Raw genomic sequence first — 57,671 nt, 5'->3', positions numbered from 1 at the left:
CAGCACCAGCAGCGGCCCGAACACCTGGAACACCGCGTAACCGCTGGTCGCCACGCCCTGGAGGACGATCCGCCGCCGGGTCTGTTCCATCCCCGCCGCGTAGACCTGTTGCCAGTCCCGGAAGAAGGTGCCGGTCATCCCGGAGACCTTCAGCGTCTCGATCGAGGACAGCGCCTCCATCTGGAGCGAGGAGGACTTCGTCGTCTCGCTGATCTCCCGCTCCGTGATCCGCCGGATCGGCCGGTACGTCCCCACGGCCACCGCCAGCATGGTCAGGAAGACCGCGAACGCCGTCGCCCCGAGGGTGAACGAGCGGTAGAACATGTAGCTGAAGATCGCGATCAGGCTGCCGAGATCGAGGAGCACCACCGACAGCTGACTGGAGATCATGTCCCGTACGGACGTGATGCTGGAGAGCCGGTAGAACAGCTCCCCCTGCGAGCGGTTGGCGAAGTACTTGTAGGGCAGTTCCAGCAGCCGCCGGAACGTCTTCCCCATCATCGCCTCGCCCAGGCTCCGGATCACGGACGCCAGCGCCACCGTTCTGAGGAGCGAGAGCAGGAAGAACACCGTCATCGGGGCGAGGAACGCCACCAGGACCAGGGCGATCGGGGCCTTCTCCAGATAGCCCGCGTAGTCGTTGACCGCGTACTGGGTGGCGATCGGCATGAAGATGGTGAAGGAGTACAGCACCAGGGACATCAGGAACGCCTGGAGCAGCGGCTTTCGGGCACCGGTCAGCGAGCGCAGGAACTCCCGCCAGACACTGGGCTCCCGGTGCCGCTCGGGCCGGTGGTCCGGCGTCGGTACGGCTTCGAGCGCGAGGCCGGAGTAGTGCTCGGCGAACTCCTCCGCCGAGTACCTCCGCCGCCCGCCGCCCGGGTCGACGACGGTCACCCGGTGCTCGTCGATCTCCTCGACGACCACGACATGGCTGTCGTCCCAGTACGCGATGAGCGGCAGCTCCAGCTGACCGAGCCGCTCCACCCCGGCCCGGAACGCCCGCACCTCGAAGCCCCGGCCGCGCAGGATGGCCGCGATCTGCTTGATGGTGAGGCCGTCGCGGCCCACCTCGTGGTCCCGGCGCAGCCCGGCCACCGAATCGCGGGAGCCGTACGCCGAGAGGATCATCGCGATGCAGCACAGACCGCATTCGGCCTGGGCGAACTGCTGGACCTCGCGGACCCGTCGGACTCTGCGCATACGCCATGCCATCAGCGGCCTCCGAGGCAGCGGGGAAGGCCGGTTCCGGGGTGGTCGAGCATCGCCTGGGCGGCGAACCATCCGGAGAGGCCGAGGAAGTAGGAGGGCAGGAGGGGCTCGGTACCGATCCCGCAGGACCAGCCGCCGTTCCCGTACCGGTCGAGGAAGGCGGTGTGCAGCGCGGCGGCCGCGTCGCGCAGGTCGGGCCGGGCGAGCAGGTCCGCCAGGTGGCACAGGACCGCGATCCGGCCGGCGAGCCCGTGGCAGAGGCTGAGGTCGGGGGCGATCGCGGCGCTCCGCCCGGCTCCGGCGGGCTCCAGGACGCGGGCGATCTCCGGGGCCACGGCTTCCGCGATCCGGCCGGCCGGTTCGCCGAGGGCGGTCAGCAGGGCGGCGTGCGCGTACGCGACGCCCGCGTACCCCTTGCACCAGCCGCCGTTGCCGCTTCCGTCCCCCCGGTCGCGCAGGCCCGCGTCCTGCCAGCGGTGGCGGCCGTACGCCTCGGCGAACCGCTCCAGATGGGCGCGGGCGCCGCCGTCCTCGTCGAGGCCCGCCGCGACCATCGCCGACAGGGCGGTGATTCGGCCGAACCTGCCGTGTGCCAGGCCGAGTTCGTCGCCCTCGGGGTGTTCGGCCGGGTCGCCGTCCACCGTGACGAGGCGGCGCAGCAGCCGTCCGGCCCCGGCCCCGGTGACCTCGGTCGCGCCGTGCTCGGTGTGGGCGGCGAGGTGGACGAGGTAGCCGCCGTAGCCGTTGAGGTGGTCGAAGTCGGCGGCGGAGAGGCTGTCGACGTCGAACGCGCCCCGGGCCGGGTGGAACCGCACGTGCTCCTCGCCCGCGCGGAACCGGGCGTCGGGCGAGGTCAGCCGCCGGATCTCCCAGTCGGTCACCAGGTCGGAGAGCGCGCCGGTGAACGGCGACATCGACAGCGGCGTCCCGTCGAGCACGGCCGGGCGGGAGCGCACGGCCGAGGCGCAGACCCGCTCCGGGTCCACGCCTACGGGGGACACGCCGCTGCGGGCCGCACTCTGTGCGAGGTGCAGCAGCAGCCCGCCGCCGTCGTACAGCGTCGCGTCGATGCCGCCGAGGCGCAGCCCGTCGCCCCGGAGGCGGGGCGTCAGCCAGGTCGGGGCGTCCGCCCCGCCGACGACGAGGTCGCGGAGCAGGGCGTGCCAGCCGGCCGGGTCGGCGAGGTGGACCGGTGAGGCGGCCGGGGCGGGCCCGGTGGCGGGCATCCGCCGCTCCCACACGTCGTCGGCGGAACCGGCGAGTGCGTAGCGGAGGTAGAGCGGGTCGCGGTCGGCGGGCCGGGCGAAGAACGACCGTACGGCGGCGAGCGCGGACTCGCGGGGGGTGAGCCGGGCGGCGCTGCGGATCTCCTCGTCGAAGTCGCCGCGCAGCAGCCCGGAGTCGCAGTCCACGGTGAAGAACGGCACATCGAGGTCGAGGAGGGCGGCGACCTCCTCCCGGTGGACCGCGTCGGCCGATGCGGCGGCGGTGCCCCGGTAGTGGCGCGGCAGCTTCCCGAGCAGTTCGGCCCGGTCCTGCCGGCTGCCCAGGTGCACGGGGTGCGTGGAGGCCTCCAGGAACCGGGCGTAGACGTAGGTGGGGCGGACGACCTGGCGCACGGCCCACCCGGCGGATTCCCGTACGGCCGCTTCGACGGCGTCGCGGTGGGCGGCGAGCAGGGTGCGGGCCTCGCGGAACCCGGCGACGAGTTCGTCCGTCCAGCGGCGCGGGTCCAGCGGCTCGCCCGCCACGGTGGCCAGGTTGGAGCCGTGCTCGACGACGACCTGGCTGCGGTCGAAGCGGATGTCGTCCGTGCCCGCGTCCACGACCAGGTACGACTGGAGGTGCTCGGAGGCCCCGGGCCGCACGCAGCCGATCCCGGAGATGTCCACGTCCAGCTTGGATCCGGCGTAACGGGCGGGGAAGAGCAGGGTGTTGAGCACCGAGTGCTCGATGTCGAGGTTGAGGGCGGCTGCGGCAGGCAGCGAACCGCCGTGCTCCGCTGCGGTGTTGGGCAGCGACACCAGGGTCTCGGTGTCGATGACGACCGGGCCGTCCGGGGTGGCGATGATGTTCTCGTGGTGCAGGTCGGTGGCGCCCAGCATCGACAGGAGCGCGGCGGACCGGCCGAAACGGCGGAAGTAGCGGGCGCTGTGCTCCGCCGTACCGTCGAGGTCGGCGTGGACCACGAACTCCTGCCAGACGTGCGCGGGCCGGACGAGCGTGCGGGGGTGCAGCGGACCGAAGAACGAGCCGTCCGCGTCGAGGAGCGTACGCAGCGAGGTCAGGAGCTGCTGGCAGTTGTCCTGCTGCGGTTTGTACACGGCCCGCGTGCCGTCGTCCCGGACCACCAGGCAGACGGTCCGCCCGCCCCGGTGGGCGTCGCCGAGGCCCGGAGTGACCGAGACGATCCGGCCGGGCCCGCCGAGGAGCGCGTCCAGCTCAGCCCGGTCCGCGACGGCGGCGTGCAGCACGTCGGCCACCGTCCGTGCGGTACGGGCGGTGGCGAGGCGCAGCAGCCGGTCCAGCTCGGGGAAGCGGTCGAGCACCGCCTGGCGGCCGGTGGCCCCGGCGAGGCGGGCGTGGAACGCCTCGTACCCGGTGTCCTGGGCGCGGAAGGAGGCGATGAGGGTGCGGACGCCGGTCTCGACGCAGAGGCCCATGAGCGAGCGGAGCGCGGACTCGGCGACCCCGGCGAGGTCGGCGATGTCGGCCGGGCCGTCGGTCGGGTCCGGGCCCGGGAGGGCGGCGGCGAGCCCGGCGACGCGCTGGGCGCCGTCCCGCAGATACGGCGTGTAGAACGCGCCGAAGACGTCTGACCTCTCGTCGGTGATGCGCCGCACCAGGTCGTCGAGGAACGCGTCGCTCAGTTGCACTCGGGGACTCTCTTGCCGTCGTCGAAGGTGGGAGGGTGGGGGCGGGCGCCCCGGAAGTACCAGTTCCGGGGCGCCCGCACCGCACCGGCTCAGCGGGTTCAGCAGCGCTTGGTGCAGCCGCTCGTCGGGCAGCCGCCCTGCATCGCGGCGCTGGCGCCGACGATGACGGTGGTGACGGCGGTGGCCGGGACGATGGTGGGCGTGAAGCCCGCGGCCAGCGAGTCCGGCGCGTCCGCGAGCTCGACGAGCTCGTCGGCGCTGACGTATCCGGTGGCGTCGTTCATGGCGATGTCGCCCATGACGGTTCCTCTCTGTTCTTCCTGCGTGGATGGGTGGTGCAGGGCCCGGCAGGATGCGGGCCCGGTTCGTGGGTGCGCCGTCGTGTCCCGGGCGTGGCCTAGGCGAAGCGCAGCAGGGAGGGGTGGCCCTCCGGGTCCAGGTGGCGGAGGACGGACCAGGCGAGTCCGGCCTCCCCGACCATGAGGCTGTTGGTGTAGGCGTACTTGGTGTCGGAGCGCTGCCCGTACCGCTCCACGACCCCGTCGAAGAGCCGCGGGTACAGGTCGTCGAGGCCGTCGCCGTGGCTTCCCGCCCGGCCGCCCCCGTCGGTCCGGTCCACGGCCGGGTCGAAGAGCCCGGGGACGAGCCGCTGCCCGAGACCGACGATCTCCGCGCAGGCCAGGTCGCCGTGGCAGTAGGTGGGGTTGTTGCCGAAGCCGCGGGCCAGGGTCAGCCCGGCGAGCCGGTCCAGGACCGGGCGGGACACGGCGCCGGGCGCGTGCTCGTTGCTCATCAGCGCGCCCAGCAGTATGCCGGGGGCCCCGTGGCACCAGCCGTACGAGCGTTCCGGCTCGCCCCAGACGCGCGGCCAGTCGCGGTCGCCGTCCTCCTGGGCGTCGAGGACCGCGCCGAGGATCCGCAGTCCGAGCCCGTGCACGTCCCGGTCGTCGAACTCGGCGCCGTAGCGCAGCAGGACGGGTGCGATGCCCATCGCCCCGTGGGCGTATCCGGTGTACGGGGTGACCCGGGGGTCCTCCAGGCCGGGGCCGCCGAGCGCCTCGGTCTCCCGGGCGGCGATCGTGCGGACCGCCTCGGCGACGACCGCGCGCTCCGCCGGGTCGGTGGCGCGCTCGTGCAGGGCGAGGCCGACGGCCAGCGCGCCCGCCATGCCGCTGAGGAAGTCGGTGCCGGCCTCGGCCCCCGAGCACCGGGCCAGCTCCCGCGCCAGCTCGCCGAGGCGTCCGGCGTCCGGCTCGTCCAGCAGCCCGCGGGCCACGACGAGCGCGTACGCGGTACCGGCCATCCCGGTCATCCCGCCCACGGACACCCCCTGCTCGGCGAGCCGCCCGCCGCGCAGTTGCTCCTCGACGGGGTCCAGCACGCTGCGCGCCGCCGCCGCGAAGTCGGCCCGGCCCGTCTCGCGGGCGAGCGCGGCGAGGACGAGGGCGGGGCCGGGGCTGCCGCCGTACAGGTCGTAGCCGAGAGTGCCGGGGCTCCACTGGCTCTGCGAGTCGGTGGTGACCTGCGGGGCGATCCAGGTCGCCGGGTGGCGGGGCTCGGTGCTCGCCACCCGGGTCGCGAGCAGCCGCTCCCCGATCCGTACGGCCTCACCGACGAACCGGCCCCGGTCCACGGTGACGGCGGGCTTCCCCGCCGGGCGCACGGGGACGAACCCGGTCTCCTCCTGGTCGGTGGGCAGTTTGTTGACGAACGAGAAGTCGATCAGGCGCAGTTCGCGTTCGATGACGGTCTCGTCCAGCCCGTGGATCCGCTCGCGCACGGTGGTCAGCGGCGGCTCGGCCAGGGCGTCGGCCCGTACGGTCCCGTCCGTCGAGCCCAGCGCGCGCGACCTCGCGGTGTACGAGAAGTACGGCACGTCGCCCCGGGCCATCTGCCGGACCTCGGCGTCGGCGATCGCGGGGGAGTCTCCGGTGCGCAGGACGACCCGGTTCAGGACGGCGGAGCGGACGACCGGGTCCGCCATGGCGTGCGGGTGGGTCGCCATGCGGAGCAACTGCGTGTAGAAGATCGTCGCCTGGTTGACGTGCCGGAACTGCACATCGCCGAGGAACTCCTCCACCGCGTGGACGACCGCGTCCGGGTGGTCCGCCGCATACCGCAGTACCCGGCCGAACTCCCGCTTGACGATGTCCCGCTGGTCGTCGACGGGCAGCTGGGTGGCGCGCTGTACAGCGAGGTTGGCGTTGGCGGCCGTGGTCGTCGTGGTCACCATCCCGACGAACATGTCGTCGCGCCCCGGGTTCTTCAGGCTCAGCGACTTGTACGGGGAACGCTGCCCGGTGTCGTAGCCGATCGCGCCGATGTCCATGCCCGCGTCGTCGTCGCCCGAGCGCACGACGAGCGGCAGCAGCCCCGACCCGATGATCGACTCCCGGAGCGTGAGCGCCCCGATCTTCGAGGCGGCGCCGTCGTCGTACGCCTCGGGGAGGTTCAGCCGGGGCGACAGCAGGGTCTCGGTGTCGATGACGACGGGCCCGGCGGCGCAGGACACCATGTTCTCGAAGTGGATGTCGGTGGCCCGCAGGAGGAAGAGGATGCCCGCGAGGGTGCCGATCCGGGCGAAGTAGTCCTTCTGCTCGCCCGCGTACTCCTCGGTGGGGATGAACTCCACGAACCCGCCGTGCTCGGTGGGGACCACGGCGACGGTCGGCAGATCGGTGCCCATCCGGCCGTTCATCCAGGAGACGAAGGAGCTGTAGCCGGCCTCCGCGCCGATGGGGTGCGGCTTGTAGAGCACCCGGGCGCCGTCGGTGAACAGGACCTGCGCGACGGAGCGTCCGCCGTTGTGGGTGTCGCCCTCGCCGAGGACGAGACGCTCGACGCGGGGGAGTTCCGGACCGACGTCCGGCAGGAGCGCGCCCAACCGCGCTGCGGAGGAGCCGAGTTCCTCGATGATCTCGACGACGTACCGCGCGGACGCCTCGACCTGGCGGCTCACCGTCGAGAAGAGGTACGGATAGCGCGCGGTCAACTCCCGGTGGCCCTCGGGGCTGTTGGTCCACCGCCGGAAGGCGGCGTACCGCTCCTCGGGGGTGTCGCCGTCCAGCAGGCCTGCCGTGCGCCGCCGGTGGAGCTCCTCGACCAGGGTCCGGATCATCAGCCGGGAGACGAGTCCCGTCTGGTGCGTGACGAAGTCGTCGACGATCCGCCGCGGCGCCGCGATCACGGGCGACTGCGCGGCGGCATGGCGTACGAGGCCGGTCCGGGGCGCGACGAAGTGGCGGAAGTAGTCGTGGAAGAGCCCGTCGGGGTCGGCGGAGGGGTCGTAGGCGGGGGGCGCGTCGGGCAGTTCGTGGTTCTGCTCGCCCTCGTCCGTTGCCGCCGCCCGCAGCCGTTCCTCGACGTGCGCGATCAGCTCGGGGTCGGTGAGCTCCGGCAGATACGTCCGCAGTGCTTCGGCGGTGCCGGGGGAGACGTCGTGACTGTTCATGAACACCGGATCCAGGACGGGGCGGGGAGGGAGGGGAGCGCCCCTCGGAGGGCTGCCTCTCGGAGGGCCCCTCGGAGGGCTGCCCCTCGGGAGGGGAGGGGGAGGTGACGCCGGGAGGTGGGTCCCGGCGTCATACGGTCACTTGCAGTTGTTCTGGCACTCGGCGGTGGCCGTGCAGAAGTTCCCGTTGTTCCCCAGGACGTAGCTGGCGCCGTAGCAGCTGAGGGAGGACACGATGGTTCCCCAGCCCTGACCGGCGGCGCTGACGGCGTCGAGGTTCTGGTCGTCGATCTCTTCGAGGATGCCGACGTTGGGGTTCGCCATGAGGCTCACACCTTTCACGCGAGGAAGCGGCACGCGGCTGTGCGGCCGTGCCGTTCCGAATGGATCTTGACCCCATGAACGCTAGGGATCCGATCCGCGACGCACCCCCGCCCGGAGACGGGTTCCGCCCCCGCCCTGGGGGGTGTTGTTCCCCTACCGGACCTCGCCGGGCGGGGTGGGGGTGGGGGGCGTGGTGTGTTGCTCAGGCGGGGCCGGTGGAGGCGCGCGTCTCCAGGGACCACGCGTGGCGCCGGACGGTGTCGGGGGCGGCGCGGTCCGCGAGGATGTCGCAGAGCAGCTCGGCGCAGGCGCGGCCGTACGCGGCGGGGCGCAGGTCGACGGCGGTGACGGGGGGTTCGGCGTTGCGCGGGGCGGGGCCGTCGACGCAGGACGCGACGAGCAGGCCGGTGCCGGGCGTACCGCTCCCGCCGGGCCGCCCGGCTTGGCGACCGGCGTCGAGGCCGACTTCCTGGCCGGCCCCGTCGCCGACGCGGCCCACCTCCCGGCCGAGGGCGGCCGCCGCGCGCAGGACGCCCGGGGCCGAGCCGTCGGGGGCGCAGATCACGGCGTCGACCGCGGGGGCCGCGGCGAGCAGGGCCCGGGTGGTCTCCTCGGCCTCCGCCGGGGTCGCCGCGAACGGCACGGTGCGCACCGCCACCTCCACCCCGTGGGCCAGCCCCCAGGACCGGGCCGTCGCGCGCAGGGCGGTCGCCCAGGCGGAGGAGCCGGACGGGGCGAGGACGGCGGGACGGCGGGCGCCGCGGTCGGTGACGTGGTCGAGGAGGGCGGTCAGCGAGGCGGCGTTGTCGCAGACCACGGCCGCGCTGGGGCCGGCGGCCGGGCCGAGGTAGCGCTCGCCGGTCACCACCGGAACGCCCGCGTCGAGCAGCCCGGGCACCGCGCTGTCGCCCGCCTCGGGGTCGATCACCAGCAGCCCGTCGACGCGCGAGGCGATCCGCCCGCCCGCCGCCCCCGACGGCGCGAGCAGCACCATGTCGAGCCCGTCCTCCTGGGCGCGCTCCACCGCCCCGAAGGCGAGGTTCATGTAGTAGTCCAGCCGGGTCGCGGTGGCCGGCAGATGCAGGCCGACGGCCCCGGTGCTGGCGCGCCGCAGCCGCCGGGCGGCGCTGTTGGGGCGGTAGCCGAGCTCCGCCGCCACCGCGCGGACCCGGTCCCGGGTCTCCGTCGCGACCCGTCCCGAGCCCTGGAGCGCGTCCGACACGGTGCTCTTGGAGACTCCGGCGGCGCGGGCCACGTCGAGCAGGGTCACGGTGCGGGAGGTCACGGGGTGAAGTCTAGGCGTCGGCGACCGTACGGTCCGGAGGGTTGCCGGAACGTTCCGGCAGAGTTAGATTCGATCCGCTGCCGGAACGTTCCGGCAAGGGATTCCCCGCTCCTGTTCCCGCCGCCCCCGTCTCCCGCTCCTCCTCCGCCCCCTTCGCCCCCTTCGCCCCTGGAACTGGTCATGCGTCTGATCACCGCGTACAACCCGCCCGCCTCCCCCACTCGGACCCGTCCCGCCGAGCGCGCCCCCCTGCGCGTCGCTGCCGTACAGCAGCGCTGGCACCGCGACCCCGCCGAGCACCGCGCCGCCCTGCTGGAGGGCATCCGGCTCGCCGCGGCGGAGGGGGCCCGGGTGGTCTGCCTCCAGGAGCTGACGCTCTCGCCGTACTTCGCGGTCGTCCGCCGCGCCGACCACCCCGAGCCGGCCGCCCCGGAAGAGCTGCTGACGGGCCCCACCTTCACGTTCGCCGCCGAGGCGGCCCGGGAGCACGGGGTGTACGTCCACGCCTCGCTGTACGAGAAGGCCCCGGCGCCCGGCGGCGAGGACGACGGCCTCGGCTACAACACCGCGATCCTTGTGGCCCCCGACGGCACCCTCGCCCAGCGCACCCGCAAGACCCACATCCCGGTCACCGAGGGCTATTACGAGGACGACTGGTTCCGGGCCGGCCCGGCGGGCGACGACGCCTTCCCGCTGGTCGAGGTCGACGAGGCCCGCTTCGGCCTGCCGACCTGCTGGGACCAGTGGTTCCCCGAGCTGGCCCGCGCCTACTCCCTGGCCGGTGCCGACGTCCTCGTCTACCCGACCGCCATCGGCTCCGAGCCCGGCTTCCCCGGCTTCGACTCCCAGCCGCTCTGGCAGAAGGTGATCACCGGCAACGCCATCGCCAACGCCACCTTCATGGTCGTCCCGAACCGCATCGGCGCCGAGAACGGCCTCACCTTCTACGGCAGCTCGTTCATCGTGGACCCGTACGGCCGCGTCCTGGCCCAGGCCCCCCGCGACGAGCCCGCCGTCCTGGTCGCCGACCTCGACCTCGATGCCCGGCGCGACTGGCTGGAGCTGTTCCCGTTCCTGACCACCCGCCGCCCCGATGCGTACGGCCCGCTCACCGAGCCCCGCTGATGCGGCGGGCCGGGAGACCCGCACCGCGGGCGTACCGGTCTCGGTGAGGCCGGTGAGCGCGCTTCGTCGCCGCACTGCACCGATACGCACCTGAAACAGAGCCGCGCGGTGCTCGAAGCACGCCCCTGACCGGCCGGAAGCGGCGTTCCCGGAGGCTGTCGGCGTACCCGATCCCCGGTGTACGCGACCGTCAGGAGACCTGTGCCGTGCTGAGCCCAACGGAATCCGCAGCGCCCGCCACGGACGGGACGCCCGCTCCCGTCGGTGGCGGGCGCGGGACCCCCGCTCCCGTCGGGAACGAACCGGCCGCGTCGGATTCCACCGGCTCCGATCCCGCAGGGGCCCCTCCCGCAGGGATCTCTCCCGCAGGGATCTCTCCCCCCGGGACCTCTCCCACCGGGACCTCACCCCCCGGGACCTCTCCCACCGGGCGCGCCGCCCGTCGGCGCGTCGCCTGCCGGGTCCTCGCCGGGGCGGCGGTCGTCTGGGCGGCGGCGATGGCGCTCCACGCATCGATCCCGAACGCGGGCGTCAACGCGGGCAGCCTCTTCCAGACGCTGCTGCCCTGGACGGGCCTCGGTGTGCCGTCGCTGCTCGTGCTCGCCGCCGTACTCCGGTCCCGGCTCGCCGCCGTCGCGGTCCTCGCGCCCGCCGTCGTGTGGGTCACGCTCTTCGGCGGCGCCCTCACCGACAAGCGTGCCGGTGGCGGTGACCTGACGGTGGTCAGCCACAACGTGGACGAGGGGAACGCCGATCCGGCCGGGACCGCGCGCGTGCTCGCCGCGGCCGGGGCGGACGTACTGGCCCTGGAGGAGCTGTCCGACGCGTCGGCCGCCGTCTACTCCCGCGAGCTGGCCGCCGCCTACCCGCACCACGCGGTGATCGGCGGGGTCGGCATCTGGAGCAGGCACCCGCTGGCGGACGTGAAGGCGGTCCCGATCATGCCGTGGACCCGTGCGATGCGGGCCACGGTGCGGGCCCCGGAGGGGCCGCCCGTCGCCGTGTACGCGGTCCATCTGGCGTCGGTACGGGTCTCGACGGCCGGTTTCACGACGGGCCGGCGCAATGACGCGGCCCGCGAGCTGGCCGCCGCGCTCCGGTCGGAGACCGCGCCCCGGGTCGTGGTGCTGGGCGACTTCAACGGGGCGTACCGGGACCGCGCGCTGGCCCCGGTGACCTCGCGGCTGCGGTCCGCTCAGGCGGAGGCGGGCGCCGGCCTCGGGTTCACCTGGCCCGCGGCGTTCCCGGCGGTCCGCATCGACGACGTGCTGGTGCGGGGGATGACCCCGCGCGCGGCCTGGACCCTGCCCGCCACCGGCAGCGACCACCTCCCGGTTGCGGCCCGGCTGAGCCGGTGAGCCGGTGAGTCGGTGGCCCGGTGGCCCGGTGGCCCGGTGGGCCGGTGGCCCGGTGAGCCGGTGACCAGGCCCTCGGCCCTCCCCCCGACTACGATGCGAGCGACCGATGACCTCGAAAGCCCAGGTAGGCAGCGTGTCCGAAGCACGAGGACCGGCCCCCGGCCCCGGCCCCGCCCCCGTCGGCGTGCTCGTCGTCGAGGACGACGCCACCATCCGCCGCGCCGTCCAACTGGCCCTGGAGCGCTACGGCTACCGGGTCGATGTCGCCGCCGACGGGCTCGGCGGCCTGGAGGCCTTCCGCGCGGGCGCGCACGATCTGCTGATCCTGGACGTGATGCTGCCCGAGCTGGACGGCATCGGGCTCTGCCACCGGATCCGCGAGGAGAGCCCCGTCCCGGTCCTGATGATGTCCGCGCGCGGCGACGCCCTCGACGTGGTCGCGGGCCTGGAGGCGGGAGCCGACGACTATGTGGTCAAGCCGGTCGACACCGCCGTCATGGTCGCCCGCATCCGGGCCCTGCTGCGCCGCGCCACCTTCGGCCCGGACGGCCCCGCAGCCGGGAAGACCGGCCGGGACCGGGCCCCCGACCACCTCCTCACCTTCGGCGACCTGACCGTCGACACCCTCGGCATGGAGGTCCGCCGGGCCGGCGCGACCGTGTCGCTGACCCCCACCGAACTGCGGCTGCTGCTGGAGTTCGCCGCCGCGCCCGGCTCGGTCCTCGACCGCCGCCGGCTGCTGCGCGACGTGTGGGACTACGGCTGGGAGGGCGACACCCGGGTCGTGGACCTGTGCGTGCTGCGGCTGCGCAAGAAGATCGGCAGCGGGCGGATCGAGACCGTCCGCGGCTTCGGCTACAAGCTCGTCCGCGGCTGAGCGGCCGCCGATCGCCGTGAACCACCTCAACCCCCGCGCCCTGCGCTGGAAGATCGCCGCACTCGCCGCCGCCGCGTGCTGCGCGGTCGCCGCCGTGATCGGCTTCCTGGTGCACGACGCGACCCGGGAACGCGGCCTGCGCGTCGGTACCGACCGGACGCTGACCCGGCTGATCGCCGCCGAGCGGGAGTACGACCGTACGGGGAAGGCTCCGGCCGACATCGACGTACGGAGCAGGGCCGAACTGCCGAAACCGCTGGCGCGCGACCTCGCGACCTTCAAGGCGACGGGGACGGGGACGGCGACGGGGACGGGGACGGGGACGGAGACGGGGACGGAGGCGGGGACGGGGACGGAGACCGGACCGCCGGACACCGGTGCCTACGCCACCTGGTACGACGCCGATCCCCCCAACTGGTTCTGGATGTGGGGCGCCGTGGCCGTCGCCGACGACCGGTTCCTCGTCGTCCGGGACGACATGAGCACCGAGGTCCGCAGCCTCCAGCTCCTGGACCGCTCCATCGTGAAGTCCGTCCTCGCCGCCCTCCTGTTCGTCGTCCCCCTCGCCGCTCTGGCCACGGAACCGATCAACCGGCGGCTGCGCCACGGGGCCCGTACCGCGCGCCGCATCGCCGACGGCGACCTGGACGCCCGGATCGGTACGGCCGGGCGGGCCCGCGACGAGATCACCGAGATGGCGTCGGCCGTCGACGACATGGCCGCCGCCCTCCAGCGCAAGCTGGAGAACGAGCGACGCTTCACCGCCGACGTCGCGCACGAACTGCGCACCCCGCTGATGGGCCTGGTCACCGCCGCCGGGCTGCTGCCCGAGGACGACGAGGCGGCCGGTCTCGTACGGGACCGGCTGCGGGCCCTGAACGCCCTGGTCGAGGACCTGTTGGAGATCTCCCGCCTGGACGCGGGCGCCGAGCGGGCCCGCCTCGACCCGGTTCCGCTGGGTGAACTGGTCGCGGACGTGGTGCGGCGTACGGGCACGGACACCCGCGTCGGCGGGGTGGACGGCGGCGGGTTGGTGGAGACCGACCCGCGCCGGGTGGAGCGGATCGTGGTCAACCTCGTCACCAACGCCCACCGGCACGGTGCGGCCCCCGTCGAGGTGACCGTGACCGGGGCGCGGATCACCGTGCGCGACCACGGTCCCGGCTTCCCGCCCGACCTGCTGGAGCGCGGCCCCCAGCGGTTCCGGACCGGGGCGAGCGAACGCGGCCGGGGGCACGGTCTCGGCCTGACCGTCGCCCAGGGCCAGTCCGAGGTGCTCGGAGCCCGGCTGACCTTCGCGAACGCCCCGGACGGGGGAGCGGTCGCGACCCTCGATCTGGCCCCGCGCCCCGCCTGATACGGAACCGAAACGCACTCTCGCGGCCGTCGAAACGGTGCCGTACGGGGCCGGAAGCGCGACTCCTCGAAGGTGACACCGGTACGGGAAACCGCACCGGTGTCACCTGGAGGAACCCATGCCCGCAGCCCCCGCAGTCCCCCCGCCCACCGGCACGGGCGTGCCGCCCACCGGAACGGGCGTGCCTCCCACCGGAAGGGGCGTCCGCTTCCGGATCCGGCGCCTCCTTCGCGGCTGCCGCCGCTCGGTCCTCGTACCGCTGACGGCCGCCGTGGTGCTCGCCGCCGGCACGGCAGGGTGGTACGCGGCCGGCGGCAGCGGCCGGTCCCCCAGCGGGCCGGGCGGCGACGGCGGCCCGGGGGAGGGAGTGGCGCCGCTCGCCCGGTCACTGCAACTGCCGTGGCCGCGCGAGGGGCAGGCGAGCGTGGCGGTGGAGGGGATCGGCAGCCTCGGCACCCGGGGCGAGCAGAAGCCGGTTCCGATCGCCAGCGTCACCAAGGTCATGACGGCCTACGTGATCCTCAAGGGCCATCCGATGAGCGCCGACGCCCCGGGCGCGACCGTGGTCGCCGATCAGCGGGCGGCCGACGAGTCGTACTCCTCCGTCGAGACGACCGCGCCCGTGCTCGCCGGGCGGGAGTACACCCAACGCCGGCTGCTGGAACTGATGATGGTGCCGTCGGGCAACAACGTGGCCCGGCTGCTGGCCCGTTGGGACGCGGGCGACGAGAAGGCGTTCGTCGCGAAGATGAACCGGGCCGCCGCCGGGCTCGGCATGCGCGCCACGACGTACACCGGGGTGAGCGGTATGGAGGCGAGTACGCGGAGCACGGCGGCCGATCAACTGGCTCTGGCCCGCGCCGCGATGAAGGACCCGGCCCTCCGGCAGATCGTGGCGACCGCCTCCGTCACGGCCCCGGGGGTCGGGGTGACCTTCCGCAACACCAACAAGCTGCTCGGCCACGACGGGGTCATCGGCCTGAAGACCGGCTCGTCCACCCCGGCGGGCGGCAACCTCGTCTGGGCCACGCGGCAGAAGGTCGCCGGGGCCGACCGGCTGGTCCTCGGGGTCGTACTGCACCAGCGGGCCGGCACCACCCCCGCCGAGGGCAGCGCCGCCGCCCACGAGGCGAGCCGCGCCCTGATCGCCGCGCTCCGGACCGAGCTTCCGGCGGCGGCGAACAGAGCGTAGAGCAGCGGCGAACAGGGCGTAGGGCAGCAGCAAACAGGGCGTGGGGCAGTGGCGAACAGGGTGCGGGGCAGCGGGAGGGGGCGCGGGTCAGCGCAGGGTGTTCAGCATCTCCGCGGCGAACGGCGTGATGTCCTCGGTGCGCCCGTGCAGGGTCTTCGCCGCCCACTCGGGATCGGCGATCAGCGCCCGTCCGACGGCGACCATGTCGAACTCGTCGCGCTCCATCCGGTCCAGCAGCTGCCCGATGCCGGTGACACCGGAGTCGTTGCCCTGGAAGGCACTGAAGAAGTCGCCGTCCAGGCCGACGGACCCGACCGTGAGGGTCGGCCGGCCGCTGATCTTCTTCACCCAGCCGGCCAGGTTCAGGTCGGAGTCCTGGAACTCCGGCAGCCAGTAGCGGCGGGTGGAGGCGTGGAAGACGTCGACACCGGCCTCGGCCAGCGGTGTGAGCAGGGCGTCCAGCTCCTGCGGGGTCTCGGCGAGCTTCGCCTCGTACGCGTCCGCCTTCCACTGGGACATCCGGAAGAAGAGGGGGAAGGCGTCGGACACGGCGGCGCGGCAGGCGGCCACGATCTCGGCCGCGAACCGGGTGCGGGCGACCAGGTCCCCGCCGTAGGCGTCGGTCCGCCGGTTGCTGCCGGACCACAGGAACTGGTCGATCAAGTAGCCGTGGGCGCCGTGCAGTTCGGCGCCGTCGAAGCCGAGGCGCTCGGCGGCGGCAGCCGCGTCGGCGAAGGCGGCGATGACGTCGTCGAGGTCCTTCTGCGTCATGGCGCGCCCCTTGGGCTCGCCGCTCAGGGAGATCCCCGAGGGCCCGACCGGCTCGGCGTCCGGGACGGGCCCGGCGCCTTCGGTGCGGGTGATGCCCACGTGCCACAGCTGCGGGATGATCGCGCCGCCCGCCCGGTGCACGGAGTCCGCCACGTGTCCCCAGCCCGCGAGCGCGGCCTCGCCGTGGAAGCGGGGAACCCGGTCGCTGGTGCCGGCGGACTCGTGATCGACGTAGGTGCCCTCGGTGATGATCAGCCCGACGTCGGCGGCCGCGCGGCGGGTGTAGTAGTCCGCCACGTCCTGCCCCGGAACGCCGTCCGGGGAGAACTGCCGGGTCATGGGGGCCATCGCGATCCGGTTCCGGGTGGTGAGCCCGCGCACCGAGAACGGCCGGGAGAGGGCGCTCGCGGCGCGGTCGGCGGCGCCGGCGGAGTCTGCCGTGCCGGCCGTGTCCGCTGTCGTCGCGTCTGTCGCCGTGTCCGCCGTCGTCGTGTCTGTCACGTCGATGTCCTGTCCGTAGCCGGGGTGTCCACCCGGGGCCAACACGCCCGGGCGGCGTGGACATCCCGGCATCGGCCGCGGCGACGGTAAAGAATGGGCAAAGAACGGAGTGGCCCTCCGGTGTGTGGTCCGGGTCGGCTCACTCGGGTTCGCCGGCGAACGTCGGGGCCAGCGCCGCCCGCAACCGCCCGGCGAACTCCTCCTCACGCCCCTCGAAGGCCGGGTACTCCCCGGCGAAGTGATGCCACTCGACGTAGCCCAGCGCCTCGTCCAGATCCTCGCGCCCCACCCACGTCCGCCCGGTCTCCGGCCACTCCCCGCTCAGCCGGAACACCTCCTGGAGCAGGGCGAACGGGAGCGGGTGCCGCTCCGCGAGCAGGGTGGCGTCGTAGAGGTCCTTGCCCTGGGCGTACGTGTCGTTGATCAGCCACATCACCTTCCACGCCAGGGACAGCGCGGGGGTGGCCCCGTACAGCACCGCGCCGGACGGCAGGACGACCCGCTCGGGCGGCTCGGGCAACTGCTCGCCGAACACGAAGTCCAGCTGCACCCACCCGCCCGGGGTGCCGGGAGCCTCCCAGGGCAGCATCATGCGGCGGCCGGGCACCCGCTCGTACGTCCAGATGTCCTCGCACACGGCCCCGGCGGCGCGGATCCGCACCCCGTGGGCTCCGCGCGCCGCCCGCGCCTCGGCCGCCGCCGCGACACCGGCCAGCAGCTCCGGGGTCCGCTCCTCCTCCATCCGCCACGAGGCGGGGGCGACCACGAAGTCCAGGTCACCGGGCTCGCGCGCCTCCTCGCCGAACCACAGGGCCATGAGCGCACTCCCGCGCACCACCAGCGCCTCGGCCCACGGGGACGCGGCCACGCCGTCCCGTACGGCGTCGAGCGCCGCGGCCCGGGCCCGCTGCCAGGCCCGGGTGGTCGCCGGGGAGGGGAAGACGGGGTCGGTGGTGCGGAAGGCGTTCGGGAACTGCTTGAGCGCGGGGTCGAAGACGGTGCGCTGCACGGCGTCGTCGTCCATCACCCGCAGCATCGTCCCCGGCACGGCGTCCAGGAAGCGGCGCCGTGCGTCCAGCCCGGCGGAGGGGGGTACGGGGCCGGAGGCCGGCACCACCTCGGGAAAGGGCGGGCGCTGTTCGCTGCTCATATCGCTTCCAACCATCCTTCGTCCAGCTCCGGACCGCTGTCCAGGAGCACGTACTCCCGCTCCACGTCGACCACTTCGTAGGCGTGCGCGGCCAGTTCCGCGAGCAGCGCGTCCAGCGCGAGCGCCGCCCGCCGGTCGCCCGTGCGGTGGCAGCGCTGGGTGACGAAGCGTTCCTCCCGGCCGTCCGCACGTACGCGGCGCGCGTTCCACGAGACGTGTGCCCCGTGCCGTACGGCCACGGCGACGAGGGCGGCCCGATCGCCGTCGTTCCCTTCGAGCAGGAGCTTCACGTGGTGCTCGAAGTGCCGTCGGCCGTGCGGATGTTCCTCTCCCGCGACTTCGGCGTCCTCGCGCGGCACCTCCGCCGCCCACGGCGCGCACTCGACCTTCACGCGCGCCACGGCGAACCCGTCCCCGGCCAGCGCCGCCCCGGTCTCGCGGACGGCGGCGAGCTCGTCCGCGTAGGACGGCCGGCTCCCGCGCAGCGTCAGCATCGGCTGGGAGGCGGTCCGGCCCCGCGCCAGCGCGATGTGCGTGAACTTCACATCGGGGCGCAGGGCGGCCCAGCGCTCCAGCCTGCGCAGTTCGTCGCCCTCGCACAACACGGTCATATGGCTCTCGTACACCAGGACAGCATGCCGCAGCGGCGTCGAACGGGCGCGCGGATTCGAGGGCCGCCGACGAGACCGGGCTGTGACCTGACCGACAGCCGCACACCGATGACTTCGCCGCCCGGCACCGGTCATCAGTGCGACATGACCGGAACCACATCCGCTCCAGAGACGGGACAGACCATGACCGACCAAGCCGTGAAGGGCCCTGCCAGCTACTTCCCCTCGATCGAGAAGAAGTACGGCCGCCCGGTCGCCGAGTGGAAGGACCTCATCCGCACCTCCCCGCTGACGAAGCACATGGAGCTGGTCGGCTGGCTCAAGTCCGAACACGGTCTGGGTCACGGGCACGCCAACGCCCTGGTGGCACACACGCTCGCGGAGGACAGCGCGGGCTGACCCGGGCGGATGCGGCAGAGGCGCGGGCGGCCACCCCCGGACGAACACAGAATCTGCACGCGCCAGTAGAGTGCGATGCTTGTTCGATTCGCCGGGAGGCGGAGGGGGAGGGATCGTGGGGGCACAACTGCGCGACACCGCTACGGAATTGGCGGGCGTGCTGTGGCGCGAGCACACCGTGTACCGGGAGCGGTCCGGGGGGATGGTCATCCGGGGCGAACACGTACGGCGCTGGATCAGCCTGGCCCCGGCGGGCGGCCGGGACGAGATCCTCGTACGTGCCGGGCGCATCCTGGACGGCGGCACCACCGCCCCGGCGCGCTCGGAGGCCGTGGTGCCCCTCTCCGCCGGTACGGCCGTACTCGCCGCCGCCTGCCGAAGGCTGCTGGCCGATGCGGCGTCCGATGCGGCGTCCGATGCGGAGCGGGTTCCGCGGGGCGGGGCGGCGCCCGGGTCCGGCCGGGCCCGCCGGCCGGGAAGGACGGCGCGCCGCAAGAGCGGGGGGCGGCACACCGGGTTCGGCTCGTGGGTGATCGTCATCTGCGTCGTCGGGGTGATCGGCCTGTACGTCTACAGCAACGCGACGCTGCACGGCTGACGGGTCCGACCGGGCCGGCCGCCGGTCACCGACGGACGAGGAGCGGAGCGCGTTCGTGCGGCGCGGCGGGGAGGCCGTCGTCGGTCGTTCCTCCCCGTTGACCGTGGTCTCTCTCCTCCGCGAGCCGGTCGGCGTCGCGGCCGGGCGTCCGAGGCCGGAGACCGGTGAGCACGCGTCCACCGGTAGCGGTGACGGGCCACCCGCCCGCCGGACCTCGGAAGCGGAACGCGAACGCGTGGATCACGGATCCTTCAGCCGGCGGCGGTGTCCGACTGCCCGGCGTCGTCGGCGGCGCCCGTCTGCCCCGAGCCCTCGCCCGTGCCCGGCTGCCCGGCACTCCCGCCCGTGCCCGCCTTCTCCCGCATCTTGCGCACCAGCTCGGCCTTCTGCTCGGCCGCGTTCTTGCGGTCGAGGTTGCGGTGCGGCCCGTTGTTCTGCCGTTCGGCGCGGGACTGCCGCTTGCGCTGGCCTCCGCCCATCCCCACGGGATTGTTGATGTTCTTGCTGTCGGTCATGAGTTCTCCCGGAATGAGACGGAAATAAGATGCAGCGGTCTACGGATTCGGCTGGGAAGTCCGCTCGGCGGACCACACGGCGGCCTTCTGAACCGTCGGCCCCGCGACGCGGACCGCCCCGGCCGTGAATGCGGCCCAGAGCAGATCCTGGCATCCGAAGAAGGACTCCCCCCAACTGTCCACCCAGACATGGACACGGGACGGACCGGCCACCGTGGCGTCCCACCACTCCCAGCCCCGGGAGTCCTCGTCCGGGTCGAAGCGGTACAGCCAGTCCTGGAGATCCCAGGGCCGCCCGCCCCCGGTGTGCTCCGCGTACGCCCCGCGGCCCGCCCGGGCGAACTGCGGTACCTGCTCCTCGCCCCCGGAACCCACCGCGGCGAACCACCCCGGCACCTCGTCGACCGGCAGGCTGTCCTGCTCGAAGTCCGCCGTGCAGCCCAGCCGTACGGCGGGCGCGAGCACCGAGCGCAGGCGCTCCACGTAGGCCGCGGCGTCCCCTGGGACATCGATGACGAAGAGGGAGAGGACCGGGGGCGCGGCATCCGTGTCCGGACGCTCCCCCACACGCCGGAGCTCGGCGGCCAGGCTGTCGCTGGTGTGCATCATCTGAGGTGGGTCACCCTTCCTGGACCACGCGTCCCGAACCGGGGACGATAGCATCCCGCAAGCCGTCGAGCAGTTTATCGGGAATGCCGTACAGGTGCGGCCCCTTGGTCGGGTCGGATATCTCTGGGTATTCCTTCAGAAGTGCTTTCCATTCCTGTCGGGTGAACGCGTCACCGTCAGGGTGGTCGGCCTTGTTCTGTGGGAGCGCATTCTCGTGAATGGAATCGCGATACGACTTCGGGATTTCGTACGACACGATCTGTCCGCCGTCCGAACGGAATTCGACGGTGTGTTTCATGTCGCCGCTCATATTGAGGTAGAGCTTCCCGTGCCCGGTGATCGTCACCTCGCCGTTCTCGCCGATGTGGACCCGCTGGCTCAGGGGATGATCCGTCTGCTTGCGGTAGACCGTCACCGTCTCGTCCGGGCAGTCGACGGGCGCGAGCCCGAGCGGGTCGGCCGAGGTGTGGGGGTTGGTGACGTACGTCGAGGGGTTCGGGGCGGGCAGGAGCCCGAGCGGGTCCGGCGTCAGATAGCGGGCCGTCTCCGGGTCGTAATGGCGGAAGTAGTTGTAGTGCAGCCCGGTTTCCGGATCGAAGTACTGTCCGGGGAAACGCAGCGGGGTGTAGGCGGTGGAGGTGCGCGACCATGTGGTCGTGCCCCACAGCGTGGCACGCGTGCGCCAGGCGATGTCACCGGACTCGTCGACGAGTTCGGTGGGCGTGCCGACGAGGTCGGTGACGATGGCGAAGAAGCGCCGGTCCACTTCCTTCTGGGAGGAGTCGGCCGTCACGATGCGCTCGGTCTGGGCCAGCGGACGCAAGCCGGCGTGGTCCCAGGTGAGGACGACCGGGTGCGGCAGACCGGTGGAGGTCGTGGTCTGTTCGCAGAGGGTGTTGCCGTCCCAGGTGAAGGCCGTCCGCTCGACGACGGTGACGCCGTCGGGAGCGAGCCGCTGCTTCTCCGTACGGCGTCCGAGCGGGTCGTAGAGGTAGCGCCACCGGGTGCCGTCCGGGGTGACGACGGCCGTCAGGCGGTCCTCGGCGTCCCAGGTGTAGCGCCAGGTGTCGGGCTTGCGCGACAGCCGTGTCCGCTGCCGCAGGACGATGCGGCCCGCGGCGTCGTGCTCGTAACGTACGTCCCCGGCACGGGTGATGCGCGTCCCGGAGTACGCGCGCGGGCCGGTCGCCTCCTGCCCGGGCATGGACGCGGGCCAGGAAGCGGCGGTCTGGTTGCCCGCCTCGTCGTAGGCGTACGTCTCGCTCCAGCCGTCCGCGTGCACCGAGGTGACACGGCCGGCCGGGTCGAGGCCGAAGCGCCGGGGGCCGGACAGCGCGTCGTCGATCCCGGTCAGCATCCCGTCGGAGCGGTAGGCGTACGTGCGGCGGTTGAGGCTGCGTCCACCGGACGCGGTCTCCTGCCCGGCGACGCGTCCCGCCGCGTCCCACTCCGTCGTGAACGTGAGCATCTCGCCGAAGCGGCGCACCAGTTCGCGACCGGCCGCGTCACGGTCGAACGCCACCTCGTGCCCGCCGCTGGTCTGCCGGACGAGCCGTCCCGCCACGTCGTACGCGTACGTGGCGACCTGGCCGGAGGGGGTCACGCGGCGGGTGCGGCGGCCCAGGGCGTCGTAGGCGTACGTGGTGACCCTGCCGTCGGCCAGCTCCGTCTTGACCCGGCCGCTGCGGTCGTACTGGTAGCGGAGTTCCCCGTCCGGGCCTGCGGCGTGCAGCAGTTGGCCGCCGGGGCCGTACGTGAAGGCGGTGGTCCGGTCGCCCGCGGTCTTGCGGATCACCCGGCCGGCGTGGTCGCGCTCGTAGTCGACGGTCTCGCCCAGAGGCGTGGTGCGGCGGACCACCTGGCCGAGGGGGTCGAGCTCGTAGCGGAGGTCGCGCCCGTCGAAGTCCGTCTCGCCGATCACCCGTCCCCCGGCGTCGTACGCGTAGCTCCACTCCAGGCCCTGCGGATTGGTCACCCGGGTCAGGCGCAGCTCCGCGTCGTGGTCGAACGTGTGGCGGCACCCGTCCGGGCCGGTGCGGGCGACGAGGAGGTCGAAGTGGCTGTACTCGTAGCGGGTGGTGCGGCCCAGCGGGTCGGTGTGGGTGAGGCAGTTGCCCTCGCCGTCCCAGGTCCACGACTCGGCGGTGCCGTCGGGCGCGGTGCGGCGGGCGAGCTGTCCGTCGGCGTTCCACTCGAAGCGGGTGACCCCGCCCGAGGCGTCGGCGGACTCCAGGAGGCGGCCGAAGGCGTCGCGCCGGTAGCGGACCGTGGAACCGAGCGGGTCGGTCACCTCCAGCGGCAGGCCCGCGCGGTCGCAGCGTACGGTCGTGACCTCCCCCGCGGCGTCGACGACGGTGGCGGGGCGGCCGTACGCGTCGTAGGTGTAGCGGGTGGTCCGCCCGGCGGGGTCGGTGATGGAGAGCCGGTTGCCCCGGTCGTCGAACTCCTGCCGCCACCGGGCACCGCCGGGTGCGGTGATCCCGGTCGCGTGCCCCGAGGTGTCGCGCTCGGCGCGGATCGTGCTGCCGTCGGCGCGGGTGAGGGCGGAGAGCCGCCCCTCCTCGTCGTAGGAGTAGAGGGTCGTCCGGCCGAGCGGGTCCGCGGTGCCGGTCCGGTTGCCGCGGTCGTCGTAGGTGAAACGGGTGGTGTGGCCGAGCGGGTCGGTGGTCGCGAGGATGCGGGACCCCGGGCCGATGAGGTGGCGTGTGGTGTGGCCCTCGGCGGTGGTGAGGGTGGTGGTGCGGTGCCCCGTCGCGGGATCGGGCTGACCGTGGTCGAGAGTGACGCGGAAGTGGCCCGCCTCGCCGCCCTCGGAGGTCACCCGGTGCTGGTCGTCGTAGGTGTAGGCGTAGCGGCGGCCGTTGGAGTCGGTCCAGCCCGTGACGCGGTGGTGGGCGTCGTACGTGAAGGCGAGAGTGGCGCCGGAGGGCTTGGTGACGGTCGTGAGATCGCCGTCCGTGTACCCGTAGGCCATGACAGGCCGGTCCGTCCGGCCGCCGGGCCCGTCGTCCGTACCGGTCAGCGTCAGTGCGGTGACGCGCCCGTCGGCGGTGGCCAGGGACAGGTGGTAACCGGCCGAATGGACCAGGGCCAGCGGGGAGCCGTCGTCCGTCCGGTCGATGGTGATGGTGTTGCCGTTGCTGTCGGCGATCTGGACGAGCCAGGCTTCGCCGTCCTCCCCGGGCTCCGTACCGTCGGGGCCGGCGAAGTGCTTGGTCAGGCGGGTCTCGGGGTCGGTCAGCGTGTAGTCGCCGGCCTCGTCGCGGCTCAGGGCGGTGCGCGAGGTCCCGCTCTCCGGGCGGGTGGCCAGCCCCGGCACGGGGTGCGGGTAGGTGATGAGCAGGCCGTCGTCGGTGACGTGGATGACGCCGTTGGCGTCGATCTCCAGGCGTTCGTCGACGGTGGAGGACCAGGAGGGTCCGAAGAACCGGCCTGCGGTGTAGCCCGACTCCACCCGGCGGGTGAAGGCCAGGGGCAGCACCCCGGGCAGCACCACGTCGGTCTGGGGCAGATACATGCGCCCGGAGGCGAGGTCGACCGGGTCGGTGCCTTTGCACGTCCGCTCACCGTCGGGCCGGTTGTGGGTGCCGTCGGGTGCCGCGCGCTCCAGGTTGCGGGCGTCGGAGGCGAGGTCGGCGGCCTCCTTCACCACCCGGGCGCCCTTGACGCCCGCCCCCGCGCCGCCGGTCGCGGCGGTGAGGGCCAGGTCCGGCAGGAGCCGGCCGAACCCCTCGGCGGGGTCCTTCATGAATCCGTCGATCATCTGCTTGCCGGTGCCCCAGGGGTCGTTGGCGACCCGGACGAGCCCGGCGGCGGTGTTGTTGAGCGCGAGCGCGTACTCCGCGGGGTGCGTGATGTTGTACGGGTCGGTGGGGTTGACGCTCCGCGCGAAGTTCACGATGCCCGCCGCGCCCTTGACGACGCCGCCCGCGATATGGGTCTTGATCACCTGGTACTCGGCGAGCCCGTCCATGGCCTGCTCGGCGTAGCGCGGCTTCGGCGGCGCGGCGTCCCGGGCCGCGGTCACGGCCTTGCGCGCGGTCTCGGCCGCCGTGTTGCGCTGCTTGCGCGCCTCCGCGAGCAGTTCCTGCGCCTCCTCCATCCGCCCGGTGCCCGGGTCCTTGAAGGCACCCGGCTTGGGCGGCAGAGTGGAGGGGTCGCGTTCGTCGGCGGGCTTGGCGTTGTAGGCGTCGACGGCCTTGTTGTACGTGTCCGCCTTCGCGTTGTACGCGTCCCTGGCCTCCTCCGACGCCTTGGTCCCCGCCTTCCACTTGTCGATCGCGGTCTGCGCCTGCCCCTGCGCCCACTCCACGGTCCCGGCGAAGGAGTCGAGCGCACCGGCGGCCTTCTCGAAGGCGTCGGCGGCCTTGAACCACTTGGGCGGCTCGATGGACACGGAGTCCCGGAAGGCGTCGGCGGCCTGCCCCTTGATCGTGGACGAGTCGACCCCCTTGAGCCCGCCGCCGACCTGGTCGAACGACCCCTGCAGCTTCCGCAGATGGGTGGCGGAGGCCCGGATCGTGGACGGACTGCCGTAGATGAGCTTGGTCTTGTCCTCGGTCTGCCCGAGGTCCATCTCGTCGACCTCGGCGCCCATCCGGTTCGCGACGGACCGGGACTTCTCCCGGACCCAGTCCGCCCCGGACTCCCAGCCGGCGTCGTCCAGCCGGTCACCGGCCCAGTTCCCGGCGTCCTCGACCCGGTCACCGGCCCACTCGACACCGTCCTCGACCGCGTCCTCGACGACATCGGGCGTGATGTCGCTGACGAAATCCTTGAACCCCATGCCCTAGTTCCCCCCGCCGCCCTGCTGCTGCCGGGCCCGCTCCTCGGGCGATGGCCCGAACATGTCGTCCACGGACCGGTCGAACGCCTCCTGGTCCACGCCGAACAGCTCGTTCAGCTGCTCCGCCTGGCGCCCGCCGTTCCCTTCCGTGACGAGGGCCCGTCCGGTGTCCTTCCAGGTCTGCCCGGCCTCGTCCGCCGTCCGCTCGAACGACTCGCGGCTGTAGTCGGGGCTCAGATAGTCCGGGGTGAGCACATCGCCCCACCCCTGCTTGACGATCTCGTCCTCCGAGGCATGCGGATTCCCCACGCCCGCGTTCACGGCGATCTTCAGCGTGCCCTGGACGTACTGGTCCTCCTCCCACACGATCCCCGCCGCCAGCCCGAGCTTGGCCGCGATCGCGTTGGCGTCCTGGACGAGCGCACGCACCCCCCACTCCCACCGCTCGCAGAAGTCCTCGAAGTCCACCGACAGCCCGTGATGCCCGGCCTCCATCCCGGTCATCGACAGCTCGGACAGCCCCTTGCCCAGCACCGCACCCGTGCCGTCGCCGATCTCCTTCAACTCGGCCACGGCCCCGCGCAGCCCGGAGGTGATCTTCTGAACGCTGACCGGATCGACGTTGAGGTCTTCAGCCCCCGTACCGCTCACAGCTCCCGCCCCCCGCCGGGTACGCCGGCATCGGCATCGACGGCGACGGCATCCGGCACGATCCCCACGACCGGCGGGAACAGCATCGACCCGTCCGGATCGGCCACGTTCACCGCGACCCCGGCCGGCACCCCCATCGCCGGAATGACCTCGTCCAGCAGCCGGGCCCCGCGAAACGCCGCGTACTCCCAAGTTCCGGAGGCCGCCCCGGCAGTCCCCTCCACCACCGCCCGCTCCTCGGCGAACCGCGCCAACGCCGCCTCATCGGTGAACGCGCACACCCACCGGATTCCCCCGAACTCCGCGGTCCACAACCCGCCCCGGTCGTACGGCACGAGCACGAGAGCCCGCCGCAGCTCACCCACCAGAGCCCCCGGATCCCCGACCCCGGCCCGCCGCTCGGCCATCCGATCCACCAGCGCTGCCCCGTCACCCACTGGAAGCCCTCCCCGCACGTGAGCTGTCGCCCTTCACTACTGCACACGCTAGGACACCACGCACAGGGGGAACCAACGGTTCCGGCCGCCCCACGTCGGCGGCGGTCGGAGGCGGGAGCCGTACGGCGGCACAGGTCGAAGGGGTAGCGGGCGGCGTCGGGCTGTGGTGTCACGTGGCCTGGCCTGCTCCCGGAAGAAGGCTGCCGTTCGTGAATCACTCCGACCCCGAGCCCGGCGAGAACGCTGAACCGTCGAGCACCGGCGGGCTGCCGCGGCGGAGGTGATCAGGAACCGCCCCCGGCTCAGGGGAAGAGGGCGCGGGCGGCCGTGCGGAAAGCCTCTTGCGTCATCGGCATGAGATCGCAGAAGTCGACCAGCCCGCCGTCGCGCAGCGCCGGGTCGTGCGGGATGCGCACCATGGTCCGCACGCGGCTGCCGAGTCGGCCCTCCGCTTCGGTGAGACCGGACTGCCCTTCGGCCGTTCCCGTCACGTCGGACAGGACGAGGACGGCCTCGGACACGAGCCGGGCGTGGCCGTGCTGGTCGAGCCAGGTCAGCTCCGCCGCGGTGTCCGCCAGTTGCCCGGGGTCCCCGGAGCAGGCGACCACGAGCCGGTCGACGTCACCGAAGGTCCCGCGCAGCGACGGCCCGGGCGGCGCGAAGCCGGCTGCGTAGTCGATCACGAGGGTGCCCAGCCCGCGCATGCGGGACAGGATGTCCCGGTGCTGCCGGGGCGGGGGCGGTGGCTGGCCGGCGGGAGCGTACTGGTGCACGAAGTCCGCGCCGTTGGAGTCCTTGAGCGTCACCCAGCCCCCCGAGGGGGTGAGGGCCAGGGCGTCGGGGGAGATGGTCGCCGACACCCGGGGGCCGGGGGAGACCTGCCCGTACCCGGCCGCCTCGTCGGTCGCCATGCGGTATCCGATGACGTTCGCCGCGGGATGGAACGGCAGCATCAGTACGGGGGGACGCCCGGGAGCGGGTTCGGCCTCGGCGACGGCGGAGGCGAGCTGCACGGCTACGGTGGACCGCCCGCAACCGGTTCCCCCGCCGAAGATCAGGGCGAGACGGCCCTGGCGGCCCGTCCTGCTGTCGGCCGGCCGGATGACCGTCCGCGCGCCCGCCTTCCTGCGGCGGAGGAGACCACGGCGAGGGGGCTGCTCGGGGCGGCCCGGCAACCGGAACCACTTCGTGAGCTGCCGCCCGCGCCGCCCGGGCTCATGGACGTCCGTGTCCTCGTCGTCCGAGGCGAGTTCCCTCCCCGGCACGAGGGGTACTTCGGCCTCGGGCGGCAGCGGCACCGGGTGCAGGAGGTGTGGATCCGGCGCGGCCCGGGAGGACAGGTCGAGCCGGGCGTCGTCGATGAGGACCCTGGTGCTCTCGGGGAGCCACCAGGAGAACGGCTGCAGGAACGCGTCCCGGGGGACGCGGTCGCGGAAGGCGGCCAGCAGGGACTCCGCCGACATCGCCCTGTCACGCGCGGGCAGCGTCAGGAACGGGCGCAGGACGGCGGACAGGCACGGGTCCGTGATCTCCTCGGCAAGCTCGTGACCCACCGTCTGTGCCCGGGCGTCGTCGTCCCCGGTCAGCAGGGGGGCAAACTGCGCCCCGCCCGTCGGGTGCCAGTCCGTACGGGCCCCGAGAAGTCCGAGGAGAGCGGCGAGCGCGCGCACGTCCGCCCCCGTCCGGCCGGGTGCGGGGGCGGCTCCCGGGTCGGCGATCCGGGAGCGGTGCCAGCCGACGAGCAGCGGTCCGTCGAGGGTGAGCAGCACGCGGTCCGCCGACAGATGGCCGTGCACGACTCCCGCGTGGTGGCTGTGATCGAGTGCCGAGGCGAGGCGCTGGCCGAGCACCAGGATCAGGTCCGTGCCGAAGCTCTCGTGGAGCCGGAGCCCCTGGGCGAGGGTGCGCAGCGTCGGTGCGCCCTGCCCGAGCCGGGTGAGCGCGCCGGTGGCGGCGGCCCAGGAGTTCCTGGCGCCGCCCAGGTCGGCGTCGAGGAGCGAGGGGAGGCAGGGGTGATCGAACCGGGCGAGGGCGAGGGCTTCCCGGCGGATCACGGACGCGCCGCGCGCCGTGCTCGCACGGATCACCGCGGTGTGCCGGCCGTCGGTTCCGGCGTAGAGGGAGGGCCCGCCCGGTTGCCTGGCCTGCCAGGTGAGCCGGTAGTCACCGAGGGACTGGACGCCGTCGGTGGCCGACCAGGTGGTGTTCGTCTGCGAGTAGCCCACCATCGGGAACTGGGGGTAGATGCTCCCCGGGGGACTGAACCGGATCTCCCGCGGCAGCGTGGGCTGTTCCGCCCACTCCTGTGCCGAGAGCCCGCTCAGCCCGAGCCGGTCCTGGAGCGCGGGACTCAGCCAGGCGAAGGCCGTGGTGTCGTCGGCCAGTCGGCTCGTGCCGTCGGGGCGGCTCAGCCAAGCGGGGAAGTCCGGTGACCGGCCCACCAGTTCGGCGATGTGCTCGGACACCCGACGGGTGGAGGCGAGCACTTCGGTGGTGGGGACGGCGTCCAGGAGGATGTCCCGGGACCGGCTGGTGAACGCGAAGACCCGCTGCTGGGGCAGGACCGCGGCGGCGGGTGATCCGTCTCCGGCCTCGGCGGGACGGAGCATGCCGCTCAGGAACACCTCGGCCAGATGGGCTGTGGTGACCGGGCGGGGCAGGGAGCGGACCACCAGCCGCATCACCGGGATCGTCAGCGGTGACACCGCCGCCAGGTGTGCGGCCAGGCGGTAGGCCTCGGGGGAGACCGCGCGGCGGAACCGCTGCACCTGTGCGTCGGGCCGGACGCGGCGAGCCCGCCCCTTCGTGTGCGAGGAGGCTCCGGCCCCGGGCGGACGCTGTTGCTCCGCCGCGTCGGCGTCCCACAGGGCGAGCACCCTGCTGGACCCACCGGACGCGGTGACCACGGCCCACTCGGCGAACGCCTCGGGCGACGGCGTCAGGACCGGGACGGGCGTCATGTCGAACGGGGCGAGCGCCTCGGGCAGGACGGGATGACGCACCCGCCAGGTGGCGTTGGCGGCCCCCGGGCCCGGTGACTGCACCGACCAGCGCCGGGTGGGCAGTCCGGAACCGCGCCACATCCGGGGCGGCAGCGTGTGGATCACCGCGGTCGGGCCGCAGGCGGCCCAGCGCGACAGCACGGCTCGCATGGCACCGGTGCGCCATCCGGGTCCGGCCCCGTCGGAGATCACCAGGGTCATGGTGCGGCCCGACGGGTCGGTGAGGACCTCGGCGGACACGGTCGGCGCGCCGGGGACGAACGGACGGGAGCTCAGCCGGGGCATCCGGCCGGGCCGCAGCCGCAGTCCGTAGGTGCGGATCTGGCGGAAGGCGCCGAGGTGTGCGAGCAGCGAGTTGAGCTCCGAACACAGCTGCTGCCACAACAGCATCGAGACGCCGTCGTCGACGACCACGGTGAGGTCCAGCCAGCGGTCGCGGGCGGGTCGCGTCACCACGTCGAGGAGGCCCGAGTGGGCGATCTGCGCGGCGGTCCCGGCTTCGTCCAGCCGCTCGGCCGAGGGGTGCGGGCGGTACTGCTTCAGGGGGCGCAGCGCGCGTGCCGTCCGTAACGGGAGGGCGAGTGCGTGCGGATGGGGGATGCGTACGGGCAGGGCGCGGCTCCGGTCCTCCTCGGGCCGCTCGTTCTCCGCCGCCGTCCCGGGATCCGGGGCGTCGGATCCGCCGTCGGGGCCTTGGTCCGCCATGGTGCCGTCGTCGGGGTCCCGGTCCCCCGTGCTGCCCTCGTCGGGGCCGGTTCCGTCGCCCCCGTCGGCCGGCGCCGCTTCCGCGGGCGCGGCCCCGGCGGCGTGCAGTTCGGCTCGCGGGGCTCCCGCCGCCGGCGACTCCGCCCTGCCGGCCCTCTCCTTCGTCTCGGGCCATGCCGTCACCGGCGGGGCACCGGGTCCCCCGGTGGTGCCGGGCGGACGGGCGTCCCCGCCCAGGAGGCCGGCGGCCACCGCCAGAGGCGCGTCGGCGGGCATCCGCTCGGCCAGCCACAGGCAGTCGGCCAGCTCCTCGGCCGTGACGTCGAAGCCGACGTCCCGCAGCAGGGAGAGCAGACGGCCGGGCATGCCTACAGAGCACCCCCCAGCCGGTGCAGCACCGCTTCCAGCAGTCCTTCGGCGTCCAGATCGACCCCGCCCAGCCGAAGGAACGCGGCGTTCAGCAGCTGGTCCGTGGCCAGCTCGCCGGGTGCCCGCTTGGCCAGGAACGCCCGTACCAGATCGTCGACCTGGGGCAGCGCGTCCGCGCCCAGATGGGCCGCCACGATGGCGCGCAGCCGCTCCTCGTCGGGGTCCGGCAGGTCCAGCCGCAGGCAGCGGCGCAGGAAGGCGGGAGGGAATTCCCTCTCGCCGTTGCTCGTGATGACGACGACCGGGAACTCCTGGCAGCGCACGACACCCCGGTGGACGGTCACGGTGTCGCCGCCCCGCGCGCTGTGGACCTCGATGTCGTCCTCGCCGGGCGGCAGCCGGGAGAGTTCGGGGATCTCGAACTCGCCCTCCTCGAAGACCGTCAGGAGGTCGTTGGGCAGGTCGACGTCTCCCTTGTCGAGCTCGTCCACGAGCAGCACGCGGGGGAGCCCGTCCGACACCAGCGCGGTGCCCAGCGGCCCGAGCCTGATGAAGTAGCCGATGCCGGGGGCGTCGCCGTCCCCCTGCCGCCGGAGGTTCGTCTCGCGCAGCCTGCCCACCGCGTCGTAGTGGTACAGCGCATCGGCCAGCGTGGACCGGCTGTTCACCGGCCACCGCAGGACGGGCCCCAGGGAGAGCTCGTGGGCCACCGCATGGGCCAGGGACGACTTGCCGGTGCCCGGATGGCCGGTGACCAGCAGCGGCCTGCGCAGGTGCAGGGCGGCGTTGACGATGTCCCGCTGGGTGGGCCCGATCAGATAGGGGCGGGAGTCCCCGGGGGCGCCCGCTCCGAGGGCCCCGGTGGGCTGCCGCTCGCCGAACCGCCGCCAGGGCGGCGCCGCCGGCATGTCCACCCGGCGCGGTGGTCCTTCGCCGCGGAACAGCCGCCAGCTGCCGGGGTCCTGCGGAGGGGTGCGTTCTGCTGCCGTCATGAGGTCGCGTCCTCCCAGGACGGGTCGCTCCAGTAGGGCTCGGGCGGGGTGCGGGACGCGTCGTCCCACACGAGTACGGGGGCCACCGCTTCCTCCCCGGCGCTGCCCGGCGTCCGCGCGCGGTGCGCCCGGACCCGTTCGGGCAGGCTGCGGGGGTGGCCGTTGAGCATGAGTGCGGTGAGCTGGTCGATCCGGCGCGGTGAGTCGTTGCGGTCCCACAGCGCGACGGGTATGCCCTGCGCCAGGCAGACGACCTGGAGCCGGGGGCGGTGCTCCGGAGAGCAGCCGATGGCGAGCCGACCCGTCTGCTGGTCCTGGTGCAGGAGCCGGTACACGTGCTCCGGCTCGCTGTGCTCCGGCATGAGCCGGGTGAACGCTCCCGCGGGGAAGCCCACGGACCGCGCCTCCCAGGCCCTCAGCCTCTTCAGCGACTGCGTGCGCAGTTCCGGGCACCGTACGACGACGGCGTACTCCACCCCGAGGACGGAAGGGAAGCCGCCGTCCGCGTCGCCGTCGTCCCAGCGGTCCACCGGGAGGTCGAGGTCCTCCGGCTCGACCACGAACTCGACCAGAGGCGATCTGCGTACCCGCACGGCGGCGGGGACCTCCCGCAGGAGGACGTCCTGGACGAGCCGGGCCACCTCCTGCGGACCGCGCGGCTCGTCGTCCGCCAGCACCTGCCGCACCACACCGTCCTCGCCGGTGCCGGGGTCGTACCAGACGGTGCAGAGGTGACCGCCCGACGGGGACCTGGTCAGCTGCACGGTCAGACGTGGTTCGGCGGGTGTCGTGCGGGCCCTTCTGACGTGGGCCCAGTCCTCCGCGTCGGTGCGCCGGGACAACAGGACCGACTCGTGCACGCCGATCCTCGCCGCCACCGCCGCGACCCACTCCCGCAGCTCGTCCCGCTGCGCGGTGGGCGTCAGGGCGGCGACGTACTCCACCGCCGTGAGCAGGGCGGGCACCCGGTGCGGGGTGTCGGTGGATCCGCTGTCGCCCCAGTAGTTCTCCAGGGCGAGCACGAGACGGCGCACGGCGTCGTCCGGTTCGCCGCGGCGCGCTTCGAGCGGCTCGTCCCAGAAGGTGGTGTTCACCAGTGCGTCGCGCGCCGCCTCTTCGAGCAGCCGGCCGGGCTCCCCCTCCAGGAGGGCCAGCAGGGAGGCGAGTTCCAGGGGTGTGAGGATGCCCGGGACCAGAGCGCCGCGGCACAGCGAGAGCAGCTTCAGCGCCGTCTCGCGCAGGGCACGGGGCAGTTCGTCGGTGAGGACGGCGGCGGCGCGGGGCTGGGTCAGTACGAGCTCCACCAGCGAGGCGACCGACGCGTCGGCCCTGGAGCCGGCCGGCAGCCCGAGAGCCGAGAGGACCCGGTGGGTGTGGCGCAGCCGCTGGTCCTCGTCCGGCAGGAGGTTCAGGACCACGGTGTGGAGTTTGTGCCGCAGCACCGGGGCGACCGCGCCGGACGGCCTTCGGGTGTCGCCGTGCGCCGGGCCGGCGGGGAACTCCGTGGCGTCCAGGAACCGTTCGACGGCCTGCCACGGGGCGACGATGGCCCGGCGCAGCACGTTCTCGCCGCGGAAGGGACCCTCCGGCGGTGACATCACCCCCAGCACGAGCCCGACCGACGCCTGTTCCTTGTCGCACCACAGGGGGCCTCCGCTGTAGCCGGGGCCGATCGCGGCGCCACGCGGCGCACCGTCCACGAATCCGTGGTCGTGCTGGACCGAGCCGACGCTGCTGTCCGCGTACGTGAACGAGGAGCCGTCCCCGTACCACGCGCGGACCTCCTGACCACGGTCCATGTACCGCCAGGACGCGGCGGCAGCGGGAGCCGCGGGCTCCACCGCCAGCTCCAGCACGGCCAGATCGCCGCCCCAGAGAGGCTCGCCCAGCACCACGGGAATGTCGGGGGCTCCCGCGCGGTGCGCGGCTTTCCACGCCACGAGCCGTGCGGGGAGCGCGGGCCCGTCGGGCAGACAGGGGAAGCGCACCCGCAGCGAGGCGTCCTCCGGGGCCCGCCGCGCGAACATGGTGCGGCCCAGCGCCTCGTTGACCACATGGGCGCAGGTCAGCAGCTGCCGCCGGCCCAGGTAGACGCCGCTTCCCACGACCCGGGCCGTGCCGGAGCTCAGGACCGACACCAGGGACAGCCGTGCGGCGTCGTGATCGGACGCGTCACGATCGCCCCGGCCGCGCATCTCAGCGGTCCGTGGCGGTCTGCTGTCCCAGGTGCCAGTTCGCGGTGACGGTCAGTGTCGCCTCGCCCGCCACGCCGACGACGCCCAGCTTGAGGTCGTTCCCGATCCTGACCCCGAAGCTGACGGATATCTCGTCGGGAGCATCGGGCACGGAGGCCGCGGTGTCACGGATCTGCTGAAGGAGGGGGACCAAGGGGGACAGCACCCCCCGCAGCGCGGTTCCGGCGACGGCTCCCAGCCGCGATCCTCTCGCCACGGGTACGGAGGTGCCGAAGCCGGGCGCCGAGGTCTCCTCGGGGGTGGCTGCCGGGAAGACCTGAAGCGCCAGCGACGACCCGTCTTCGAACGCGAACTCCATGAAGTCTGACACGGAGCAATCTTCTCCCAACTGGCCCGCCGATAGGCGCGATCAGGCAAAAAAGATCGGCCGGGAGAACGACCGCGAGGGCGCTCGCCCCGGCTGCCGCGGCTGTGGCTCGTACAACCAACCGGCCTCCTCCGTGGTCTTGCCCGACGACGCCCGATGATCGACATCGGCCGCCGGACAGGACTGAAGGACTTGATGAACCCAGCCAGACGCACGACCGCCACCGCCCTGGTTCTGGCCACGGCCGGCGGAGTGCTCTACACCACCGCCGTACCCGCCTCCGCGGCGGTGAGCTGCACCTCCCCCGTCTTCACGAGGCAGTTCTTCGCGAACACGACGTTCTCGGGTACGCCGAAGAAGACGGACTGCGATTCCGCGGTCAACCAGAACTGGGGCAGGGGCGCGCCCGCCTCCGGCGTACCGTCCGACCACTTCGGCGTGCGCTGGTCGGTGACGCGCGACTTCGGCTCCGGCGGCCCCTTCACCTTCACGGCCTCCGCCCGGGACGGCATGCGGGTCTACCTCGACGGCGTCCGCAAGATCGACGTCTGGAAGAACGGCTCCACGACCGTCAAGAAGACGGTCAACGTGACGATCCCCAAGGGCAAGCACACGCTCCGCTTCGACTACGTCAACTGGACGGGTGCCGCGAACGTCTCGTTCGCCTACGCACCGCGCACCTCCGCCACGTACGACAAGGTCAAGCCCCTCGCCCCCACGGGCACGGCCGTCTCGTACAACTCCTCCACCGGCGCGGCCAAGGTCACCTGGAGCAGGAACCAGGAGATGGACCTGGCCAACTACCGGGTCTACCGGCGACTGAAGGGCACGCCGTACGGAAGCAAGCAGCTCGCGACGACCACCGCCAGGTCGTACACCGACAGCACGCTGCCCAAGACGGGCGCGGCCTACTACTACGAGGTCCGGGCCGTCGACAAGGCGGGCCGTGTCTCCGTTGGCAGCCCCGACAAGCCCGTCACCACGATCGACAGGACGCCGCCCGCCGCGCCCTTCCTCGAATGGGACTCCTGCCCGGCCGACCAGCCGTACGCGGCACCGCAGTTGGTCACCACCCCGAAGAACGCGGCCGACATCGCCCGGTACGAGATGCAGCGGCTCGACGCCGCGACGAAGAGCTGGAGCACGATCTACTCCGGCACCAAGGGGGCGATCTGCGACACCGGCTACCGTGCCGACGGCAGCAGGGTCACCTACCGGGGCCGGGCCCGGGACGCCGCCGGGAACTGGTCGGCGTACTCGGCGGCCACCACGTTCACCACCCCCGACCTGACCCCGCCCGCCGCCGTCACGAAGCTCCGAGCCGAGTACCGGTCGGGCGTACCGCATCTCCTGTGGTCGCCCGTCACCGACGCCGCTGCGTACCAGGTCCTCCAGTACGACCCGGCGACCGGCGGTTACATCGACGCCCGCCCCGCGGGGACCCCCGGCACCCGGACGGACGTGGTGCCGCGCCAGTCGGCGGCCGTCGCCGACAGCTACCGGTACGCCGTGCGCGCCGTGGACGCCCAGGGCAACGCCGCCGCGCCGGTGGAGATCACGCTGAAGACGGCCGACCGGCCGGAGGCGATCCCCGCGTTCACGACCACGGCAACCAGGTTCGACGAGGGCGTGATAGTCGCGTGGAGCAGCGTCGACCCGTGGACGGTCGACGAACGCGCCCTCCCGACCTACAAGATCATCCGAACCGACACCGCGACCGGCGAGAGCGACATCGTCGACCAGTGCAAGCCGTTCACCTCGGTGGACCTGCCGCTGACCGCCCCGGACACGTACTGGACCTGGGCGGACGACAACGCTCCGCTGTCCGCCCGCAAGCAGGTCAACGGCACGTGCTGGGACGTCCGGGGGAAGTCGGAGACGAGGTACGAATACCGAGTCGTGACGACCGACCGCTACGGGAAGGCATCACAGCCCGGCCCGCCGGCCGAGGCGACCACCCCGGACACCCAGCGCCCCGCCCCGGTCGAGAACCTCACCGCGGAACGGGTCCCGCTCGGCGTCCGGCTGACCTGGACGCCGCCGGCCGACACCGACGTACGCCGCTACCACGTATGGCAGGGCGTCACCGACCCGGAGAGCGGTGAGACGGTCTGGAAGGAGAACTGCTGGTCCGGCAGCTCCCTGGCCGACACCGAGATCCTCTGCCCGACGGTCGCCGACGGCGCCACCCACGTCTACAAGGTGGCAGCCTCGGACGACCGGCTCCTGCACGACGACAACCCCCTCGACGTCCTCCATTCCGCCGAGGTCTCGGTCACCCTTCCCGACACCCGCCCGCCGGGCTGGACGGAGACCGACGTCCGCGAGGGCCAGTACCCGAATCTGTACGTCGGCTGCTCCGAAAGCTCCGGCCTGGGGGACTGCTCCCGCTTCACGGACTACCGCGTGGAACGCTGGGACCCCGCCACCGCCTCGTACGCGACCCTGACGGAGGGCACGACGGGCGACGCGGCGTACTACATGGACATGTCGGTGCACGAGGACCTGCTCGGCCTGTACTACTACCGCGTCGTACGCCTCGACGCCTCGGGCGCGGAAGCCGCGACGCGATCGACGGCGTACGGGATCTGGAACTCCTGGCTCTGACCGGGCGGGACACGGGGAGGGGGCCGGCGGCCGCTCCGGCCCCCTCCCCGCGGAGCCCACGGCGAGACCGCACGGGCAGCGGTCCGGCTCCGAGTCCTGTGCAGCGGCCGAAAGCCTGTGGCGGTAGATCAGCGGGTTCGGCATCATCCGCATGTGATGGTGATGCAGCCCGTTCTGGAGATTTTCGCCGCCGATGACTTCACGCTCTGGCCGGTCGGTGAGCACACGTCATTCGGCCACCTCGTCCTGAACGGGAAGCTGACTCCGGCGGAGGTCGGCACAGCCGTCATGCGGATCGCCGAATGCAACGACTTCGAGCCGGAGGAGGAGCACGGCCCGTGCCCGACCGACCCGGTGGGCACCTTCCTGCACGGGTTGCTCACCATGCCCGGCCTGTTCGCCGCCGGTGGATTCCGGGTGACCGACACCACCACCGGCACCGTCTTCGTCGAGCCGGGCTGCTGCAACGGCCTGGAGACCTGGCGGGACTGGCTGGACATGCTCGACGGCACCGGCTGTGCCCACTTCGGCCACGATCCCTACTCGACGGCCGAACGCGTCGGCGACATCGTCCGGCTGACCCACGACGCCCACGGAACGGACGGCGGCCCGGTGACCGAGCTGCCGGCAGACCAGGTCCGCATGCTCGTCGCGGGCGCCCAGCAGGACGTGCGGGACTTCCTCGGCCTTGCCGGAGCCTGGGCCGAACAGCACCTGCCGGCCCACGCCGCCCCTGTCACCGCCGCCCTGGCACGGGCCCTGGACCAGGCGCCCGCGCCATGACGAGTTTCCTGACCCACCGAGCACGCGTGCACGATGCCCGCCTTCCCCTCCACCGCCGGCACAGTGCGCTGCGGACCTGCCTCACCTGCTTCGCTCCGTACGGCCTGCGGGCGACGTACCACCACCTCACGCTCAGCGCCGCGATCCCCCGCCGGCTGGAGGCGGACCCGGACGCGCTGGTGCGGGCGGTGGAGGAACTGCACGAGGCGCGGGTGCTGTGGCTCGCGCGGGCGCAGGAGTACGCGGCGCAGCGCCGGGCGGAGAAGCGGGCCGGCCGGCGGGCTGTGCCGAACCCCCGGCCGTGGTGGCTGCGGAACTGGTGGGAGGACCCGAATCGCGCCTGGTACGACGCCCCGTCCCACCACCCGTCGCTGCGGCTGCCCGAGTACGTCCGGCGGCAGAACGCGATGCTGGACGGCGCCGATCTCCCCGGCTGTTCCGCCTGCGGGGACGAGGGACCACCGGTGTCGAACGCGACCGGCCACGGCTGGGTGGAGCTGTGCCGCGGCTGCGCGCGGGTGCTGGCGCCATGTCCCTGCGGGCAGCGGCACCGGGTCGTTCCGGAGACTCCGGTCAACTGGAACGGAATCTGGCGGCGGGCGCACATGAGCGACGAGGGAACACCGAACCCGCATCGGCCTGTGGTCCAGGGGCGCCCGGCAGATGATGACCGAAGCCTTGAGCACGATCTCCGGACGCCCGCGGACGCGGCGGTGGACGGGTGACGCGTCAGCGGTCCCGGAGGCCGACCGCCAGCGTCAGTTCGAGGACCCGGTGTGGTGATGCGAGATCGGGAAACAGCTCCCGCAGCTGCGACATCCGGTATCGGACCGTCTGGGGATGCACGAACAACGCCGCCGCGACCTCGTCCCGCCTGCCCTGGTGCAGCAGCCACTCCCGCAACGTCTCCTCCAGCCGTCGTGCGGTTGCGGCGGGCAGGGTCCGCAACGGTGCGAGGGCTCGGGCGCGCAGGTCTGCGAACGCGTCCGCGTCGGCGCTGAGCACCAGGTCGGGCAGGTGGTCCTCGGTGTCGCGGATGTCGGAGGAGAGGGAACGCGCGCGTAGGGCCCGTGCGTACGAGGCGGACGCGTGGATCCACGGCCGGGCCGGGCCGGCCACGGCGGCGCGGTCGGTCAGCTGCCGTAGGAGACGTGAGCGGTCGGCATCGGGGACGAGGAGCACACCGGTGGCGTCCGGCAGGTCGTCGAGGACGAGGGTGCTCGGGTCGAGTGTCCGGTAGGCGGGCCGGGCCTGGGCGGCGGGCAGCAGGACGGCGGTCAGCGAGACAGGAGGCTGCCACCTGGCCCGTTGGGCGGAGGCCAGCAGCACGTCCGGGCTCGCGCCGGCGAGGAGCTCGCGGGCCAGGTGTTCCAGGTGGCGCTCGTGGGCTCTGCCCCGGGCGGCCAGTTCGTCGGCGTGGCCGGCGGCGCTCGCGGCGGAGAGCTCGTCGATGTACGCGAAGGTCAGCTCGGCGAACTTGGCGACCTCGGCGGCGGGCAGCCCCGCGGGCACGGCGCCCGCTGCCAGGCATCGCCAGGCGACCCGGGCGCCGACGCGGTAGGCGCTGAGCAGGGCGTCCATCGAACGGCCGTCGCGCACCTCGCCGCGGCCCAGCTCGTAGGCGGCGTCCCCGGCGTCGCCGCCCGTGGCGTTCCCGCTCGCGAGGTCCAGGTAGTGCCCCAGGGCGGTGCGGACGGCTCTGCGGATGGTGGCGCCCATGCGGCCCGACAGGGCATGGGCGTAGGGAGGCACCTCGTCGATGATCGCCTGCACGACTTCGTCGGCGGTGGTCCTCAGCGCGGCCCGAAGGGCGGTGACCGTCGTCTCGTTCAGGGTCAGCTCGCTGGCCCTCCGGACTGCATAGCTCATTTTTGTTCCCTGCGAACAAATCGGTCGACCAGATTTACGTCCTGTGGTCAGGACTTTACGCCTGGAGGCGCAGCAAGCTGGGGTCATGATGAGTGGAGCCCTCCGCACCGGGGCGTGGAAACTGCTGGAGATGGTCACGACGCCGCTGCTGCCGTCGGACTACCTCGACCTGGTCGACCCGCTGCGTGCGGGCGCTGACCTGTGCGGGCGCATCGAGGCCGTGCACTCCGAGACGGATGACGCCGCGAGTGTCGTGATCAGACCGGGGCGGGGCTGGCGCGGCCACACGGCGGGCCAGTACGTGAGGGTCGGCGTCGACGTCGACGGAGTGCGCTTGTGGCGTGCCTACTCCCTCACCTCGCCGACCAGCCGCCGGGACGGCCGTATCACGATCACCGTGAAGGCGATCCCGGACGGCAAGGTCAGCAACCACCTGGTCCGCAGGGCGAAACCGGGCACGCTGATCCGGCTCGACCAGCCGACCGGTGACTTCGTACTGCCACGGGCCAAGCCCGCCAAGGTGCTCTACCTGACGGCCGGCAGCGGCATCACGCCCGTCATGGGCATGCTTCGCTCCACCGAACTGGACGACGTCGTCATGGTCCACTGCGCGCCACGGCCGCAGGACGTGATCTTCCGTGACGAACTGCACGACCTGGTCGCGGGCGGGAAGCTGCGGCTCACCGAGATGCACACCGACACGGACGGCACGCTCGACATCGCCCGGCTCGGCGAGCTCGTGCCCGACTGGGCCGAGCGCGAGACCTGGGCCTGCGGCCCCGCAGGTCTGCTCGATGCCGCCGAAGAGCACTGGACCGAACACGACGTCCCGGAGCGCCTGCACACCGAACGGTTCCGCCCCGGCATCGTCGTCGCCGGCGACGGCGGCGAGGTCACGTTCAGCACCACCGGCAGGACCGTCGACGCGGACGGCGCCACGCCGTTGCTCGACATCGGCGAGGAGGCCGGCGTGCTCATGCCCTCCGGGTGCCGCATGGGTATCTGCTTCGGCTGCGTCACGCCGCTCAAGGCCGGTGCTGTCCGGGACCTGCGCACGGGCGAGATCACCGAGGCCGAGCCCGGCGTCCTCATTCAGACCTGTGTGTCCGCCGCGGCGGGCCCCTGCGACATCGAACGGTAGGAGCACCTTGACCGCCATCGACCCCACCGCCCACCTGACCTCGGAGCAGATCGAGGAACTGGGCCGCGAGCTCGACGCCATCCGCGACGAGGTGATCGCCGACCGCGGCGAGAAGGACGCCGCCTACATCCGGCGGGTCATCTCGGCGCAGCGCAAGCTGGAGCTGGTCAGCAGGGGTGTGCTGCTGTTCTCGATCTTCCCGCCCGCGTGGCTGCTCGGCACCGCCGGGCTGTCCGTGGCGAAGATCATGGACAACATGGAGATCGGCCACAACGTCCTGCACGGCCAGTGGGACTGGATGCGCGACCCGAAGATCCACTCCACCACCTGGGAGTGGGACCACGTCTCGCCGTCCGATCAGTGGAAGCACTCGCACAACGAGCTGCACCACACGTACACCAACGTGATCGGCAAGGACAACGACCTCGGCTACGGCATCATGCGCGTCGACGAGGACCAGAAGTGGCACCCCTTCCACCTCGGCCAGCCGCTGTGGAACTTCCTCAACGCCTGCTTCTTCGAGTACGGCATCGCGGCGTACGACCTGGAGCTCGGCAAGAACCTCACCAAGCGCCGCCGCAAGAACCCCGAGTTCCGTGCGCGGGCCAGGGCCGTGGGCCGCAAGATCCGCAAGCAGGTGCTCAAGGACTACGTGGTCCACCCGCTGCTGTCGGGCCCGTCCTTCCTCCCCACACTCGCCGCCACGTTCACCGCGAACCTGGTCCGCAACCTCTGGACCCACTCGGTGATCATGTGCGGGCACTTCCCCGAGGGCGTCCAGGTCTTCGAGCGCCGGTCGATCACGGGCGAGACACGCGGCCAGTGGTACCTGCGCCAGATGATGGGCTCGGCGAACATCAGCGGCAGCAAGGCCATGCACTTCATGACCGGCAACCTGTCGCACCAGATCGAGCACCACCTGTTCCCGGACCTGCCGAGCAACCGGTACGCCGAGGTCGCGGTGAAGGTGCGGGCGCTGTTCGAGAAGTACGAGCTGGAGTACGTCACCGGCCCGCTGCCCAAGCAGGTGTTCTCCGCATGGCACAAGGTCTTCCGGCTCGCACTGCCGAACAAGCAGCCCGGGGCCGGAGCGCCGGACCGCGAGCAGGACCTCGTCGCTGCCTGACGGTGACCGGCTCTGCCTTGACGCGGGAGAGAGCTCAGTTCAGGCGAGGCATCTTGGTGCGTGAGTCGCTGACTTTCGCGATGGTGTTGGCCCCCACCTGGCCGGCGCCCATGTCGTGGAAGATCCGCAGCATCGCGAGGAGCTTGCAGGCCCAGCAGTCACCCCGGTGAAGCCCCGTGGTGGGGCCACCGGTACCGGCCTTCGCGAGGTTGCAGTCCGGAGCACGGGAACAGTGCGGCCCGGCGGCGGGCCGAGGGAGCACGGCTGTGGCGGCGGGCCGTGCGGCCGGGGTCTGCTGGTGCTGATCCTGCCGCTGCTCGACGGCCGCGTTCCGCTTACGGGTGGAGGTGGAGGTGGTGGCCGTCCGGCCGTCGGTGAGGAGGACGAACGGCATGGGTGGGGTCCGCAGACCACGGTGTTGCGGAGGAGCTGAGGGAACCGCTTCGGCGCGAGGGGCGAAGAACCGGTGAAAGCCCGGTAATCGAGCATCGTCCCCGGGACGAGAGGAGCCCCGATGGCCATCGGACCAGGTGTCTGCATCGGCACCGCGCGTGCCGATGCAGAGAGCGACGCCTCAGTGATCGCGCGGTCCCGGGATGAGCCCGAGGCGTTTGCCGCGCTCTTCGACCGGCACTCCGACGCCGTGCACCGCTACACGGCCCGACGCCTCGGTAACGAGGTCGCCGACGACGTCGTGGCGGAGACCTTCACCACCGCATTCCAGCAGCGCCATCGCTACGACCCGGCCCGCGGCACTGGCACCGACGCCCAGCCCTGGCTGTTCGGCATAGCGACGAACCTGATCGGCCGGCACCGGCGGGCCGAGGCCCGCCGGTTCAAGGCCATGGCCCGGGTCCCGGCCCTCACCGACCACGACGAGCCGCTGGCCGACCGTGCCGCGGACCGGGTGATGGCGCGGGCCGTGCGCCGCGAGCTGGCTGCGGCGCTTGCCGCACTGCCCGCTCGCCACCGGGACGTGCTGCTGCTGGTCGCCTGGGGCGATCTCAGCTACGAGGAGACCGCCCAGGCCCTCGGAGTCCCCGTGGGCACGGTCAGATCACGGCTGCACCGGGCTCGCGGCAAGCTGCGCGAAGCATTGGGCGGATCAAACCCGACGGCACTGCGAGAGGTATCCGACCATGAATGACGAACTCGAACTCGTGAGGGAGTGGGACGCGGGCGCGACTCCGCTCAACGGCCCGGCCAAGGCTCTGGCCCGGCACCGGCTGCTCAACGCGATGGCCCACGCGGACGAGCGCACCGGCACCGGTCTCAGCCGCCGCCATGCACTGAGCTTCGTGGCAGCCGCAGCGGTCGCCACGGCGGTCACGGGGACGGCCGTGGTGATCGGCACGGACGGCTCCGGCGAGGGCGGTGCACCGGGCGCGAGAACCCCGCGGTTGGAGTACGCCGCCGTCACGGTGCTGAACGGGGCGGCGGCGTGGGAGCGAGAGCAGGAGAGGGAGCCGGTGGCACCGCGCGACGACCAGTTCATCTACTCAAAGCGGATCATCAAGGAGACGGAGCAGAAGACCGGAAGGGTGCGGACCTACACCGACGAGATGTGGGGCTCGGTGGGTGTCTCCAAGCCCTCCCTGTCCATGGAACTGGGCCGCGAGATGTGGGAGGAGCCCGCAGGAAAGGGCAACGGGGTGTGGCCACCCCGGAAGTGGAGCGAGCTGAAGAAGCTGCCCCAAGACCCTGAAAGGCTCGTCCTGGCCATCCTCTCCGCCGGCTCCCGGCCCGACGGCCGGTCGATCGGCGATCTCGACGAACCCCATCGGTACGAGGCCTACTGGCTGCTCGGCGAGCTCCTGAAGAACCCGGTACTGCCCCAGGGCCTGCGCCCCGCGGCATACGAGGCGCTGGCCCATGTGCCCGGCGTCAAGACGATCCCTGGAGTGCAGGACTCCGCAGGGCGGACCGGCGTGGGAATCGCCCATACCGGGCGCGGGTCCCACAAGAGCAAGTACCTGATCTTCGACCCGGTGTCGTACGAATTCCTGGGCTTCCGCGACGAGCGGACCTCGGCCTCGGGGAAGGAGACATACACCCAGCTGTCGCATGTGGTCGAGTGGGGGATCGTCGACCGGTTGAGGCAGCGACCGTAGCCCCCTGTCACGGTCGGTGCCCACAGGCCCACAGGCCCACAGACCCACAGGCCCACAGGCCCGCCGGGCGCTGGTCGCTTCCTGACCGCTCCGGCAGGCCCGCACCTGGGCCTCAGCCGTGGGACGGGTGACGAGGATCGAACTCGCGCTCTGAGCTTGGGAATCAGCGGCGCCCCATCGGACCGCTTCGGCTCTGACCTGCAGGAAAGGAGAGCCGGCGGGACCGCCACCTGAGACAGCCGTCGTCACCGGCCGCCGCAGCGGTGTCGGGCCGATCGGACATGGCCGGTTCCTAGTGCAGCTCAAGGCTGTCGTGGTCGTCACCGGAGAAGAGCGATGAACAACCGCCCCGGGATCAGGTACAGGGTGGCGGCAGCGCTCACGGTGAAAATCGGCAGCGCGACCAGAACGGCGGCGGGCAGCCCCAGAACGGCCCAGGCACCCAGCACCTCGCCCCCGTCCTTGCGTCCCGGGACGTACCAGACGCGCCGGTACGGCAGGGGCTTCACGGTGGGACCGCTCACCTTTCGTACGTGCTCGTACCGCCGCCCGGAGACGTCGGTGACGACGTGGACGTGCTTGTGCTCCGACGAGGTCTTCTCCGAGCGGTCGAAGGCCGCTTCGGTCAGGTGACCCCGGTGGATCAACGCCCACAGAGTGGACGCCGACGAGAAGAGCGCCATGCCCGACAACAATGCGAGGCCCAGCGGGACGTGGCCCGCAGCGAGGGACACGATGCCCCACCCCGCCTCACCGACGGCGAACAGCGCGAGGGCGTACCCCAGGAACGCGGCGATGGCTCCCGGCACGGCCAGCTTGCCCCAGTCGGCACGGTCACGCAGCGCGAGCGACGGTGCCGGGGCGGTCTGGCGCCGTGCGGGGTGGCCGCTGGCGATCGGAAGCGAGCCCTCGCGCAGGCGTACCTTGTCCGCCGCGCACACCGGGACCCGGCGCGTCGTGCCATCCGGGGGCGTCCACGGCACTTCGGCGGTCGACGGCCCGTGCCGAGGGTCGAAGAAGCAGAGCGGCAGCCGCATGGGCAGCGGCCCACCCGTCAGGCGGGACTCCAGGCAGCCCATGGCGTACATGCCGTGGTCCAGATGCCGGAGGACGTCCTCGCGGCCGTCGCGGCGCAGGGCCCGGCCAGCCGCCTCGTACGCGTCCAGGGCCCGTGCCCAGTCCGCCACTGCCTCCGGCGGTGTTCCAGCAGTCCCAGGTTGGAAGGAGTACCCGGCCAGCAGTTCACCGAAGGCCGTCACCTCGGCCGCGAGTTCCGGATCCCGCCTCGCCCTGTGCTTCCTGCTGTATCGCACGATCCCTCCCGCGGTCGGTGCGGCACGACGTGCGGTCCGGGACGAGGCCGGAGGGCCGCACTGCGCTCCTGGCCAGCCGGTGTCTCGCCTCCACGCCGGTCCCCCGCGCTGCTCCTCATGCTCCCCGAGCCCCCGAAAGCACACCATGCCGTCGACCGGCAGGATTGAACCGTCTTCGTTGCCGGAATGGCCGAGGCTGCAGCTCCGCGCAACGCCGGACAACGCGGCAGCGCCAGGTCTCCGACCTGTGTTTTCCTGCGAGGAAGCACGGTTCGCCATGGACTCTGGAGGCTGTAGCTGCCCGCTGTTGTCCGCTCTGCTGGGCACGGAGGGGTCGAGAGGGTTGGCGGTGCATCGGATGTGAACTGAGCGCCGTCCCAGGACGTCGTAGAGGGTGACGCCAGCGCGTACCGTCCGGTGTGGTGACCGAGACGAGGCGGCCCTCCCCGTCCCCGCCGTAGCGCCAGGTCTCGGGCTCGCGCGGGAGAGGCGGGGCCTCTGGCGCAGAATCAACCGGCCTTGGCGTCGTGCTCGTACCGGACACGACCGGCGCGGGTGATGCGCGTTCCGGCGTACTCGCGCGGCCCGGAGGCGTCCGCCCGCACCGGGCCAGGAGGCACTGGTCTGGTTCCCGCCTCGTCGTACGCGTACCGCTCCGACCGGTCTTCCGCCGTGACACCGGTGACCCGGCCGTCACCGGAGACCTGCTCCTGGAGTGGTCGGCACAGGACGGGCCCGAGGGTCTCGTCTTCGTGGGGAGCGGGGTGCTCCCCACCGAGGCACCGCCTTCGGCCGGAAGTGGCGCAAGGCCAAGGAGGCCGCCGTCAGTTCGCGCCGAAGGAGCCGGTATCCGGCGGCGGGTCGTTCGGCATCGCTCACCGGATGGTGCCGCCGCTTCCTGCTCCCGCCCGAGGCGCACGGAGGAGGTGACGCGACGGGTGCGGCCCGGCTCTGTGCCCGGCCGCACCCCGCAGGCTGTGGTGCGGCTGGTCGGCAGCCTGCTCCGGGCCGCCGGGGCGGGTTCCTTCGGTCAGCGATAGGCGGCGAGGAAGGCGCGGATGCCGCCGGCGGCGTACCGGTCGAGGTCGGCCTCGGAGTGCTGAGGGCTGCCGTGGAACATGGCCCGGTTCACCGGGATCCACAGCAGCAGACCGGAGAAGTGGTGGGCGGCCAGCATGGGATCGTCGGTCTTGAGCAGACCTTGCGCGGTGAGGCGCTCGAAGGTGGCCGTCAGGGTGGCCAGTACGCGCTCGAAACCCTGCTCGTACCAGGCGGCGCCCAACTGAGGGAACCTGTCGGCGTTGGCGATGATCAGGCGTCGCAGCTGGATCACCTGAGGCTGGGTGAGGGCCGTCAGGAACTGGCGGGCGAGCTTGGTCAGGTTCTCCTCCAGGCCATCGGCGTCGGCGGGAACGTCGGCCACCAGGTCGATCGTGCCGTCGATGCGGTCGGTGGTGGCCAGGACGATCTCGGCGAACAGCTTCTCCTTGTCCGAAAAGTGCTTGTAGACGGTCTGCTTGGACACCGCGGCCAGCTTCGCGATGTCGTCCATGCTCGTGCGCTCGTACCCCTTGTCCAGGAACACGGTGGTCGCGGCCTCCAGGATCGCCTGGTGCTTGCGCTCTGAACGGCTGTCCATGGCCGACTCCTTCTCTCTTCGTCCGCCCCCGGAAGAACGGTACTGGACTGACCAGTACCGCAACGAGTACTGTACGGTCTAGTTCCGAAGCGTGCGAGCCTTCTGCCCTGCGCGCTCCGCGCATGACGCACGAGTGGGAGTGTGTTTTCCGAATGGACAAGGTGTTCTCCGCCGACGGCACGGCCATCGCGTACGAACAGCAGGGCGCGGGCCCCACTGTGGTGGTCGTGGGCGGTGCCTTCATGACGCGCGGCGACTCCGCCGGCCTTGCGGGCCTGCTGGCCGAGCGCTTCAGCGTGATCACGTACGACCGCCGGGGCCGCGGTGACAGCGGCGACAGCGCGGCATACGACGTCCAGCGCGAGGTCGAAGACCTGGACGCCCTCATTGAGCATGCCGGTGGCGAGGCCATGGTCTTCGGCATGTCGTCCGGCGCCGTTCTGGCGCTTGAGGCCACGGCCCGGGGCAGCGCCGTCACCCGGCTTGCCCTGTACGAGCCGCCGTTCATCACCGACTCCAGCCGCCCCCCGCTCCCCACGGACTACGTCGACCATCTGAAGGAACTGGTGGCCCGGGAGGCGTACGGCGACGCGGCTGCCTACTTCATGACCGCGGCCGTGGGCCTCCCCGACGAGGCCGTCGCGGGAATGCGACAGTCTCCCTTCTGGTCCGGCATGGAGGCCACCGCCCGCACTCTTCCGTACGACGGCCAGGTCGTGGGCGACACCATGTCCGGCCGCCCGTTGCCCGCCGACCGCTGGCAGTCCGTGACGGTGCCGGTCTTCGTCGGTAGTGGCGACTCGGGCGCACCGCACATGCTCACCGGCGCACGGGAACTCGCCGCGCTCGCCGACAACTTCACCCTGCACGTCTTCCCCGGCCAGGAGCACAGCATCGCCCCGGAGGCCCTCGCCCCTGCCCTGATCAGCTTCTTCACCGCCGGGGCGCAGGCATGAGCAAGGTCTTCGCCAGCCTGGGAACGTCCCTGGACGGCTACATCGCCGGCCCCCATTCCTGCCCGGGCAACCCGCTCGGTGATGGTGGAACGCGCATGCACGCATGAGTCTTCGAGGTCGAGAGCCGGCGGGAGCGCCAGAGCATCGCCGGAGGGAAGACCAATCAGGACGACGCCATCGTCCAGGAGAACTTCTTCCGCACGGGCGCCTACGCCATGGGGCGGCAGATGTTTGCCGAAGGGGAGGTTGGCTGGCCCGATCCGCCGCCCTTCCGGGCCCCGTCTTTGTCCTCTCCCCTATACCGCGGGAGCCCTGGGCGCGGCAGGGCGGAAAGACCTTCACCTTCGTGGCCGACGGAATCACCAGTGCGCTGGCCCGGGCCCGCGAAGCGGCGGGGGGCAAGGACGTGCAGATCTCCGGGGGCGCGGACACCGTCCGGCAGTTCAATGCCGCAGGCCTGCTGGACGAACTCCAACTCCACATCGCGCCCGTCATCCTGGGTGCGGGCGTCCGCCTCTGCGCCGGTCCAGGTGGTCGGCTCCTCGCGGGTCTCATCTCACGTACGCCCTGATGTGATCCGTGCGAAACCCGGGATGGTCGCTTCCGAGGGCAGGACTCAAAACATAGCCAAATGGACGTAGCGACAGGCGAGTTGTGGCACGTGACTCGTAGGCGGCCTGGAATGGGCCTGGACAGCAAAGAACCCTCGGGCCTCTGCTCTGAGGGTTGTGCGGTGGAGCGGGTGACGAGAATCGAACGCGCGCTCCGAGCTCGGGAAACAGCGGTGCTTGAGTGTCGGGAAGGGCTCTGACCTGCGTGTTTCTGCGAGGAAGCTGGGGCATCCATGGTCTCTGGAGGCTGCACCGGACCGCTGTTGTCCGCACTGCTGGGCACGGATGGGGTACGAGGGTGGGCGGCGCGACGATCCAGGCCGAGAGCCCTTCCGAGCCCAGGCCGACGGATTCGGCGCGACTCGCTCAAGCGGCGTCCGCGCCCGTGGCGCCGACGGAGCCGGAGACCTTCGCGTGCGCCTCGGCGATCTCCTCGTCGCTGAGGGGGCCGTGCTCTTCCTCGTGCCGCCGGAGGTCGTCCCCCAGGAGCTGGTGCCGGATCTGGCGGGCTACGGCTTCCGTCACGTAGCCGGAGACGTTGTCCGTGAGCTTGCGGAGCTCCGCCACCTGGTCGCTGGGGAGGGTGACGGTGATGCGAGTCGTGGAGGACATGAGTCCAGCATGCTGGAGTATGCGCGGGGTGGCGGACTTGCCCCTGAGGGAGCTCAACCGTCCACTGTGTGAGCTAGGGCACACACTGGAGGGCGATCATCTTGCCGCTCGTCGTCGGTCATACGGATGACACCGTCGCAACGAGGAAGGCACGCCATGACCGGCACGTTCACCACACCTGGCCCCATCCATGCGGTAGCCACCATCCAGCGATCCACGGGTCGGTGGCTCACGGCCGGTGGTGTCGTGGCAGGTCCACTGTTCCTCGCGGCCGGACTTGCCCAGGGCCTCACGCGCGACGGTTTTGACTTCACTCGAAACGCGATCAGCCAACTCGCTCTGGGTGGGGCCGGCTGGGTTCAGACGCTGAGTTTCGTGTTCACCGGAGCGCTGCTGGTCGTCGGTGCGGCCGGGCTGCGACGGACTCTGCACAGAGGCCCCGCCGACGTATGGGCACCGGCCTTGGTCGGCGTGTTCGGCCTCTCCTTCTGGGCAGCGGCCGCCTTCCCGGCCGACGCCGGTGCGGGCTTCCCCGCAGGCTCCCCGGACGCGACGGTGATGAGCGGGCACGGTGCGGTCCACATGGCTGCCGGAATGATCGGCTACCTCGCTCTGTGTGCGGCACTCGTCCTTCTGGCTCGCCCGCTCGCCGCCCGGGGTCTTCGCAGCTGGGCCGTGGCATCGCGTGTCATGCCTGTGGCCGTCGTCGCCGGATTCGCGGCCTCTGCGGCCTCGGTTCTTGCGTTTACCGCCAGTGCCGGCCTCGGTCTGTTGTGGCTGAGCGCGGTGATGGCACGCCTGGCCGACGCCCCGGGCGACCACTAGCCAAACGCCGTTCTCACCGATTCCACCAAGATGATCACGATCCGAAACGGAGCATCCATGACCGACAACGCGGTGAAGGGCCCTGCCAGCTACTTCCCGTCCATCGAGAAGAAGTACGGCCGTCCGATCGCCGAGTGGAAGGATCTCATTCGTTCGTCCCCGCTCACCAAGCACATGGAGCTGGTCGGCTGGCTCAAGTCCGAGCACGGACTCGGCCACGGCCATGCGAATGCCCTCGTCGCCCACACTCTCGCCGAGGACAGCGCCAAGTGATCAGGTCGGGACGCCGGGACATGCTTCACCGCTCAGGCGTCCCGGCAGGCCGAACTGAGGGAAGAGGAGCGCGGTGTCACGGAATGCCGTGATGCTCTCGATGCGGTCGCCGGAGAACTCGAGGACGTGGAGAGCCCAGGGCTCGTAGCCGGTCCCGTCCGTACGGGGCCGGTACTGGCCGAAGGCGGGAGAGCCGTTCGCCACGGTCGGGATGAGCCGCGAACCGCGGCAGCCGACGGCCGGTCCGGTCAGCCACGACTTGATATCGGCCATCCCGCGCATCCACTTCGCGTACGGCGGCAGGGACAGAGTGGCGTCGACGTGGAGCAGCAATCCCAGCTCCTCCATGTCGTACCGGGAGAACGCCGTCGCGTACCGCTCGGCCAGGACCTGCTGGGTGCCACCGGGCGCCGGGAGGCCGAGTCCGTCGGCCCTGTCCCGGCGGTCGGCCAGAGTGGCGCGGGCCCGCTGCAATGCGCTGTTGGCGGAGGCGAGAGTGCAGCCGTGCAGGTCGGCGACCTCGCGGGCCGAGAAGCCGAGGACATCCCGCAGGAGCAACGTGGCCCGCTGCTTGGGCGGCAGGTGCTGGAGCGCGGCGACGAACGCCAGCCGCACCGACTCGCCGGTCATCGCGGAAGCCGCCGGATCGCCACCAGGCAGGGGGCCGATGCACAGCGCGCTGTCCGCCGGCGCGCCTGGAGGCGCGGCGCCGTCCGAAGGCCCGGACAGGTCCATCGGCAGCGCCCGCCTCCTCCCGGAGGCCAAGGCGTCCAGACACACGTTGGTGGCGATGCGGTACACCCATGAGCGCAGGGACGACCTGCCCTCGAACTGCCCGGCGTTCTGCCAAGCTCGGACGAGGGTCTGCTGAGCGGCGTCCTCGGCTTCTGCGTACGACCCCAGCATGCGATAGCAGTGGCGAACCAACTCGCTCCGGTACGCATCAAGTTCCAGCACTGGCGCCCGCGCCTTGTCATCCATGCCGCTCCCCCCGCTCGCGAGGACGCGCCACCTCAGCATGTGGCCAGGCGTGCCCATCCGACGCGCACAACGATAGAACTGCGGGCATGTGCGGCGATCCCGAGGACGGACAAAGAGCGATCGCGAGTGCCGCGAAAAGGGGTCAGGTGGTGCGGAGGTGGTGCAAGGCGCTGAGGAAGGGCTGGACAAGGACGAACCCCCAGGTCGATGACCTGGGGGTTCGTGGAAGAGCGGGTGACGAGAATCGAACTCGCTCTCTGAGCTTGGAAATCAACGGTTCTTGGTTGACCAAAGTGGCTCTGAACTGCATGTTTGACCGGGGTGGCGAGGTTGGTCTGGCCTCTGGGCACCGTGCTTGACCGCTGTTGTCCGCTCCGAAGGGCACGGATGGGGCACGGCACTGGCGGGTGGGCAGGGCGCGAAGCTTGTCACCGAGACGGCCCCAGTCGGATGGATCCCTGCCACGGTCGCCGTCTGGCTGTGCTCAGAGATTGTCAGCACCAGGTGGCAGGGTACCGGCCATGACCGTATCGATCAGTGAGTCGTGGACGCGCATCGAGAATTGGCTGTCCGAGCATGCGTCGGCGACATACTCTGCGCTGGCGCCACCCGCGCATCCGGAGGACATCGCCGCGACCGAACGCGTCATCGGCCAGCCGCTCCTCAAGCCCTTAGTGATCTCGCTGCTGCGGCACGACGGTCTCCTGGACCAGCGGAGTTCGCTGCTCCCTGGGATCTACAGGCCGATGAGCACAGGTCGGATAGCGGCTGATTGGCGACTTGTCACCGGCTTCTACGACAAGCGCACGGCAGATGAGGGAGGAGAGGAGGCGGAGTACGATTTCATGAGGATTGGGGGCAGTCGCATCCTGTATGGGCACCCGCAATTGATTCCCTTCGCGCGGGACCTCGGTGGTGGTTACCTCGTGCTGGACCACCGTCCCGAGATCGACCGGGGGCGCGTCCATGAAGCAGAGGCCACGGAAGGCATCATGCGCGGCTCGCACGATATGTGGACGTCCCTGCCCGTGTTCATGGAGGCGGTCGCCACGGCTCTAGAGACCAACCAGCCTCTCAACGGCAACATGCCCGTAGTCGATGAGGAGCAGAGACTGCAATGGGACTTCATACCGCTGAGCAGTGGCCGGACCGTGCGTTAGCCACAGCGCGGACGCGGGATGGCGGGCACGTTCACGACGCACTGCGGAACGACGGTCAGGACATGATGGTCCTGCCTGCTCGTGGGGCCTCTAACGGAGGAGACCGTCAAGGTGGTGCGGAGATGGTGCGCGACGCCCGGAGCGGTCCAGACGAAAAGGAAGCCCCGGCCGCTGTTGTCCGCTCGGCTGGGCACGGATGGGGGCACGGGTGCCCGCATCCGTGGACTGCTTCGCAATCCTGTCCCTCACCGAGTGCGGCACGCACCTTTCAAACAGCCTCGTCCATGCCAACTCAGAGTGCTCACGGCAGGAGCGGTGAAGATGGCTGCCTCTGTGGTTACAGATCGTTAGCCGATCCGTTGATGGCTGGGCCGCAGCCTTCTGGAAGGTTCGCGGCGATCAACGCCACTGCCTCCTCCACCGTCTCGGGCTCCCCGAGAACCGTGCCGTCGGACTGGCGGACGACCATGAACCCGCCCCCGGCGCGTGGGAACAGGCTGCCCACGTCGTGCGGCCGCGGGTGGCGAATGCATCGGCTGAGGTACAGGGCGCCGTGGCTGACGGTCGGAAACAGTTCCCGCAGGCGAGGGTTTGCGTAGGCCGCCCGGGGCATGGCGGGATCGATCAGGCCGTCCTCGGAGTCGAGGATGTCCTTCCACTCAGTCGCGACGATCTCCGCAGCCCGCGCGAGAGCTTCATCATTTGTCATTCGTCAGTCCATTACTTTCGGGGCTTGGGGGGTTGTATCTCGGGGATGTCCGGCTTCGGGACTTCCTTGATCTCCTCATTGCCTGAATACCACCGTATTTCCTCCCACGGGCGGCCGATCGGTTCGTCATCGTCGAACATCAAGCTCGACTCGTACATGCGTACGTTGCGTGCGACGACGCTCATCTCCCAGGCCGTCCCCAACCCGTCACTCGGCCAGTTCTGGGGTGCGGTGCCGAACGGCTGCCCGTTTTGGACAGCGGTTTGGAAGGCGTCCACGATGGTCTCCGGGGTGTTCCAGTTGCCGTACTCGCCTCTACTGTTGGGCATTCCGTCGAGCGTGATGGACAAGGTGGTGTCGCGATCTCCCACTGCGGCCATGACGTTCGTCATCCAGATCGGCCCGCTTGCCTCGACCCCGGCGTAGTCCGACCCGTTGTAGGTGTGGGCCCCCGGATCACCGTTGGCGCGGAGATGTGCTGCGAGAGAATTCGAGGCATGGTCGGGCTTCTGGTTGATGCCCAGCACCACGCTGTGCTTGTGCTCCCCGCTCCGGTGGGGGCATCCTGCCAGCCCCAGCGGGTCGATCCACAGTGTGGGGTCGTCGACGTAGGTGACCACGTTCGGGGCCGGGGTCAGACCGAGCGGGTCCGGGGAGAGGTAGCGCCCCGACTCGGGGTCATAGTGGCGGTGTCGGTTGTAGTGGAGGCCCGATTCCGGGTCGAAGTACTGGCCGGGGAAGCGCAGGGGGGTGTACGCGCCGGCGTCGCGGTTCTACGACGTGGCTCCCCACAGGGCGGAACGGGTGCGCCACGCCACCTCGCCCTGTTCGTCGACCAGTTCACGAGGCGACCCGATGAGGTCGGTGATGATCGCGAAGAAGCGGCTGTCGACCTCCGTCTGGTCGACGAGCCGGCGTTCCACCTGGGTTACCGGCGTCACGCCGTCGTGGTCCCAGGTGAGGGCGACGGAATCCGGGGAGCCCGTCGTGGTCGTGGTCTGTTCGCAAAGAGTGTCGCCGTCCCAGGTGAAGGTCACCTCCTCGACCGCCGTCGCCCCGTCCTCGGCCAGGCGCTGCTTGGCCGAGCGCCGTCCCAGGGCGTCGTAGAGGTAGCGCCAGCGCGTACCGTCGGGCGTGGTGACCGAGACGAGGCGGTCCTCCGCGTCCCAGCCGTAGCGCCAGGTCTCGGGCTTGCGGGAGAGGCGTGTCTTCTGGCGCAGGATCACCCGGCCCTGAGCGTCGTGTTCGTACCGGACACGGCCCGCACGCGTGATGCGCGTTCCGGCGTACTCACGCGGCCCGGAGGCGTCGCCCGCACCGGGCCAGGAGGCACTGGTCTGGTTCCCGGCCTCGTCGTACGCGTACCGCTCCGACCAGTTCTCCGCCGTGACGCCGGTGACCCGGCCGTCACGGGAGACCTCCAGCTGCTTGCGGCCTCCGGTCAGCTCCTCGGCCGAGGCGAGATGTCCGTCGGGGCGGTACGTGTACGTGCGGCGCTGGAGAACCCGTTCACCGGTCGTCCGGACGAGCTGGTCGATCAGGCGCCCCGCCGGGTCATACGCGAGGTCGACGGCCAGCGCGTCACCGATCCGGCGGCCGGTCTCGCGACCCGTCTCGTCGAAGTGGAAGCCCAGCCGGTGGCCGGAGGCGGTCAGCTCAGCGGTGCGACCGGCCGGGAAGGACCAGGAGCTGACCGCACCGGACGGGGTGACACGACGGGTGCGCCGCCCGGTCTCGTCGTAGGTGTTGACCAGTTCGCGGCCGTCGCACACCTCCCGGAGGACCCTGCCCGAGCTGTCGCGTACGTACGACAGCTCGCTGTCCGGGCCCGTCGCCGAGACAAGGCGGCCGTGGATGTCGTAGGCGAAGCGCGTGACGCTCCCGTCGGCGTCCTTGGCGGTGACCCGGCCCGCGAGGTCGCGTTCGTAGCGGACCGTCTGGCCGAGTCCGTTCGTACGGGAGAGGAGTTGGCCGCAGGAGTCGTGGGAGTAGCGGAGGGTGCGGCCGTCGTAGTCGGTCTCCGCGGTGGTGCGGCCTGCCGCGTCGTAGGTGTAATCCCAGGTCAGTCCCTGGGGGTTGGTGACCCGGGTCAGGCGCAACTCGGTGTCGTGGGTGAACTCCTGGCGTGCGCCGCCCGGTGAGGTGCGGGCGGAGACCAGATCGAAGTGGGTGTACTCGAAGCGGGTCTCGCCGCCCGTAGCGTCGGTGTGCGCAAGGCAGTTGCCCTCGCCGTCGTACGTCCACGACTGCTGCGAGCCGTCGGGGTCCGTCCGGCGGGCGAGCTTGCCCTCGACCGTCCACTCCAGCTCGGTGGTGCGGCCCTGCGGGTCGGTGACGCGCACCGGGCGTCCGAACGCGTCCCGGACGTAGCGGGTGACCGTACCGAGCGGCCCGCGGACCGCCAGGGGCAGACCGGCCGCGTCACAGCGCAGCCGGTCCAGCGCGCCCAGGGAGTCGTCGACTCCGAGGAGCTGGCCCTGCGGGCCGTGGCTGAGGCGGGTCGTCGTACCGTCCGGCCGGGTGAAGAGCGTCGGGTTGCCCCGGTCGTCGTACTCCTGCCGCGAAGTCCCGCCGTAGGGGCCGGTTACGGCTGCGAGCTGGTTCAGTTCGTTGTACTCGACCCGGGCCACGGTGCCGTCGGGGTGCTCGACCCGGACCGGGTTTCCACGATCGTCGTAGGTGTACGTGGTGGTACGCCCGAGGGAGTCGGTCCGGGACAGCAGCCGGTCGTACCGGTCGAAGCTGCGATGGGTGACGCCGCCCAGCGCATCGATCTCCGCGACGGCCTGGAGCCGTTCGTTGAACTGGTGGACCTTGGTCGCGCCGAGGGAGTCCGTGTACCGGGTGACGCGGTCGCCCGTCTCCGGATGGACGTCGTACGCGAACGTCGACGACAGATAGCCGTCCGGGCCGACCGTCCGGACCACGCGGCCCGCATCGTCGTACACATAACGGAACGTGGCGTCATTACGGTCGGTCCACGAGGTGATCCGGTCGTCCGGGTCGTATGTGAAACGCAGCGGTAGGGCGGACGAGTTGATGACGGCGTCGAGGTTGCCGAGGGGGTCGTAGCCGTAGCGCAGGACGGTGACGGGACCGTCCGGAGTACGCAGGGACAGCTCCCGTACGCGGGAGTCCTCGACGTTCAGGGCGACCCGGTAGCCTCCGGAGTGGACGACGGCGGTCGGACTGCCGTCCCCAAGGCGGGCGAAGTCGATCCGGTTGAGGTTGCGGTCCTCGATCTCCCGGAGCCAGTAGGCGGAGGACGCGTTGTACGGGCCGCCGCGGAAGGAACGCGTCAGACCCGAACGCGGATCCGTCACGAGATAGGTGGTTTCGCTGTTGCCCTAGCCTCCGTGCCGGAGCGGCAGCCGGGGGCCCTCCACGGGGAGCACCCCGTCGTCGTCCTCGGGCAGAGGCAGCCGCGGATAGACGAGGAGCGAACCGTCCTCCCGGGACCACACCGCGCCCCCGCCGAGCGGGTCCAGCTCGATTCTCTCGTCCAGCGTGGAGGCCCAACTACGCCCGAACCACTGGCCGTAACGGTAGCCGGAGAGATGGGTCCGGCGAAGGACCAGAGGAAGGACCCCGGGCAGGGCCAGATCGGTCTGCGGGAGGGTCATCTCGCCGGTGGCGACGTCCACCGGGTCGTTCTCGCAGGTCTTCTTCTCCAGCGAGATGGCGTTACGGCGCGGCTCCTCCTTGGCGTTTTTCAAGGCATCGGCCTTGGTGCGGGCCGAGTTCCGGGGCGTATCGGGGCGTGAGCCGTCTTCCTTGTCGCCCTTCTGCACCTTGACGCCCTTGGACATCATCTCCTTGATGTCCAGCTCGATCTTCTTCTGGTTGTCGGAGATCTCCTTGACCGCCTTCGGCAGTGCCTTGCCGACGTGGTCGCCCATGGCCTTGTTGGCCTTGCCGAGCGCCTTCATGGCCTTGTCGATCACGGGGTCCAGGGCGCCGGCGATGTCGTCCTTGCCGCGGGCGCGTCCGTGGGACGTCCTGGCTTTGGAGAGCTTGCCCGCGGTCCTGCCGTGCACGTTCACGCTGACCAGGTTCAGCTGGATACCGGCGCGCGTGTGCTCCGCGTGCTCGATGTGCACGCCCTTGCCGGGCGCGGGGCCGGGACCGGAGCCGCCGGCCGAAGCGAGCTGGAGGGAATCCTTGGCCCCCGCCACCCCTTCCTTGAAGCCTTCCTGACCCGACTGGCCGACCTGGTTCATGTCGACGCCGTCCTGGAGGCCGAGCGCGTTGGCACCGACCTGTACGGCGAGGTCCGCGGCCATGTTCTCCAGCGCGGCGACGGCCGGCTCGGTCAGGGCGGAGACGATGTAACCGACGACCTCCTCCATGCACTCCTTGATGATCCGGCGGATGGCCTGCTGCGCGACCGCGATGGCCGCCCCGCCGATGAGCATGGAGAGCCCGCCGGTCACCGGTATCAGCGCCATGGAGATGCCGGCCTTGCCGGCCAGCACGCCGAGGTGGACGAGTGCGGCGTACTTCATAGCCTCGATCGCCGTGGCCGCGTTGTCCAAGGCGCCGGCGATCGTACGCGCACCGCCGGCCAGGTCCTTCACGTGTTTCTTCTGGACCTTGCCCCAGTGGCCCTTGAACGCGTCGAGAGCTTCGCCGCTTCCGGAGGACAGCAGACGTTGCACGTGTTGGTTGGCAAGGTGACCGTCGTCCTCGACGTCGTCGGCGAACTCTCTGAGAGCGTCGGCCATGTCCCGATACGCGTCTTCGTCGACGTTCGGCCAGTTGATCCCGATCAGGTCAGGCATGGTGTCGGCCCAATCGGGCACGGTCACAGCCACAGCGCGAAATCCCCCCGTGCAAAACTGCGTTCACTGAACGCACGTGCGAACAGGATTTCATTCCCAGGCTTCGTTACCAAGATCGTTCACCTTCGACGGGGCACGGCCGAACGGGCAACTGCGGCATGGGGCCGTTGGCGTAGGAAGCCCGGTTCTCACGGTGGGACAGGCGGCGCGGGGCGGCGAGGTGGTGGCACGGGGACGCCCTCCGTGGGCGGCCGCAGGAGGCGCCGCTCGGGGTGGGCTGCCGGGGGCTCCGCCGTTGGTCGTCCGAGTCGCACGAGGGCACACTGCCCGGCCCGGACCTGGCCTGCGACGCCTGAATGGAACCAGACAATAGACAAGGCCCGGGTCGATGACCTGGGCCTTAGAAGTCATCTCATTTGGTGAGCCTGCGGTAGCAGATGAGGGTGCAGGCGATGCTGG

The 57,671-nt window shown here is 71.8% G+C and carries 43 protein-coding genes and 2 pseudogenes (1 of these 45 running past the window's edge); 19 read left to right on the top strand and 26 right to left on the bottom strand.

Annotated elements, in window-relative coordinates; genetic code table 11:
- From IE145_RS03485 to IE145_RS03460, 6 genes are all read right to left on the bottom strand, one after another.
- Positions 1-1,203, bottom strand: the 5' portion of a protein-coding gene (locus IE145_RS03485) for a peptidase domain-containing ABC transporter (protein WP_189518707.1). 948 nt of this gene lie to the left of the window's left edge; the window shows 1,203 of its 2,151 coding nt (coding positions 1-1,203); it begins with the start codon at positions 1,201-1,203; its stop codon lies beyond the left edge, outside the window.
- An 11-nt stretch (positions 1,204-1,214) separates the two neighbouring features.
- Positions 1,215-4,088 (bottom strand): type 2 lanthipeptide synthetase LanM, encoded by a 2,874-nt coding sequence (gene lanM / locus IE145_RS03480; RefSeq protein ID WP_189518705.1) that lies wholly within the window; start codon positions 4,086-4,088, stop codon positions 1,215-1,217.
- A 98-nt stretch (positions 4,089-4,186) separates the two neighbouring features.
- A complete protein-coding gene (locus tag IE145_RS03475) occupies positions 4,187-4,387 on the bottom strand; it encodes a class II lanthipeptide, LchA2/BrtA2 family (protein ID WP_189518703.1) in 201 nt (66 codons plus the stop codon).
- 98 nt (positions 4,388-4,485) lie between these two features.
- Entirely contained in the window at positions 4,486-7,539 is a 3,054-nt protein-coding gene (locus tag IE145_RS03470; RefSeq protein ID WP_189518701.1) for a type 2 lanthipeptide synthetase LanM family protein, read from the bottom strand.
- A 138-nt stretch (positions 7,540-7,677) separates the two neighbouring features.
- Positions 7,678-7,863, bottom strand: a complete 186-nt coding sequence (locus IE145_RS03465; RefSeq protein WP_030075698.1) for a lichenicidin alpha family lanthipeptide — start codon at positions 7,861-7,863, stop codon at positions 7,678-7,680.
- A 202-nt stretch (positions 7,864-8,065) separates the two neighbouring features.
- The gene (locus IE145_RS03460) at positions 8,066-9,148 is read right to left on the bottom strand and encodes a LacI family DNA-binding transcriptional regulator (protein WP_189518699.1); all 1,083 of its coding nucleotides are present in this window, start codon (positions 9,146-9,148) and stop codon (positions 8,066-8,068) included.
- A 180-nt stretch (positions 9,149-9,328) separates the two neighbouring features.
- On the opposite strand from IE145_RS03460, the gene IE145_RS03455 reads away from it, so the two are divergent.
- The 5 genes from IE145_RS03455 to IE145_RS03435 all read left to right on the top strand — a co-directional run bounded on the left by IE145_RS03455 (position 9,329) and on the right by IE145_RS03435 (position 15,057).
- The gene (locus IE145_RS03455) at positions 9,329-10,273 is read left to right on the top strand and encodes a carbon-nitrogen hydrolase (RefSeq protein WP_189518697.1); all 945 of its coding nucleotides are present in this window, start codon (positions 9,329-9,331) and stop codon (positions 10,271-10,273) included.
- A gap of 371 nt (positions 10,274-10,644) precedes the next feature.
- Complete coding sequence (locus IE145_RS03450) at positions 10,645-11,631, top strand: endonuclease/exonuclease/phosphatase family protein (protein WP_373296569.1); 987 nt, start codon at positions 10,645-10,647, stop codon at positions 11,629-11,631.
- Between the two features lie 106 nt (positions 11,632-11,737).
- Positions 11,738-12,508 (top strand): two-component system response regulator CseB, encoded by a 771-nt coding sequence (cseB, locus tag IE145_RS03445; protein ID WP_229825288.1) that lies wholly within the window; start codon positions 11,738-11,740, stop codon positions 12,506-12,508.
- A 16-nt stretch (positions 12,509-12,524) separates the two neighbouring features.
- Entirely contained in the window at positions 12,525-13,865 is a 1,341-nt protein-coding gene (locus tag IE145_RS03440; RefSeq protein WP_189518693.1) for a sensor histidine kinase, read from the top strand.
- A 118-nt stretch (positions 13,866-13,983) separates the two neighbouring features.
- A complete protein-coding gene (locus IE145_RS03435; RefSeq protein WP_373296564.1) occupies positions 13,984-15,057 on the top strand; it encodes a D-alanyl-D-alanine carboxypeptidase family protein in 1,074 nt (357 codons plus the stop codon).
- Positions 15,058-15,144: 87 nt separating this feature from the next.
- Here the strand turns inward: IE145_RS03435 and IE145_RS03430 are convergent, their stop codons facing one another.
- The 3 genes from IE145_RS03430 to IE145_RS03420 all read right to left on the bottom strand — a co-directional run bounded on the left by IE145_RS03430 (position 15,145) and on the right by IE145_RS03420 (position 18,090).
- Positions 15,145-16,329 (bottom strand): NADH:flavin oxidoreductase, encoded by a 1,185-nt coding sequence (locus IE145_RS03430; RefSeq protein WP_373296563.1) that lies wholly within the window; start codon positions 16,327-16,329, stop codon positions 15,145-15,147.
- A 139-nt stretch (positions 16,330-16,468) separates the two neighbouring features.
- Positions 16,469-17,479 carry a nucleotidyl transferase AbiEii/AbiGii toxin family protein gene (locus IE145_RS03425; protein ID WP_189518691.1) on the bottom strand — a complete coding sequence of 337 codons (1,011 nt, stop codon included), beginning with the start codon at positions 17,477-17,479 and terminating at the stop codon, positions 16,469-16,471.
- A complete protein-coding gene (locus IE145_RS03420; RefSeq protein ID WP_189519240.1) occupies positions 17,476-18,090 on the bottom strand; it encodes a hypothetical protein in 615 nt (204 codons plus the stop codon). The genes IE145_RS03425 and IE145_RS03420 overlap by 4 nt, the downstream gene beginning before the upstream one ends.
- Positions 18,091-18,273: 183 nt before the next feature.
- On the opposite strand from IE145_RS03420, the gene IE145_RS03415 reads away from it, so the two are divergent.
- Both IE145_RS03415 and IE145_RS03410 read left to right on the top strand, forming a co-directional pair.
- Positions 18,274-18,489 (top strand): DUF4287 domain-containing protein, encoded by a 216-nt coding sequence (locus tag IE145_RS03415; RefSeq protein WP_189518689.1) that lies wholly within the window; start codon positions 18,274-18,276, stop codon positions 18,487-18,489.
- Between the two features lie 157 nt (positions 18,490-18,646).
- On the top strand, positions 18,647-19,087 hold the full coding sequence (locus IE145_RS03410) for a hypothetical protein (RefSeq protein WP_189519238.1): 441 nt from the start codon (positions 18,647-18,649) through the stop codon (positions 19,085-19,087).
- A gap of 251 nt (positions 19,088-19,338) precedes the next feature.
- On the opposite strand, the gene IE145_RS03405 is transcribed toward IE145_RS03410, so the two are convergent.
- The 9 genes from IE145_RS03405 to IE145_RS03365 all read right to left on the bottom strand — a co-directional run bounded on the left by IE145_RS03405 (position 19,339) and on the right by IE145_RS03365 (position 33,718).
- On the bottom strand, positions 19,339-19,602 hold the full coding sequence (locus IE145_RS03405; protein WP_189518687.1) for a DUF6243 family protein: 264 nt from the start codon (positions 19,600-19,602) through the stop codon (positions 19,339-19,341).
- A 39-nt stretch (positions 19,603-19,641) separates the two neighbouring features.
- On the bottom strand, positions 19,642-20,211 hold the full coding sequence (locus IE145_RS03400; protein ID WP_189518685.1) for a hypothetical protein: 570 nt from the start codon (positions 20,209-20,211) through the stop codon (positions 19,642-19,644).
- Between the two features lie 10 nt (positions 20,212-20,221).
- Positions 20,222-24,997, bottom strand: a complete 4,776-nt coding sequence (locus IE145_RS03395; protein WP_189518683.1) for a putative T7SS-secreted protein — start codon at positions 24,995-24,997, stop codon at positions 20,222-20,224.
- A 3-nt stretch (positions 24,998-25,000) separates the two neighbouring features.
- Positions 25,001-25,648, bottom strand: coding sequence for a hypothetical protein (locus tag IE145_RS03390; protein WP_189518681.1), 648 nt, complete (start codon positions 25,646-25,648; stop codon positions 25,001-25,003).
- Entirely contained in the window at positions 25,645-26,085 is a 441-nt protein-coding gene (locus IE145_RS03385; RefSeq protein WP_189518680.1) for a hypothetical protein, read from the bottom strand. Before IE145_RS03385 ends, IE145_RS03390 begins: the two co-directional genes overlap by 4 nt.
- A gap of 302 nt (positions 26,086-26,387) precedes the next feature.
- Positions 26,388-30,158 (bottom strand): SAV_2336 N-terminal domain-related protein, encoded by a 3,771-nt coding sequence (locus IE145_RS03380; RefSeq protein WP_189518679.1) that lies wholly within the window; start codon positions 30,156-30,158, stop codon positions 26,388-26,390.
- 2 nt (positions 30,159-30,160) lie between these two features.
- Entirely contained in the window at positions 30,161-31,153 is a 993-nt protein-coding gene (locus IE145_RS03375) for an AAA family ATPase (RefSeq protein WP_189518678.1), read from the bottom strand.
- Positions 31,150-33,348, bottom strand: a complete 2,199-nt coding sequence (locus tag IE145_RS03370; protein WP_189518677.1) for a VMAP-C domain-containing protein — start codon at positions 33,346-33,348, stop codon at positions 31,150-31,152. The genes IE145_RS03375 and IE145_RS03370 overlap by 4 nt, the downstream gene beginning before the upstream one ends.
- 1 nt (position 33,349) lies before the next feature.
- Positions 33,350-33,718 (bottom strand): CU044_2847 family protein, encoded by a 369-nt coding sequence (locus IE145_RS03365; RefSeq protein WP_189518676.1) that lies wholly within the window; start codon positions 33,716-33,718, stop codon positions 33,350-33,352.
- A gap of 192 nt (positions 33,719-33,910) precedes the next feature.
- Here IE145_RS03365 and IE145_RS03360 point away from each other — a divergent pair, with 192 nt between their 5' ends.
- The 3 genes from IE145_RS03360 (at position 33,911) to IE145_RS03350 (ending at position 37,830) form a co-directional block, all read left to right on the top strand.
- Positions 33,911-36,322 carry a fibronectin type III domain-containing protein gene (locus IE145_RS03360; RefSeq protein ID WP_189518675.1) on the top strand — a complete coding sequence of 804 codons (2,412 nt, stop codon included), beginning with the start codon at positions 33,911-33,913 and terminating at the stop codon, positions 36,320-36,322.
- 156 nt (positions 36,323-36,478) lie between these two features.
- On the top strand, positions 36,479-37,105 hold the full coding sequence (locus IE145_RS03355) for a hypothetical protein (RefSeq protein WP_308427797.1): 627 nt from the start codon (positions 36,479-36,481) through the stop codon (positions 37,103-37,105).
- Positions 37,102-37,830, top strand: a complete 729-nt coding sequence (locus IE145_RS03350; protein WP_229825285.1) for a hypothetical protein — start codon at positions 37,102-37,104, stop codon at positions 37,828-37,830. The genes IE145_RS03355 and IE145_RS03350 overlap by 4 nt, the downstream gene beginning before the upstream one ends.
- A 4-nt stretch (positions 37,831-37,834) precedes the next feature.
- On the opposite strand, the gene IE145_RS03345 is transcribed toward IE145_RS03350, so the two are convergent.
- Positions 37,835-38,974 carry a PucR family transcriptional regulator gene (locus tag IE145_RS03345; RefSeq protein ID WP_189518673.1) on the bottom strand — a complete coding sequence of 380 codons (1,140 nt, stop codon included), beginning with the start codon at positions 38,972-38,974 and terminating at the stop codon, positions 37,835-37,837.
- Between the two features lie 85 nt (positions 38,975-39,059).
- On the opposite strand from IE145_RS03345, the gene IE145_RS03340 reads away from it, so the two are divergent.
- Both IE145_RS03340 and IE145_RS03335 read left to right on the top strand, forming a co-directional pair.
- Positions 39,060-40,115, top strand: a complete 1,056-nt coding sequence (locus IE145_RS03340; protein ID WP_229825282.1) for a ferredoxin reductase — start codon at positions 39,060-39,062, stop codon at positions 40,113-40,115.
- A gap of 7 nt (positions 40,116-40,122) precedes the next feature.
- The gene (locus tag IE145_RS03335) at positions 40,123-41,241 is read left to right on the top strand and encodes a fatty acid desaturase family protein (RefSeq protein ID WP_189518672.1); all 1,119 of its coding nucleotides are present in this window, start codon (positions 40,123-40,125) and stop codon (positions 41,239-41,241) included.
- 37 nt (positions 41,242-41,278) lie between these two features.
- Here IE145_RS03335 and IE145_RS03330 read toward each other — a convergent pair.
- A pseudogene (locus tag IE145_RS03330) lies at positions 41,279-41,386 on the bottom strand (DNA-binding protein); the annotation flags it as partial.
- Positions 41,387-41,755: 369 nt separating this feature from the next.
- Between IE145_RS03330 and IE145_RS03325 the strand changes: the two are divergent.
- Both IE145_RS03325 and IE145_RS03320 read left to right on the top strand, forming a co-directional pair.
- Positions 41,756-42,388 carry an RNA polymerase sigma factor gene (locus IE145_RS03325; RefSeq protein WP_189518671.1) on the top strand — a complete coding sequence of 211 codons (633 nt, stop codon included), beginning with the start codon at positions 41,756-41,758 and terminating at the stop codon, positions 42,386-42,388.
- Positions 42,381-43,352, top strand: a complete 972-nt coding sequence (locus tag IE145_RS03320; protein ID WP_189518670.1) for a CU044_5270 family protein — start codon at positions 42,381-42,383, stop codon at positions 43,350-43,352. Before IE145_RS03325 ends, IE145_RS03320 begins: the two co-directional genes overlap by 8 nt.
- A gap of 320 nt (positions 43,353-43,672) precedes the next feature.
- Here the strand turns inward: IE145_RS03320 and IE145_RS03315 are convergent, their stop codons facing one another.
- Both IE145_RS03315 and IE145_RS03310 read right to left on the bottom strand, forming a co-directional pair.
- Positions 43,673-44,665: a hypothetical protein gene (locus IE145_RS03315; RefSeq protein WP_189518669.1), complete on the bottom strand. Its 993-nt coding sequence runs from the start codon at positions 44,663-44,665 to the stop codon at positions 43,673-43,675.
- Positions 44,666-45,695: 1,030 nt separating this feature from the next.
- Positions 45,696-46,304, bottom strand: a complete 609-nt coding sequence (locus IE145_RS03310) for a TetR/AcrR family transcriptional regulator (protein ID WP_189518668.1) — start codon at positions 46,302-46,304, stop codon at positions 45,696-45,698.
- A 152-nt stretch (positions 46,305-46,456) separates the two neighbouring features.
- Between IE145_RS03310 and IE145_RS03305 the strand changes: the two genes are divergently transcribed.
- Positions 46,457-47,260: an alpha/beta fold hydrolase gene (locus IE145_RS03305; protein WP_189518667.1), complete on the top strand. Its 804-nt coding sequence runs from the start codon at positions 46,457-46,459 to the stop codon at positions 47,258-47,260.
- Positions 47,261-47,606: 346 nt separating this feature from the next.
- The gene (locus IE145_RS33835; protein ID WP_308427792.1) at positions 47,607-47,831 is read left to right on the top strand and encodes a dihydrofolate reductase family protein; all 225 of its coding nucleotides are present in this window, start codon (positions 47,607-47,609) and stop codon (positions 47,829-47,831) included.
- Between the two features lie 406 nt (positions 47,832-48,237).
- Here IE145_RS33835 and IE145_RS03295 read toward each other — a convergent pair whose 3' ends face one another.
- Positions 48,238-48,483 carry a type II toxin-antitoxin system CcdA family antitoxin gene (locus IE145_RS03295; protein ID WP_189518666.1) on the bottom strand — a complete coding sequence of 82 codons (246 nt, stop codon included), beginning with the start codon at positions 48,481-48,483 and terminating at the stop codon, positions 48,238-48,240.
- Positions 48,484-48,639: 156 nt separating this feature from the next.
- Here IE145_RS03295 and IE145_RS03290 point away from each other — a divergent pair, with 156 nt between their 5' ends.
- Complete coding sequence (locus tag IE145_RS03290; RefSeq protein WP_189518665.1) at positions 48,640-49,308, top strand: DUF998 domain-containing protein; 669 nt, start codon at positions 48,640-48,642, stop codon at positions 49,306-49,308.
- A gap of 57 nt (positions 49,309-49,365) precedes the next feature.
- Positions 49,366-49,581 carry a DUF4287 domain-containing protein gene (locus IE145_RS03285; protein ID WP_189518664.1) on the top strand — a complete coding sequence of 72 codons (216 nt, stop codon included), beginning with the start codon at positions 49,366-49,368 and terminating at the stop codon, positions 49,579-49,581.
- Here the strand turns inward: IE145_RS03285 and IE145_RS03280 are convergent, their stop codons facing one another.
- A complete protein-coding gene (locus tag IE145_RS03280) occupies positions 49,582-50,562 on the bottom strand; it encodes a sigma-70 family RNA polymerase sigma factor (RefSeq protein WP_189518662.1) in 981 nt (326 codons plus the stop codon).
- A 521-nt stretch (positions 50,563-51,083) separates the two neighbouring features.
- Here IE145_RS03280 and IE145_RS03275 point away from each other — a divergent pair.
- Positions 51,084-51,722: an SMI1/KNR4 family protein gene (locus tag IE145_RS03275; RefSeq protein WP_189518660.1), complete on the top strand. Its 639-nt coding sequence runs from the start codon at positions 51,084-51,086 to the stop codon at positions 51,720-51,722.
- 337 nt (positions 51,723-52,059) lie between these two features.
- Here IE145_RS03275 and IE145_RS03270 read toward each other — a convergent pair whose 3' ends face one another.
- Positions 52,060-52,431, bottom strand: coding sequence for a DUF6193 family natural product biosynthesis protein (locus IE145_RS03270; protein ID WP_189518658.1), 372 nt, complete (start codon positions 52,429-52,431; stop codon positions 52,060-52,062).
- A gap of 11 nt (positions 52,432-52,442) precedes the next feature.
- Positions 52,443-57,245, bottom strand: a pseudogene (locus tag IE145_RS33900) (DUF6531 domain-containing protein).
- Between the last annotated feature and the right edge of the window lie 426 nt (positions 57,246-57,671).

Source organism: Streptomyces sindenensis (assembly GCF_014649035.1).
GTDB lineage: Bacteria > Actinomycetota > Actinomycetes > Streptomycetales > Streptomycetaceae > Streptomyces > Streptomyces sindenensis.
The sequence above is the reverse complement of the archived record's forward strand: the minus strand, read 5'-3'. Positions and strand labels throughout refer to the sequence as shown.

What these genes read in the sequence shown, in the direction of transcription:
- IE145_RS03345 (WP_189518673.1), bottom strand. Translation starts at nt 38,974, where the DNA reads ATGAGCTATGCAGTCCGGAGGGCCAGCGAGCTGACCCTGAACGAGACG.
- IE145_RS03325 (WP_189518671.1), top strand. Translation starts at nt 41,756, where the DNA reads ATGGCCATCGGACCAGGTGTCTGCATCGGCACCGCGCGTGCCGATGCA.
- IE145_RS03290 (WP_189518665.1), top strand. Translation starts at nt 48,640, where the DNA reads ATGACCGGCACGTTCACCACACCTGGCCCCATCCATGCGGTAGCCACC.
- IE145_RS03470 (WP_189518701.1), bottom strand. Translation starts at nt 7,539, where the DNA reads ATGAACAGTCACGACGTCTCCCCCGGCACCGCCGAAGCACTGCGGACG.
- IE145_RS03320 (WP_189518670.1), top strand. Translation starts at nt 42,381, where the DNA reads ATGAATGACGAACTCGAACTCGTGAGGGAGTGGGACGCGGGCGCGACT.
- IE145_RS03310 (WP_189518668.1), bottom strand. Translation starts at nt 46,304, where the DNA reads ATGGACAGCCGTTCAGAGCGCAAGCACCAGGCGATCCTGGAGGCCGCG.
- IE145_RS03360 (WP_189518675.1), top strand. Translation starts at nt 33,911, where the DNA reads ATGAACCCAGCCAGACGCACGACCGCCACCGCCCTGGTTCTGGCCACG.
- IE145_RS03400 (WP_189518685.1), bottom strand. Translation starts at nt 20,211, where the DNA reads ATGATGCACACCAGCGACAGCCTGGCCGCCGAGCTCCGGCGTGTGGGG.
- IE145_RS03295 (WP_189518666.1), bottom strand. Translation starts at nt 48,483, where the DNA reads ATGTCCTCCACGACTCGCATCACCGTCACCCTCCCCAGCGACCAGGTG.
- IE145_RS03340 (WP_229825282.1), top strand. Translation starts at nt 39,060, where the DNA reads ATGATGAGTGGAGCCCTCCGCACCGGGGCGTGGAAACTGCTGGAGATG.
- IE145_RS03435 (WP_373296564.1), top strand. Translation starts at nt 13,984, where the DNA reads ATGCCCGCAGCCCCCGCAGTCCCCCCGCCCACCGGCACGGGCGTGCCG.
- IE145_RS03270 (WP_189518658.1), bottom strand. Translation starts at nt 52,431, where the DNA reads ATGACAAATGATGAAGCTCTCGCGCGGGCTGCGGAGATCGTCGCGACT.
- IE145_RS03380 (WP_189518679.1), bottom strand. Translation starts at nt 30,158, where the DNA reads ATGCCCGGCCGTCTGCTCTCCCTGCTGCGGGACGTCGGCTTCGACGTC.
- IE145_RS03275 (WP_189518660.1), top strand. Translation starts at nt 51,084, where the DNA reads ATGACCGTATCGATCAGTGAGTCGTGGACGCGCATCGAGAATTGGCTG.
- IE145_RS03420 (WP_189519240.1), bottom strand. Translation starts at nt 18,090, where the DNA reads ATGACCGTGTTGTGCGAGGGCGACGAACTGCGCAGGCTGGAGCGCTGG.
- IE145_RS03405 (WP_189518687.1), bottom strand. Translation starts at nt 19,602, where the DNA reads ATGACCGACAGCAAGAACATCAACAATCCCGTGGGGATGGGCGGAGGC.
- IE145_RS03465 (WP_030075698.1), bottom strand. Translation starts at nt 7,863, where the DNA reads ATGGCGAACCCCAACGTCGGCATCCTCGAAGAGATCGACGACCAGAAC.
- IE145_RS03350 (WP_229825285.1), top strand. Translation starts at nt 37,102, where the DNA reads ATGACGAGTTTCCTGACCCACCGAGCACGCGTGCACGATGCCCGCCTT.
- IE145_RS03285 (WP_189518664.1), top strand. Translation starts at nt 49,366, where the DNA reads ATGACCGACAACGCGGTGAAGGGCCCTGCCAGCTACTTCCCGTCCATC.
- IE145_RS03395 (WP_189518683.1), bottom strand. Translation starts at nt 24,997, where the DNA reads ATGGGGTTCAAGGATTTCGTCAGCGACATCACGCCCGATGTCGTCGAG.
- cseB (WP_229825288.1), top strand. Translation starts at nt 11,738, where the DNA reads ATGACCTCGAAAGCCCAGGTAGGCAGCGTGTCCGAAGCACGAGGACCG.
- IE145_RS03375 (WP_189518678.1), bottom strand. Translation starts at nt 31,153, where the DNA reads ATGACGGCAGCAGAACGCACCCCTCCGCAGGACCCCGGCAGCTGGCGG.
- IE145_RS03280 (WP_189518662.1), bottom strand. Translation starts at nt 50,562, where the DNA reads ATGGATGACAAGGCGCGGGCGCCAGTGCTGGAACTTGATGCGTACCGG.
- IE145_RS03455 (WP_189518697.1), top strand. Translation starts at nt 9,329, where the DNA reads ATGCGTCTGATCACCGCGTACAACCCGCCCGCCTCCCCCACTCGGACC.
- IE145_RS03370 (WP_189518677.1), bottom strand. Translation starts at nt 33,348, where the DNA reads ATGCGCGGCCGGGGCGATCGTGACGCGTCCGATCACGACGCCGCACGG.
- IE145_RS03475 (WP_189518703.1), bottom strand. Translation starts at nt 4,387, where the DNA reads ATGGGCGACATCGCCATGAACGACGCCACCGGATACGTCAGCGCCGAC.
- IE145_RS03415 (WP_189518689.1), top strand. Translation starts at nt 18,274, where the DNA reads ATGACCGACCAAGCCGTGAAGGGCCCTGCCAGCTACTTCCCCTCGATC.
- IE145_RS03425 (WP_189518691.1), bottom strand. Translation starts at nt 17,479, where the DNA reads ATGAGCAGCGAACAGCGCCCGCCCTTTCCCGAGGTGGTGCCGGCCTCC.
- IE145_RS03355 (WP_308427797.1), top strand. Translation starts at nt 36,479, where the DNA reads ATGGTGATGCAGCCCGTTCTGGAGATTTTCGCCGCCGATGACTTCACG.
- IE145_RS03305 (WP_189518667.1), top strand. Translation starts at nt 46,457, where the DNA reads ATGGACAAGGTGTTCTCCGCCGACGGCACGGCCATCGCGTACGAACAG.